This is a genomic window from Mesorhizobium humile, assembly GCF_033977215.1.
Classification (GTDB): domain Bacteria; phylum Pseudomonadota; class Alphaproteobacteria; order Rhizobiales; family Rhizobiaceae; genus Mesorhizobium; species Mesorhizobium humile.
This window is the reverse complement of the sequence record NZ_JAVIIV010000009.1, coordinates 111,388-169,058: the sequence shown is the minus strand read 5'-3', so window position 1 is coordinate 169,058 and position 57,671 is coordinate 111,388. Positions and strand designations below refer to the sequence as shown.

Sequence of the window (57,671 nt, the reverse complement as noted above, 5' to 3'; positions counted from 1 at the left end):
CGGTGACGTTGACGGTCATCGGCTGGGCCTCGGCTTTCCCGGCGATCCGCGCCGGCCTTGGCGCCTTCCAGCCGCTGGAGCTAGGGGCGCTGCGCTTCGCCATCGCGGCCGTTCCGGCCGCCATCTTCCTCGCGGTGAAGCGCCCGGCGCTGCCCAGGATCGACGAGCTGTGGCGCTTCGCCTTCGGCGGCGCCATCTTCGTCGCGCTCTACACCGCCATGCTCAATTTCGGCGAGCTTACCGTCTCGGCGGGCGCGGCCGGCTTCATCATCAATGTCAGCCCGATCTTCACCGCCATCATGGCCATGGCGCTGCTCGGCGAACGCTTCTCGGGAATCGCCTGGCTCGGCACCGTCATCTCCTTTGCCGGCATCGGCATCATCGCGGTGGCCGACGGACACGGCCTGCATTTCAACGCCGGCGCGCTGCTGGTGCTGGGCTCGGCACTTTGTTCGGCCGTCAACACCATCGTCCAGAAGCCGCTCTTTGCCCGCCATCATCCGCTGACGATCTCCGCCTCCAACATGGTGCTCGGCGCGCTCTGCCTGTCGCCGTTCCTGCCGGAAGCGTTTTCGCAGGCAGCGGTCGCCAACACCGCCGGTCTCGGCGCCGTCATCTATCTCGGCATCGTGCCTTCATTGATCGCCTATGCCGCCTGGGCGACCGCGCTTTCCCGCCTGCCTGCCGCGCGCGCCTCGAACTTCCTCTACCTCGTCTCGCCGACCTCCGCCTTGATCGGCTTCTTCTGGCTGGGCGAAGTGCCATCGCTGCTCGGCATTCTCGGCGGCGCGCTGGCTCTGGGCGGCGTGATCGTGGTGAATTTGAAGCGGTAATTCAAAACGCTGCAGTCGTTTGCGGACTTAAAATCTCGAGTACCCCCGCGGTGATGCAGACACGCGCCAGGCGGGCGGCTATGGTGAGCCGCTTTCGGGGAACGCGGCGGTGATCGGGATGGCAGGACGGTTCGTATGCGCAATTTCTTGCGTACTGCTGCTGTGCGGGAACGCCGCCGCGGGCTGGTATCATGTGGAAAATTACGAAGGGTCCATCGGCTCTCAGCCCGTTCATATCTCGCTTCAGACCTATGACGGGTTCGGCAGCGGGATAACGGTCGAGGGCAGTTACTTCTACGACGCCAAGCAGAGCCCAATAGCGGTGTACGGCAAGATCACCGGCACCAGGCTCGCGCTCTGCGAGATCTCGGGCAAGAAGGAATTCGACCGGGTATTGATGGTTGGATCAAAGACCCCTGTCGACACCGCCGGATGCCCGTTTTCCATCGACATGGCCGAAAACGGCGCGACAGGCACCTGGAGCAAGGGTGCCGACACATATCCCGTCACGCTCAAGAAGGTCGCCAGTCTGGACGACAAGGGCGAGGTAAAGATCGACGGGACCGTCGAGATTCCCTTCTGGGCCGAGACAGCTGCCGACAGGTTTGCCGGTATCTATGCGGACACCGACTCAGGCACTTGCATGAAAAAAATGCAGGTCATCAAGAAACGCAGCGGGAAGGTCGTTCAGGAAATTGCCCTCAAGGATGATGACGCCTGCAGCGCCGGCATGCTGATGACGTCCATCTATATGAATGTCGAGAAGTGGGTCGAGGGAGGCAAGGACGTCATTTCCGTGAATTTTAGCGGCGGTGGCGCAGGCCATACTGAGGACTATGCCTTCAGCCCCAAGGCGAACAAATATCGCAAGAGAAAATGAAATGGGGCGTCAGTCTAGTGCGTTTCACCGTTTCACGGAAACGGCGAACCGCACTATCTCTTTGTTTTTACGCAATTCCGGACGGAAAACCGTTCACACTTTTCCTGGAATTGCTCCAGCGCTCACCGCCGTCCGAACAGCCTTTCGATATCGGCGAGCTTGAGCTCGATATAGGTCGGGCGGCCGTGGTTGCAGGTGCCGGACCCCGGCGTCGCCTCCATCTGGCGCAGCAGCGCGTTCATCTCCTCGGCCTTGAGCAACCGGCCGGACCGGACGGAACCATGGCAGGCCATGGTCGCGGCTATTCTGTCCAGCCGCTCCTTCAGCGTCTCGACCGTGTCGTTGTCGGCGATCTCGTCGGCGAGGTCGCGCACCAGCTGCTGCACGTTGGTCTCGCCCAGCATCGACGGCGTCTCGCGCACCGCCACCGCGCCCGGGCCGAAGCGCTCGAGGCCGAGGCCGAATTTGGCCAGCGTGTCCGAATGCATCGCCAGCCGCTCGGCATCCTCTTCCGGCAGGTCGACGATCTCGGGCAGGAGAAGCATCTGCGACGGCACCGCGCGCGAATGCAGCGCATTCTTCAGCGCCTCATAGACCAGTCGTTCATGCGCCGCGTGTTGGTCGACGATGACCAGCGAATCCCGCGTCTGGGCGACGATATAGTTTTCATGCACCTGCGCGCGCGCCGCGCCCAGCACCATGCCGAGCAGCGCTTCGGCCGGCTCGGCCATGCCGGCGCGGATATCGGCGCTGGCGAGCGGGCCGGTGTCGAAGGCGGCTTGCTCGTTTTCGGCAAAACCATTGGCTCGCGATCTCGCCTCGCCATAGCCCATGTCGAGCGGCCGCTGTGGAGAACGTGTCGGATCGAAACCGCTGGAGCCGGAAGCACGGTAGGCCGCGTCATAGCCTCGGTGCCCATTGGCCGGGCCTGGATGCGAGTAGGGCGCAGCACCCGGCCGGAACGCCGCCATCATGCCGGCAGCACCCGTGGTCGCCGCGCGGATGCCGGCGCCGGCCAGCGCCTCGCGGATGGCGCCGACGATCAGCCCGCGCACCAGGCCGGGATCGCGGAAGCGCACATCGGCCTTGGCTGGATGGACATTGACATCGACGGTCGAAGGATCGAGCGACAGGAACAGCACGGTGACCGCGTGCCGGTCGCGCGGCAGGACGTCGGCGAAGGCGCCGCGGATCGCGCCGGCGATCAGCTTGTCGCGCACCGGCCGTCCATTGACATAGGCATATTGCTGAAGCGCATTGGCGCGCGTGTAGGACGGGATCGAGACGTGCCCGGCAAGATGCACGCCATCGCGCATGGCATCGATGGCAATGGCATTGTCGGGAAAATCCTTGCCCATCACCTGCGCGACGCGGGCAAGCCGGCCTTCCGGCGTATCGTCCGTCGCCGGCAGTTCCAGCGTCGAGCGGTCGGGACCGGCAAGCGTGAAGCGCACGGCCGGGAAGGCGATGGCGATGCGCTTCACCACGTCGCTGGTGGCCGAGCTTTCGGCGCGCTCGCCCTTCATGAATTTCAGCCTGGCCGGCGTGGCGAAGAAGAGGTCGCGCACCTCGACCGTCGTGCCGCGATTGGCTGCCGCCGGCTTCACCGGCGAGACGCGGCCGCCGTCGATGCCGATCTCGGCCGCGCTGTCGCCGCTTGCCGTGCGCGAGCGGATCGACAGCCGCGCCACCGAGCCGATCGAGGGCAGCGCCTCGCCGCGAAAACCGAGCGAGCGGATGTCGTGGATATTGTCGGAAAGCTTCGAGGTGCAGTGGCGAGCAATCGCCAGTGCAAGCTCCGGTTCGGCTATGCCCGAGCCGTCATCGGTGACGCGGATGAGGTTCAGCCCGCCGCCCGCCGTGACGACTTCGACGCGCGAGGCCCCTGCGTCGAGCGCATTCTCGACCAGCTCCTTCACCACGCTCGCCGGACGCTCGATAACCTCGCCGGCGGCGATCTGGTTGATCATCGTTTCGGAAAGCTGGCGGATGGGCATCAGAGGATTATAGGCGGATTCGAGGTGTGGGCAAAAGCTGCACGTACCATGGAGGAGGCTGGCGGGACAGCACCCCCCTCTGGCCTGCCGGCCATCTCCCCCTCAAGGGGGGAGATCAAATGTCACCTGGATTTTCGCCAATCGCCAACGTCTCAAGGATGGCGGGACGCATGAACCGCCAATCTCCCCCCTTGCGGGGGAGATGTCCGGCAGGACAGAGGGGGGTGTGAAGGATCGCTACGATCGTAATTGCGTGACGACGCAACTAAGCCTGCGCCACCAGCCAGTCCCTTACCCTGCGCGCATTGTCGCTGAGGTCGCGGTTCTTCGGCCAGATGACGTGGAAGCCGATGCCGGTCCGCATGACATGATCGGTCACCGGCACCAGCAGCCCCGAAGCCACCAGGCGCTCGACCAGATGCCGCCACCCAAGCGAGATGCCTTGTCCCTCCATCACCGCCTGGATCACCAGGGCATAGTCGTTGATGCGCAGGCCGCGCTCGGCATTGCGCAGGCTGGTTCCGGCGGACGCGAACCATTCGTCCCAGTTCGGCGCCTCGCGATAGGGCTCCTCGAGATGGATCAGCCGGTGCGTCGCCAGTTCCTCGACCGTCTTCGGCTTGCCGAACTTGGCGAGATAGCTCGGCCCCGCCACCGGGAAGATCTCTTCGTCGGAGAGCGACAGCGAGTGGTAGTCCGGCCAGTCGCGCGGCACGCCGCCGCGCACGCCGAGCGGAATGCCCTCGGCGATGATGTCGAGGTCGCGGTCGGCGGTCTGGATGCGCAGGTCAATGCCCGGCAACTCGTCCCGGAACTGCTGCAGGCGCGGCATCATCCAGAACGAGCCGAAGGCGGTCGAGGCGGCCAAGGTCACATGCCCGCCGGTCGCCTGCAGGCGCAGGTCCTCCGCCGATTTGCGGATGTGCGACAGGCCGAGCGAGACATCGGCATGGAAGCGCTCGCCGGCTTCCGTCAGAAGCACCTGGCGGTGGCGGCGCTGGAAGAGCTTGGCGCCGAGCTGCTCCTCCAGGCCGCGCACGGCATAGGAAACGGCGGCCTGCGTCATGCCGAGCTCGCGCCCGGCAGCGGTGAAGCTCGACAGCCGTCCGGCGGCTTCGAAGACGATGAGGCTGCCGGCGGAGGGCAGGAGGTGGCGCAGGCTTCGCATAAGCACAACTTATACAGAAGATCAGGATTTTCCAGCGTCACAGCCATATTTTGCCTCGCTAATTTGGGTGGCGGGAAGAAGGAGGCTCCATGAACGCACCGGCCGTTGAATTGACCGAACAGACCCACCGCCGCGGTGGTGGCCGTCTTGGCCGCAAGGCGCTGAGAAGCGCGCCGATCGCGTCCTTCCCGACCCTTGTGCGCAAGATCCCCGCCTACGAGATCGTGCCCGACGAGGCGGTGGAATTGATCCACGAGGAATCGCTCAAGATCCTCGAGGAGGTGGGGTGCGAATTCCGCGACGACGGGGCGATCGAGCTTTGGAAGGCGGCCGGCGCCGATGTCAGGGAAACGCGCGTCCGCATCGACCGCGCGCTCTTGATGGAACTCGTCTCGAAGGTTCCGGCGGAGTTCACCCTCAATGCACGCAACCCCGAGCGCACCGTGCGCGTCGGCGGCAAGAATTCGATCTTCGTGCCGATGTATGGCGCGCCCTATGTCCGCGACCTCGACAACAAGCGGCGCTATGGCACGCTCGCCGACCTCAATAATTTCCACAAGATGGCCTACATGGCGCCGGCGCTGCATTCGTCGAGCTCGGTCATCTGCGAGCCGATGGAAATCGCCGTGCCGAAGCGGCATCTGCACATCATCCATTCGGCGCTGAAACATTCCGACAAGCCGTTCATGGGCATCGTGACCTCGAAGGAGCGCGCCGAGGACACGATGGCGATGGCTGGCATCGTCTTCGGCGAGGAGTTCGTGCGCGACAACCCTGTGCTGGTGGCGATCACCAACTGCAATTCGCCGCTGGTGTGGGACGCCACCATGATCGACGCCATGCGCGTCTATGCGAGCCACAATCAGCCGCTGATCCTGGCGCCTTTCGCGCTCTGCGGCGCCTCGACGTCGGCCTCCGCCGTCGGCGCGGTGGCGCAGGTCAACGCCGAGGCGCTGGCGGGCGTGGCTTTGACCCAGCTCATCCGGCCCGGCTCGCCGCAGATCTACGGCCAGTTCATGGTCACCGTCGACATGAAGACAGGCGCGCCGATGGGCGGTACGCCGGAGGCGGCCCAGATGATGTATCTGATGGGAGCGCTGGCCAGGAAATACAAATTGCCGTGGCGCACCTCAGGCTTCCATGTCGGCTCCAAGCTCAACGATGCCCAGGCCGGCTATGAGGCGAACATGCTGATGCATGCCGCGATCCTCTCCGGCGCCAATTATATCTGGCATTCCGCCGGCTGGCTGGAGGCGGGTCTCACCTGCGGCTACTCGAAATTCGCCACCGACTGCGAGCAGCTGGTCGGCTGGTACAAATATGCCGGTGGCGTGCCTTTCGACGATTTCAAGGAGGCTCTTGCCGCAATCCGCGAGGTCGGTCCGCAAGGGCATTTCCTCGGCACGCAGCACACGCTCGAGCATTTCGAGAGCGCCTTCTTCATGCCCAACATCATGGATTTCAATTCCTTCGAGCAGTGGAGTGCCGAAGGCGCCAAGGACCACGACACGCGCGGCCGCGAAAAGGCGCGCGTCATGCTCGCCGACTACCAGGAGCCGAAGCTCGACGAGGGCATTGCCGAGGGTCTCGCGGATTTGATCGCGCGGCGTGAGGAAAAGCTGCCGGACAGCGTTAGTTGATGGATAGCAGCGTCGGAGCATGATCCCGAAAAGTGGGAACCGGTTTTCGGAAAAGATCATGCTCCAACAAAGAGTTAGACCAGGAAGACGATTCAATCAAACGTAATCCTGGTCTAGTTGAAACCAACCGGGCGGGAGACCCGATCAAATCAATGGGAGAATGAAAATGACACTGTTCAGAAGCAATGGTGACCGGGTCCCGGCCGCTATCGAAGCGATGGCCGAGGAGGCGCGCGCCGGCCGTGTCGACCGGCGTGAATTCCTGGCCCTGGCCAGCGCCTTCGGCGCATCGACGGCTTTCGCCTATGGCATGCTCGGCCTTGCCGCGCCGACCAGGGCGCTCGCCGACGAGCCCAAGAAGGGCGGAACGCTGCATGTCGCGATGTCGGTCAAGGCCCAGAAGGATCCGCGCACCTATGACTGGACGGAGATGGCGAACGTCACCCGCACGTGGCTGGAGCCGCTGGTGCGCTACACCCATCAGTTCACCTTCGAGCCGGTGCTGCTCGAAAGCTGGGACATCAATGACGACGCCACCGAATACACGCTGCATCTGCGCAAGGGTGTCACCTGGAACAATGGCGATGCCTTCAACGCCGATGACGTGGTCGCCAATCTGAACCGCTGGTGCGAGAAGGGCGCGTCCGGCAATTCCATGGCCGCCCGCGTCGGCGCGCTTATCGACACCAAGACCGGCAAGGCCAAGGATGGTGCGATCACCAAGGTCGACGACCATACGGTAAAGTTGAAGCTCAACGAAGCCGATATCGCCATCATCCCGGGCTTCACCGACTATCCGGCGCTGGTCGTGCACCGCGACTTCGACAAGGACGGCGCCGATCCGATCAAGAAGCCGATCGGCACTGGAGCGTTCGAGCTGGTCTCCTACGATGTCGGCCAGAAAGCGGTCGTCAAGCGCCGCGAGAACGGCAAATGGTGGGGTGGCGAGGCGCCGCTCGATGGCGTGGAGTTCATCGACTACGGCACCGACTTCAACGCCACGCTCAATGCCTTCGACTCCGGCGAGGTCGACGTCGATTTCGAGACGCCGGCGGACTACATCGACCCGCTGGACAAGATGGGCTTGGTGAAGTCGGAGGTTGCGACGGCGACCACGCTCGTCGCCCGCACCAATGTCACGCATAAGCCTTATGACGACAAGCGGGTGCGCAACGCGCTGCAGATGGCGGTCGACAACAACCAGGTCATGCAGCTCGGCTACAATGGCCGCGGCACGGTTGGCGAGAACCATCACGTCGCCCCGATCCATCCCGAATACTACCCCCTGCCCAAGAAGGAGCGCGACGCCGCTGGCGCCAAGAAACTGATGGCCGACGCCGGCCAGGCCGACTTCGAGCACGAGCTGATCACGGTCGAGGACGAATGGCAGAAGAACACCGGCGACGCGATCGCCGGCCAGCTGCGCGACGCCGGCATCAAGGTCAAGCGCACCGTGCTGCCCGGCTCGACCTTCTGGAACGATTGGACGAAATATCCTTACTCCATGACCATCTGGTACATGCGTCCGCTCGGCGTGCAGGTGCTGGCGCTCGGTTACCGCACCGGCGAGGCCTGGAACGAGACGGCCTTTTCCAACCCGGATTTCGACGCCAAGCTCAAGGAGGCGCTGTCGCTCATCGACGTTGGCAAGCGCAAGGAGGTGATGAAGGATGTCGAAGCGATCCTGCAGGACTCCGGCGTCATCATCCAGCCCTTCTGGCAGAAGCTCTACTGCCACATGAACAAGAAGGTGAAGAACTACTCGATGCACCAGACCTACGAAATGGACTTCCAGAACGTCTGGCTGGATGCCTGAGCGCGCCTGGACTTCATGAGCCGCAAAAAAGCCGATATGCAGGAAGCGTGGTGGCGATCTTGCCACCACGCCGCCGAACCTCCGGAGATCCTGCATGAAGCCGATAGTGCTCGCCGCTGCCATGTCGATAGCCTTGCCCGGCGCCGCGCTGGCGGGGCCGGCATCCAACGCCGTGAAGTTCTTTTATGTGCCTTCGGTGAAGTTCGAGGCGGACGCCAAATACCGCGACCGCTTCACCGACCCGGTGACAAAGCTGTTCGAAGCCAACGACAAAGCGCAGAAGGAGAAGCCCGACGAGGTGTCCTGCATCGATTTCGATCCCGGCCTCGACGCCCAGGATTTCGATCAGAAGACCTTGTCGAAGACGCTGAAGCTAACCGAGACCGTCAATGGCGACACCGCCGAGGTGACGGCCGACTTCAATCTTTTCCCGGAAGGCGATGACTCCAAACGCGAAATGGTGTGGTCGCTGAAGAAAGTGGACGGCAAGTGGAAGATCGCCGACATCACCTCCAAGACCAGCGACTGGAAGCTCAGCGCGCTGGAATGCGGCGCCTCGACGGAGTGACGCCGTGCTTCGCCGTCTCGTCCTTGCGCTGTCGAGTTTGTCGATGCTGGCCGCGGGGCTGAACGGCGCCGCCTGTGCGCAGGGGCTCTTCGGCGCGCCGCCGCCGAGCGCGTCCTCAGGCGACAATGCGTCCTCGGACAACAAGTCGCCGCCCGCGGTCGATAAGTCGCCGCCTGCGGTCGATAAGTCGCCGCCTGCGGTCGATAAATCGCCGCCTGCCACAACGCCGGAAAGCAAGCCGGCTGAACCAGCGCCCGTCTCTCCTGTCCTGCCCGGATCGCCGACGGCAGTGGTCAAGCCGTTCTACGAGCATCTCGGGCTCGAGCTCGATCCGGCCCAGCGCAAGAACTTCGTCGATCCGGCGAAAACCGTGCTCGACAAGAGCGACGCGCTGCGCGCCTCGGGGCAGGGCGAGTGCCTCGACCCCAACATGGCGCTCGACAATTCAGATTACGACAAGCTCGCCATCGACAAGAGCCTGCGCACCATCGAGGCCGTCAATGGCGACCAGGCCAAGGTGGTGGTCGCCTTCGTCGTCGAGGGCCACCAGCACCGGCTGGAATGGAAGCTGAAGAAGGTCGGCGGCGGCTGGAAGGTCTCCGACCTTTTGTCGGTGACCGGCGAATGGGCGCTCAGCCAGTACCAATGCGAGTGATGGCGATCCGCTCAACCGCGCCCGCGATAGGGCGCAACGCCGGTATCCGGCAGCCATACGTCCTTGGGCGGCGCGCCTGTCTGCCAGAAGACGTCGATCGGGATGCCACCGCGCGGGAACCAGTAGCCGCCGACGCGCAGCCAGAGCGGCTTGGTCGCCTCCACGATGCGGCGGCCGATCATGACGGTGCATTCCTCATGGAAGGCGCCATGGTTGCGGAACGAGGTCATGAACAGCTTCAGCGACTTCGATTCCACCAGCGTCTTGTCGGGCGCGTAGTCGATGACGATGTGGGCGAAGTCGGGCTGGCCGGTGACCGGGCAGAGCGAGGTGAATTCCGGGCAGGTGAAGCGCACGATCGCCGGCGGGCCGTCGCCGCGCTGGAACGGCACGGTCTCCAGGACCGCCTGTTCGGGGCTCTGTGGCGTCTCGACGTGCTTGCCGAGCTGGGAGAGGTTCTTGGTATCGGTCATGGGCGGCTCCTAGCTGCCGCCGATTGTCCGGGCGGCAGGAAAACGAAGTGCGGAAATTACGCCGCGATCTTTCAGACGCAGCGGATTTGGGCCGCTCATTAGCATCGGACCGAAAAGTGCGCAGCGGTTTTCGGAAGAATCCAATGCGTGAAATGGAAGCGGGAGCGACACGACGCTTCCGCACAAATTGAAACGGCAGGAAGACGATGATCAGCAACGACCCGCTTCTCCAACCCTACCAGCTCAAGCACCTGACGCTGAAGAACCGGGTGATGTCGACCAGCCATGAGCCGGCCTATTCCGAGGACGGCATGCCGAAAGAGCGCTACCGGCTCTACCATGCCGAGAAGGCCAAGGGCGGCATGGCGCTGACCATGACGGCGGGCTCGGCGATCGTCTCGCGCGACAGCCCGGCTGCCTTCGGCAATCTGCATGTCTATGACGACCGCATCGTGCCGTGGCTCGCCGAGCTGGCGGATGCCTGCCACGAGCATGACTGCAAGGTGATGATCCAGATCACCCATCTCGGCCGGCGCACCGGGTGGAACAAGGCTGACTGGCTGCCGGTGCTGTCGGCCTCGCCGGTGCGTGAGCCGGCGCACCGCGCCTTCCCCAAGACCATCGAGGAATGGGACATCGAGCGCATCGTCGCTGACTATGCCGCGGCCGCGCAGCGCTGCCAGGCGGCCGGCCTCGACGGCATCGAGTTCGAATCCTACGGCCATCTGATGGACGGCTTCTGGTCGCCCGCCACAAATCACCGCGACGACGATTTCGGCGGCTCGCTCGACAACCGGCTGCGCTTCACCGACATGGTGCTGGACGCCGTGCGTACGGCGGTCGGTGAAAAATTCGTCGTCGGCATCCGCATGGTCGCGGACGAGGATTTCGAGAAGGGCCTGCCCAAGGAGGAAGGCGTCGAGATCGCCAGGCGGCTGGCCAATTCAGGCAAGGTCGATTTCCTCAACATCATCCGCGGCTCGATCGAGACCGATGCGGCGCTGACCAAGGTCATCCCGGTGACCGGCATGCGCTCCTCGCCGCATCTCGATTTCGCCGGCGAGGTGAGGGCGGCGACGAAGTTCCCGACCTTCCATGCGGCGCGCATTTCCGACGTCGCCACCGCGCGCCACGCCATCGCCACCGGCAAGCTCGACATGGTCGGCATGACGCGCGCCCATATCGCCGATCCGCATATCATCCGCAAAGTGATGGAAGGCCGCGAGCACGAGATCCGCCCTTGCGTCGGCGCCACCTATTGCCTGGACCGCATCTATGAGGGCGGCGAGGCGCTTTGCGTCCATAACGCCGCGACCGGCCGCGAGGCGACCATTCCGCACATCATCGCGAAAAGCGAAGGACCGAAGAAGAAAGTCGTGGTGGTGGGCGCCGGCGCCGGCGGCCTGGAAGCGGCGCGCGTCGCGGCCGAACGGGGCCATCAGGTGACGGTGCTCGAAGCCTCTAGCCAGGCAGGCGGCCAGGTGCGGCTCGCGACGCAGAATCCGCGCCGCAAGGAATTGATCGGCATCATCGACTGGCGGTTGGCCGAGCTCGATCGCCTCGGCGTCGAGATCCGCTACGACACCTGGGCCGAGAAGGACGACGTGCTGGCATTGGCGCCGGACGTGGTGATCGTGGCGACCGGCGGTATGCCGCAGAACCCGCCGCTGACGACCGGCGACAATCTGGTCACCTCGAGCTGGGACATCATGGCCGGCAGCGTCAAGCCGGCCGAGAATGTCCTGCTCTACGACGACAATGGCGGCCATCAGGGCATGGGCGCGGCGGAGCTGATCGCCAACAGCGGCTCGAAGCTGGAACTGGTCTCGCCGGAGCGCTTCTTCGCGCCGGAAATGGGCGGCCTGAACCATGTGCCCTATATGCGCGCCTTCCACGAGAAAGGTGTCACCGTCACCATCAACACCCGCCTGCGCTCGGTGCGGCGCGAGGGCAACCAGCTTATCGCCGAGCTGGCGTCGGACTTCGCCGACGGCTGGCGCGGCGAGCGGCGCGTCGACCAGGTGGTGGTCGAGCATGGCACCGCACCCCTCGACGATCTCTATCTGTCGCTGAAACCCTTGTCGAAGAATGGCGGCGCGGTCGACTACGAGCGGCTGGTGAGCGGCGGCGACATTTTTCCGCAGCGCAATCCGGAAGGCGGCTTCGTCATGTTCCGCATCGGCGACGCGGTCGCCTCGCGCAACATCCACGCCGCCATCTATGACGGCATCCGGTTCGGGATCAGGATCTGATCGACAGACCGCCGCGCGCGAAAGAAAGCGCCGAATAGGATTGTATCAGCACCGGGGTTGCACGCTCCCGCGGTCAGCTTTACCGCTACGCCCAAAATCATTTGTATATGCTTGTATGTATAACCAATGATCGGTTAGTCTCGCGGGCGAGGACAGGCCGGCAAGGCCAAGGAGGATCGACAATGCGCAATGCTTCCCTCTTCGACCTGTCGGGCAGGAAGGCGCTCGTCACCGGCGCGAGCCGGGGCATCGGGCGCGGCATCGCTGAGGCGCTGAGCGCCGCCGGCGCCGCTGTCACTGTCACGGCGCGCAGCCTCGCTGCGCTCGGGGAGACGACGGCGGCGATCCGGGCCTCCGGAGGCGTTGCGCACGCCATCGCCCTGGACGTCATCGACGTCGCCCGTTGCCGCGCCGCGACCGCCGAGGCCGCCGAGCTGCTCGGGGGTCTCGATATTCTCGTCAACAATGCCGGCATGGAAGAGGTCAGGCCTTCGCTCGACGTCGACGAAGCGCTCTGGGACAGGATCGTCGACACCAATCTCAAGGGCGCCTTCTTCTGCGCCCAGGCAGCCGCCCGCCTTATGCGCGATGCCGGGCGGCCCGGCGCCATCATCAACATGTGCTCGCTGACCTCCGAAGTCGGCATCCCCACGGCCGTGCCCTACGGTTCGTCAAAATCGGGCCTGCTCGGCATGACGCGAGCTTTGGCGGCGGAATGGGCCGGTCTGGGGATCAGGGTCAACGCCATCGCTCCCGGCTACTTCAGGACGGCGATGACCGAGGTGTTCTACGCCGACGAGGCGTGGCAGCAATCGATGCTCGCCAAGATCCCGCAGCGTCGCTTCGGCGACCTTTCGGATCTGCACGGTATCGCGGTGTTCCTGGCCTCGGATGCCTCGGCCTACATCACCGGGCAGTGTTTCCCGGTGGACGGGGGCTTTCTTGCCTCGATCTGACGCGGCTTGCCGTGGCCAGCCCGATGGCAGGGCGCAGAAAAATGCTGGCGATGCTTATACATACATGTATATACTTTTCCCGAGTTTCTGAGGAGCAGCCATGTCCGACGTCAGCTTCCACGACCTGTCATCCGCCACCCCCGAACAGCGGGCGAACCTGCTGAAGCGCGCCGAAGCCGACCTGTCGGTCTTCGTTGAAAAGGTCCGCCCGATCATCGAGGCGGTCAGGACCGAAGGCGACGCGGCCCTGCTGCGGTTCGCCCGGGACCTGGACAAGGCCGATGTGGCCGCGGGCGGTCTGAAGGTTTCGGAAGCCGAGTTCGATGCGGCCTTCGACAAGGTCGACAAGGATGTCGTCGACAGCATCCGCTTCGGCATCGAGAACATCAGGCATTTCCATGAGGAACAGCGTCCGGAGACGATGTGGCTCAAGGAGGTACGGCCAGGCGCCTATGCCGGCGATCGATACACGCCGATCGCCTCCGTCGCGCTCTACGTCCCTCGCGGCAAGGGCGCTTTCCCGTCGGTGACCATGATGACCTCCGTTCCGGCCGTCATCGCCGGCGTGCCGCGGATCGCGATCGTGACGCCGCCGACCTCGGACGGTTCCGTCGATGCCGCGACCTTGGTCGCCGCCCGCCTTGCCGGGGTCGAAACCGTCTACAAGTGCGGCGGCGCGCATGCGGTCGCGGCTGTCGCCTATGGCACCGAGACGGTGAAGCCCGCGCTCAAGATCGTCGGGCCTGGCAGTCCCTGGGTGGTGGCGGCAAAGAGCCTGCTGTCCTCGATCATCGATACCGGTCTCCCAGCCGGACCTTCGGAAGCGATCATCTTTGCCGACGACAGTGTCGACGGCGGCCTCGCCGCGCTCGACCTTCTGATCGAGGCCGAGCACGGACCGGATTCCTCCGCCTATCTCGTGACGCACAGCCGCAAGGTCGTCGACGCTGCCTTGGCAGCACTTCCCGAGCACTGGTCCCGCATGAGCGAGCAGCGCGTCGAGTTTTCGCGCGCGGTGCTGACCGGCAAGCGCGGCGGCATCGTGCTGACCGCATCGCTGGAGGACAGTTACCGCTTCATCAACGACTATGCGCCCGAGCATCTCGAGATCCTGTCCAAGGAGCCGTTCGCGCATCTTGGGCACATCACCGAGGCGGCCGAGATCCTCATGGGTCCGCACACGCCGGTGACGCTCGCCAATTTCGTTCTCGGGCCGAATGCGGTGCTGCCCACCAGCCGCTGGGCGCGCACCTATGGGCCGCTTTCGGTGACGGATTTCCTCAAGCGCTCGTCGGTCGGCTATGTGACCTCGGCCGCCTATCCGGAGCTTGCCGGGCATGCCCGCAGGCTCGCGCGCTATGAAGGCTTCAGCTCGCACGAGAACGCGGTCTCGGAAATCCGCGACCGCTATCTCGGCGGCTGACGGACCGGCGCGATGAAAGCCGCCAGACTGCATGGCCCCGGCGACCTGCGCGTCGAGGATATCGCCGCGCCAGGGGCTCCCGACGCCGGCTGGGTGAAACTGCGTGTCGATGCCGCCGGCATCTGCGGTTCCGACCTCCACAATTTCCGCACCGGCCAGTGGATAAGCCGCGCGCCGTCGACGGCCGGCCATGAGCTGACCGGCACGGTGGTTTCGGTCGGCGAGGGCGTCGGCACCGTCGCCGTAGGCGATCGGGTCGTCGCCGATTCCCGTTTCTGGTGCGGAGAATGCGTGCAATGCCGCGCGGACAGACGGCATCTATGCGCCTCCCTGGGCTTCGTCGGTGAAGCATGCGACGGCGGCTTTGCCGAAGAGGCGCTCCTGCCTGCGCGCCTGCTGCATGTCATCGACGCCGCGCTCGACGAAAGGGTGGCGGCGATGGCCGAGCCGCTCGCCGTGGCGCTGCATGCCGTGCGGCGCCTGCCGAAGGCGGCGGGTTCTGTGCTAGTCGTCGGCTGCGGCACCATTGGTGGCCTCGCGGCGCTGCTCTTGTCGCGGACGTTCGACGGCAAGGTGCTGGTCGCCGATCGCAATCGGGCGCGCTGCGAGCGTGTCGCCGGCGTGACCGGCGCCACGATCGTCGATCTCGACCGCGAGGCAATTGCCGCAGCGACCGCCGGAGCGCCATTGCTCGCGGCTGTCGAGGCCACCGGCAGCATCGCCGCGCTCAACCAGTTGCTGGGTGCTCTGGACTCCGGCGCCTCCGTGGCGCTGGTCGGCATTTTCCACGGTCGCCTCGAGATCGACCCCAACATGCTGGTCGAGCGCGAGATCGCATTGCTGGGATGCCATGCCTTCGCCGATGAACTGCCCGACGCCATCGGGATGCTGGCGGACCTGTCCGGGCCGCTGATCGGCCTGATCGATCGCGAGATCGGCCTGGACGACGTTCCGGCCGCCTATGAGCGCCTGCTGGCGGGGCAGGGCGACGGCTTGAAAACCATCATCCGGATGCCGCGGCCTGCCGGTGCGTGATTGCCGACAGCTTGCCGGAAAGGACATGTGAAACATGAATACTTTGCCCGATACGGCCAGCCCTCTCTACGAGAAGGTCAAGGACTACATCCTGACCAACATTGGAAGAGGCAAATGGAGCAAGGACCGCAAGCTGCCGTCCGAAAATGAATTTGTGGCAGTGCTCGGCGTGTCGCGGATGACCGTTCACCGCGCCTTGCGGGAATTGACCTCGGCCGGCTTCCTGATCCGGCTGCAGGGCGTGGGGACATTCATCGCGCCGCCCCGGCCGCAGTCGACGCTGATCGAGATCAACAACATCGCGGCCGAGATCGTCGCGCGCGGCAACAGGCATCGCTCCGAGGTTCTCGTCCTCGAAAGGATCACGCCAACCAAGGAGCTTTCGCTGTCCTTCGAATTCGCCAAGCGCGCCGCGATCTATCATTCGGTGGTCGTCAACTTCGAGAACGACCTGCCCGTGCAACTGGAAGAGCGCTTCGTCAATCCGAGCCTGATACCGGACTATGACAAGCAGGATTTCTCAAAGACGGCGACCTACGATTACCTGATGCAAAAGACGCCTGTGACCGAGGTCGAACACATCATTTCCGCTGTTCCGGCCGATGCCGAGACGGCGCGGCAGCTCGCCATCGACATCGGCAGTTGCTGCCTTCTCCTGCATCGCCGGACCTGGACGGGCGCGGTCGTGGCCACCGTCAGCAAGCTGACCTATGTCGGCAGCCGCTACTCGCTCGGCAGCCGCTATTCTCCTTCCCGCAAGACCTGAAACGGTTGGGACTGTTCGTGCCCCTGGCGTCAGTCATGAAGGAGCCGGGACCAGCTGCCCAAAGGCTGCCAAGGTCCCGGAAATCTGCCTCTCCAACTTGTATATGCATGTATGTATTTTAGCCTTGACATCCATTGCCGCCGACGTTGAATATCGTTCCACTTCCGTCGACGTGGCAGGTAAGACGCCGCCGAGGCACAGTTCCGCAAGAAGCAGAAGCCGCATTCTCACCAGACCGGAAGTTGGTTCAAAAAAAGCGGTCTGAATCATCAAGGGGAACAAAGATGATGCGTAACCTCAAAGGACAATTCCGTGCGCTTATGGTGGCTGCCGCCGTCGGTTTCGCTCCGCTGGCCCACGCCGCCGACACCACCATTCCCGCGACGCCCGAGGCCGGCTCGTTCAAGATCGGCATCGAGCCGTGGCTGGGCTACGGCCAGTGGCACGTGGCCGAAGCCAAGGGCCTGTTCAAGGCAAGCGGGCTGTCGGACGTCCAGATCGTTAACTTCGCCGAGGACAAGGACATCAACGCTGCCCTGGCGAGCGGCCAGCTCGACGCGGCCAACATCGCGACCCACACCGCGATGGGCATGGTTGCGGCTGGGCTGCCGGTCAAGATCGTGCTGCTGCTCGACGTCTCGATGACGGCCGACGCCATGATCGCCGGTAAGGACATCACCTCGATCGCCGACCTCAAGGGCAAGCAGGTCGCCTTCGAGGAAGGCACGACAAGCGACATCCTGCTCAAATACGCGCTTGCCAAGAACGGCATGTCGATCGCCGACGTCCAGCCGGTGCCAATGCCGGCGGCGGACGCCGGCAGCGCGCTGATCGCCGGCCGCGTCCCGGTCGCGGTCACCTATGAGCCGTATCTCACCACGGCCAGGGCGCAGAACAAAGACATCAAGCTTCTCTTCACCGCCGGCGAGGATCCAGGCCTGATCAGCGACGTGCTGGTGGTGCGCGACGAGGTGATCAAGTCGCGGCCCGGCCAGGTGCTTGCCATGATCAAGGCCTGGGATGCGGCGCTCAAGGACTACAACGCCGACACGCCCGGCGGCCGCGCCATCATCTCAAAGGCGGTCGGCTCGAGCGTCGAGGATTTGAACACCGCCTTCGACGGCGTGCGCTACTATTCGCTGGCCGAGAACAAGGGCGCCCTGACTGGCGATTTCTCCACCAAGACATTCGCCGACGTCGAGGCCGCCGCCAAGAATGCCGGCCTGCTGCAAGCCGACGTGACGCCGGAGCAGATGATCGATCCGGCCTTCGTCAAGGCCGCGCAGTAGGCCGGGCCGTGGCGGTCGCCGAGATGCCCGACGAGCCTGCAGTCAAAGCGAACCCGTCCGGCCCGGTAACGGGGCTTGCTGCCAGGCAGGCGACGCGACGCCGATCCTTCGGGATCGGCGCGCCCATCGCGCGCTCCCGTTTCCTGATGATCGCCGTGGCCGTCTTTGCCGGCCTCGGCCTGGCATGGTGGGCGGCGACGGGCCTCGAATTGGTCAAGCCGATCTTCCTGCCGTCGCCGGCCAGCGTGGTGACACAGCTCGGCAAGCTCTGGGCCGACGGCACGCTGCTCATCGATCTCAAGGCCTCGATCTACCGTATTTCGGTCGGCTTTCTCATCGCCTCGGCGCTGTCCATTCCGATTGGCGTGCTGATCGGCAGCTTCCGGACCTGGGAAGCGGCGATCGAGCCGTTGGTGGATTTCATCCGCTACATGCCGGTGGTCGCCTTCGTGCCGCTCTCCATCCTGTGGGCGGGCACCAGCGACGCCCAGAAATTCCTGATCATCTTCATCGGCACTTTCTTCCAGCAGGTGCTGATGATCATGGACAACGTCAAGCGCGTGCCGGCCGACTTCGTCGGTCTCGGCAGGACGCTCGGCCTGCCGGATCGCAAGATCCTGACGCGTATCGTGGTGCCGAGCGCCTTGCCGGGCATCTGGGATACGCTGCGCATAAGCCTGGGCTGGGCCTGGACCTGGCTCGTGCTGGCGGAACTCGTCGCGGCGACGTCCGGGCTCGGCTATCGCATCACCGTCTCGCAGCGCTATTTCCAGACCAACACCATCATCGGCTATATCCTGTTGCTGGGCATGCTCGGCCTCATCACCGACCAGGTCATGAAGGCACTGGGCAAGGCGCTGTTCCGCCAGGACAGCCGTTCATGACGAGGCAAGGCCGATGAATTCCCCCAAACTGCGGATCAAAGGCCTCCACAAGAGCTTCGGCACCGGAGCGCGGCGCACCGAAGTGCTGCGCGACATCAATCTCGACCTCGCCGACAACGAGTTCGTGTCGCTGGTCGGCACGTCAGGCTGCGGCAAGAGCACGCTGTTGTCGATCGTCGCCGGACTACAGGATTTCGACTCGGGCGATCTCGATATTGACGGGTCGCCGATCCTGAAGCCCGGCCTCGACCGCGGCGTCGTCTTCCAGTCCTATACGCTGCTGCCTTGGCTGACGGCGCAGCAGAACATCGAGTTCGCTCTCAAGGCCGCCGGCCACGACCGCGCCGCCTGCCGCAGGATCGCGCTCGAGCACCTCGACCTGGTCAAGCTCCCGCGCTCGGCCAATCTCTATCCATCCGAACTTTCGGGCGGCATGAAGCAGCGGGTCGCGATTGCGCGCGCGCTTTCCTACCGCCCCAAGATGCTCTTGATGGACGAGCCCTTCGGCGCGCTCGACGCCCTGACCAGGCATCAGATGCAGGAACTCCTGACCCAGATCTGGGAGGAGCACAGGCTCACCGTGCTCTTCGTCACCCACGACGTCGAAGAGGCTGTCTATCTGTCGGACCGCATTGCCGTGATGGGCATCGGTCCGGGGCGCATCATGCGGACGTTTGACGTCGACATCGAGCGCCCGCGCCGCGAAGAGGTCATGGAGAGTGCCGCTTTCATGGACCTGCAGCGCAATGTCCACAAGGCCATTCGTGAAGCCTCCAGGCGCCCCGAAATGGCTTAGGCGGCTCCTTTCGTCGTCCGGTCCGCCGGCTTGTGACGCGCAACGGACCATTGCAAGGAGAGCCACCTGCCGCTTTGGTCCGTTGCGCGCCGCGCCCGGCCGGTTCCGCCGGCCGTGCGATGTCAAAACAGCTTGGCGGTCGCCATGCAAAACACGGTGATGACCAGCAGCCCGCCGGCGATGCGTTCGCCTCTGGTCATTTTTGCCCGCAAATGGGTCTGCGTCGCTTGATCGGCGCCTGCCAGCTGCCTGCTGGCCGAGGCCACAAGCGCCCCCTGCACGCCGGCGGCGATCAGCGCCGTCAAGATGCCGAGTGCCAGCACCTTCTCCATCGAGCCGAACGCGCCCTCATGGAAGAAATACCAGAGCAGCAAGCCGGTCAGGAACACCACGCCGGAGGCGCCGAGTTGCGGCCGGATGAAGCGCTCCGCCTTGATCTCCGGATCGCGGGCAACCGCGATGGTCGTGCCGGCCCAGAAGACGCCGGCCATCACATGCAGGCCGATGGTGACGATATAGACATATTGCATGACCGCATTCCTCTCTGCCGCCCGCCGCGCCGCACCCTGTCGCGGCGCCATCAATAAGACAAAGTTAGATATCTAACGATTAGATGTCAATGCATGGAGCCGAGTTCCACCTTGCCGTTGCATGCTCTACTGTCATGTCATGACACCGTTTGACCGCCCGCCCGTCGGCATGAATCTCGCCCGCACCTCGAAGGTGGTGGCGCAGGCCTTCGACGCCGCGCTGGTCGAGGCGGGTGGCACGCTGCCGGTCTGGCTGACCTTGCTGTCGGTCAAGTCGAAGGAATTGGCCAACCAGCGCGAGCTTGCCGGCATGATCGGCATCCAGGGCGCGACGCTGACGCATCACCTCAACGCCATGGAAGCGCAAGGGTTGCTGACGCGCCGCCGCGACCCGGAAAACCGCAGGGTCCACCAGGTGGCGCTGACCGAGACCGGCGAGGCGCTGTTCGAAAAGCTCCGCCTCGCGGCCGTCGCTTTCGACAAGCGGCTGCGGGCTGGTATTCCCGATGAGAGGCTGGCCGAATTCGCCGAGATGCTTGCGTTGCTGCGGGCGAATGCGGGAGGCACCTAGCCGGTTGTATTGAATCGATTGGCAGTCAATGCTATATGACCACAATAGTCATATGATGGAGCTTGGCGATGCGGGAAATTCAACTGAAGGATGCCAAGGCAACGCTTTCGGCAGTAGTCGATAACGCTGTTGCGGGAGAGCCTGCCGTCATCACGCGTCATGGCCGCAAGCAAGCTGTGATCCTATCGTTCAAGGAATACGAAAGGCTGTCGCGCGTGCCAAGCTTTGGACAATTGCTGGCGGCGTTTCCGGGGGGCGAAGACGACATTGCCCCTCGTATCCGCAAACCTGTTCGAAAGGTTGACCTGTAAGGGCGGCCCTTCAGCCGATGTTTTTACTGGACACCAACATCATTTCGGCAATGGCGCCGTCCAAAAGGAATGAGCGGACGGAGTTGGCGGATTGGCTCGATCAGGCCAGCGACCATTTGTTCTTGTCCGTGGTCACGGCATCGGAGATCACCTCTGGAATCGCGAAAGCCGAACGCGAGGGCGCAACGACGAAAACAGCGCTACTCCGTCAATGGTGGCAGGCAATTGAATATCTTTATGGCGAAAGGATATTGCCTCTCGATCTGCGCGCGGCGCATGCCGCGGGATTGATGCTCGATCGTGCCCGGGCGCATCAGCCGGGATTTGAGGACATCGCGATCGCAGCGACAGCCGAAGTGCATGGCTTGACGATCCTAACGGGCAATGAGCGCCATTTTGCACCTCTCGGCGTGCCGATGCTCAATCCGCTGAAGGTGCTACCGGCGCTGCCCGGAGAGCGGCCAGTTCAGTCGTAGCCCGCAATCGCGCCGAAGGCGTAGTGGCGCAGCTTGACCGCCGCGATCAGCGCCGTCAGCTTCGCCTTGCCGTCGAAGGCGTCCTGGAACATCTCGTCATGCATGAGCAGGATCAGCTTGTTCGGCCTGGCGAAATGGCCATAGCCGAACAGATGATCGATCTCGCTGACCAGGTGGTCGACGCTCTGCACCGGCTTGCCGCTGTCCTCATGCACCCATTCGTGGTCCCAGCCATAGAGCCAGAAGCCCGAGGCCGCGACGAATTCGTAATCCGGATCCTCGCGGCCTGCCTCCGCCAGCCCAAGCGAATTGTCGTCCTTCGAATAATTGGGCAGCCGGAACACGTCGCGTCCCGGCAGCCGCGCGTGCACGGCCGGCTTCAAGCCCAGCACGGCGTTCGCCCTGAGCATGTCTGCGACCACGCCTTCGGTGTCGCCGTAGAAATGCTGATAGTGATTGTAGGCGTGGCTGTAGCTGTGGTTGCCGATCGTCACCAGCGGCATCGATTTCGCCCGCTGCAGCAGCGCCCGGTTGGTGGCGTTGGCCTCGGCATGCATGCCGACCATGAACAGCGTCGCCGGCACCTGCTCGGCCTGCAGCACGTCGAGGATATTGCTGGTGCCGTTCAGCGGACCGTCGTCGAAAGTGAGATAGACGGTGCGATCGGCGGCGAAGGCGGGCGACGCGGCGAACAGCAGTATCAGGATAAGAAGTCGAAGCCGCATCCCTGAAATCCGGTGGTAATCCTCGCAAGCCGCCACACCGAAACCGGTCTGTATGCTTGGCACTGCCGAGATGCATCGAGATTCAGGTCAGGTCGAGTCGAGAATGGTGGCTTTCGAGAACCGGCCTACGCCGGCCGTAGCCTTCATAGAGCGGGAACACTTATGAGGGCTTCGGCCGGCGAAGGCCGGAGCGTACTTAACATACGAGAGCACCGGCCTACGCCGGCCGTAGCCTTAATTTAGGTGCCGCTCTATGCATGATTGCTTCGGCCGGCGAAGGCCGGAAGCGCAGAAAGCCGTCATTCGCAGGCCGGCCTCACCTGAATATCGGTGTACCTCAAGCGAGGCTGCCCTGCAGCACTTTAAGCTTCGCCTTCTTCGGGCTGCGCGCCAGCAACCATTCGCGCGCCTTGTCCTGCGGCATCGGGAATGCGATCGAATAGCCCTGCACCTGGTCGCAGCCGATCGCCATCAGCGAGTCGAGCTCCGCCTCGGTTTCGGCGCCCTCGGCGACGATCGAGATGCCGAGCCCGCGGGCAAGCTCGGTGATGGCGCGCACGATCTTGGAGTTGTCGCCGTTCTCGTTGATGTTCTGGACGAAGCGGCGGTCGATCTTCAGCCGGTCGATCTCGTTCGGGTTGACGTGGCTGAGCGAGGCATAGCCGGTACCGAAATCGTCAAGCTCCAGATGCACGCCGGCGGCGCGGATGTGGCGGAGCTTCGAGGCGATGCCTGTCTTCTCGTCGTCGAGGATGACGGATTCGACGATCTCCAGCGCCAGCTTCTGTGGGGGCAGCCCGGCGCGCTCCAGCGTGCCGAACAGGAAGCTGTCGAAATCGGGCTCGCGCAGTTCCGTGCCCGAGACGTTGACGGCGATGCGCCCGAAATCGATGCCGGCGCGGTCCCATTCGGCGGCCTCGTTGATCGCCTTGCCTATGACGATGCGGCCGATCTCCGGCATGAAGCCGCATTTCTCGGCCACGGGGATGAACTCGCCGGGCGAGATCATGCCGCGCGTCTCGTGCTTCCAGCGCACCAGCGCCTCGATGCCGCTGATCTTGCCGCTGGTCAGCGACACTTGCGGCTGGAAATAGACCTCGAAGCTCTTGTTGGCGATGGCCGTGCGGATATCTTGTTCGAGCTGCTTGCGATAGTCGAGCTCGCGGCGCAGCTCCTCCGAGAAGAAGGAGAAGTTGCCGCCGCCGAGCTTCTTGGCGGAGTAGAGCGCCAGGTCGGCATGGACGAGCAGGTCCTGCGCATTGTCGGCGTCGACCGGATAGACCGCGATGCCGGCGCTGGCGCCGGGCATGATGGTCGTGCCCTGGAACGTGATCGGCTCGTTGATCTCGCCAAGGATGCGCTTGGCCAGCGCATGGATGTCCTCGGTGGTGCCTGCGCCGTTGAGGATCATGACGAACTCGTCGCCGCCCAGCCTGGCGCAGAGATCCGACGCGCGGCAGGAATCGCGCATGCGCTGCGCCGTCACCACCAGCACATAGTCGCCTGCCGCATGCCCTAGAGTGTCGTTGATCTGCTTGAAGCGGTCGAGATCGAACTGGATCACCGCCAGGCGCTCGCGGCGGCGCTGCGCTCCCTTGATCAGCGTGTCGAAATGGTCGGTGAGGAAGGTTCGGTTGTGCAGTCCTGTCAGGCCGTCATGCACGGCGATGAAGGCCATCGAGTTGCGGGCATCGACCAGCTCGCGCGTCTTGCGCAGGATGGCGTTGGACATCGGCCGGAAGATGAACAGTGCCACCAGCACGATGACGCCGAGGGTGGCGAAGAACAGCGTGCGGTGCAGGTCGAGGATGTTGCTGGATTTCTCGTCGGCGAAGGCACTGATGCGCTGGCCGAGCGCGGCATAGCCGGACATCGTCGCATTGGCGACGGAGGCGTCGAGGCCGACGCGCTCGCCGCCGCCCTTGTAGCCGTCGCTCTGCATGCCGAGCTGCGACGCGAAGGACGAGACCAGCCTGTCGCCATTGGCGACGAGGCCGACCGAGAAGTAATCAAGGTGGAAGGGCTTGCTGAACAGGACGTATTCGATCGACTTCGGGTCGTTGCGCGCCGGCGAGAGCGGGTCGGCGCCGGTTTCCTTGAGCAGCCGGTCGTAATTGGTCTCGAACTCGCCCGTCGCCTGCTTGAGCGCCGTGACCAGCGCCGGCTGCTTGTCGCGCGAGGCGCCGCCGGTGGCGCTGGCCAGGAAGACGATGCGCTGCGACAGCGCCTTCTGCGTCGAGACGATGTCGAGCACCGCATTGTTGTGCTGTTGCTGCGCCATCAATTGCTGGAGAAGAATGAAGGACGCCACCACCATGGCGGCGATGATCGTCAGCGCCAGCCAGTAGCCGGTCTTGATGAGCAGGATCAGCTTGCGCGAAACGCTATGCACTGGCTGCTGCGACATAACTTAAGAGACCCCACCGGTCGACGGATTCCTGCCCTGGATACGGCGGGAAGACGCTTGCCTGGAAAGGGTTAACAGGTCGGCAAGGGAGGCCGGCGGCCGTCATGGCGGTTCGACAAAGCTCGCAAGATGGTTATCACGTCCTTTCCCGCTTACCCCATTTTTGCTCCTATTGCCGCCGCGCCATGGCGAAGGATTGCGATCGGGCTTTCGCGACGCCACCGAAGCGGTCGCTTTTGCGATGGATTTTTTGCAGCTGTAGCGCGACAGTCCGGCCTCGAACCGAACAGGGCCGGACCATGAGCAAAGCATTCCTTTCCCATATCGACAGTGAGCTCCAGGGCCTGAAATCGGCCGGGCTCTACAAATCCGAGCGGGTGATTTCCTCCATGCAGTCCGCCGAGATCGAGGTGGGCGGGCAAAAGGTGCTGAACTTCTGCGCCAACAACTATCTCGGCCTCGCCGACAGCGAGGATTTGCGCGACGCGGCAAAGCACGCGCTTGACCGCTACGGCTACGGCATGGCCTCGGTGCGTTTCATCTGCGGCACGCAGGAAGAACACAAGGAGCTCGAGGCGACGATCTCGTCCTTCCTCGGCATGGACGACACCATCCTCTATTCCTCCTGCTTCGACGCCAATGGCGGTTTGTTCGAGACGCTGCTTGGCGAGGAGGACGCCATCATCTCGGATGCGCTGAACCACGCCTCGATCATCGACGGCGTGCGCCTCTCCAAGGCCAGGCGCTTCCGCTACGCCAACAACGACATGGCCGATCTCGAAGCCCGCCTGAAGGAGGCGAAGGACTGCCGCTTCCGGCTGATCGCCACCGACGGCGTGTTCTCGATGGACGGCATCATCGCCAATCTCAAGGGCGTCTGCGACCTTGCCGAGAAATACGATGCGATGGTCATGGTCGACGACAGCCACGCGGTCGGTTTCGTCGGCAAGAATGGTCGCGGCTCGGCCGAGCATTGCGGCGTCGAGGGCAGGGTGGACATCATCACCGGGACGCTCGGCAAGGCGCTGGGCGGCGCCTCCGGCGGCTACACGTCGGGCAAGCGAGAGGTGGTGGACTGGCTGCGCCAGCGCTCGCGGCCCTATCTCTTCTCTAACACGCTGATGCCGGCGATCGCCGGCGCATCGATCAAGGTGTTCGACCTGATCCGCAATGGCGACGCGTTGCGCGAGCGCCTATATGCCAATGCGGATCGGTTCCGGTCTCAAATGGGTAAGCTCGGCTTTACATTGGCCGGCGCCGATCACCCGATCATCCCGGTGATGCTGGGCGATGCTGCGCTGGCACAGGAGATGGCGCAGCGCATGCTGAAGCGCGGCATCTATGTCATCGGTTTTTCCTTCCCGGTGGTGCCGAAGGGCCAGGCGCGCATCCGCACGCAGATGTCGGCGGCGCACTCCAGCGCCGACATCGACCGCGGGGTCGAGGCGTTCGGCGCGATCGGCAAGGAACTGGGCGTGATTTCCTGAACGGCCGAAAGCTGCTCCGGATCAAGAGATTCAAGGAACAAAAGAATGTCCAACATGATGAAGGCGCTGGTGAAGGCCAAGGCCGAGCCGGGCATCTGGATGGAAGAGGTGCCGGTGCCGGAGATCGGCCCCAACGACGTGCTGATCAAGGTCAAGAAGACCGCGATCTGCGGCACCGACGTCCACATCTACAACTGGGATCAGTGGGCGCAGAAGACCGTGCCGGTGCCGATGGTGACCGGCCACGAATTCGTCGGCACCGTCGCCGATTTCGGCGCGGCGGTCACCGAATACAAGGTCGGCCAGCGCGTCTCGGGCGAGGGCCATATCGTGTGCGGCCATTGCCGCAATTGCCGCGCGGGCAGGGGCCATCTTTGCCGCAACACGCTTGGCGTCGGCGTCAACCGTCCAGGCGCCTTCGGCGAGTACATGGTGATCCCGCAGCACAATGTCGTGCCGATCCCCGATGACGTGCCGGACGAGATCGCCGCCATCTTCGATCCGCTGGGCAATGCCGTTCACACCGCATTGTCCTTTGACCTGGTCGGCGAGGACGTGCTGGTTACCGGCGCCGGCCCGATCGGCATCATGGGCGCGCTGGTCGCGCAATGCGTCGGCGCGCGAAAAGTCGTGATCACCGACATCAATCCGGTACGGCTCGATCTGGCGCGCAAGCTTGGCGTGCAGCATGTCGTCGACGCCTCAAAGGAAAAGCTGCGTGACGTGATGCCGTCGATCGGCATGAGCGAAGGTTTCGACGTCGGGCTCGAGATGTCGGGCGCGGCGCCTGCTTTCCGCGACATGATCGACACCATGAACAATGGCGGCAAGATCGCCATCCTCGGCATCGCGCCGACCGGCTTCGAGATCGACTGGAACAAGGTCATCTTCAAGATGCTGCATCTCAAAGGCATCTACGGCCGCGAGATGTTCGAGACCTGGTACAAGATGATCGCCCTGGTGCAGGGGCCTCTGGATGTGTCGGGGCTGATCACGCATCGGATCGGCATCGACGATTTCCAGGTGGGATTCGATGCAATGAGGAGTGGGAGTTCGGGCAAGGTGGTGATGGATTGGTAGGCCCTGAAGGGAGACGTCGAGTTCCTTCGCCCCCCTCTCTGTCCTGCCGGACATCTCCCCCTCAAGGGGGGAGATCAGCTGTCATGCCGGCCTTCGCCAATCGCAGACGCTGCAAGACGAGCGCCGTTGCCGAAGCTGCCAATCTCCCCCCAAGAGGGGGAGATGTCCGGCAGGACAGAGAGGGGGGGCCTCGCGCCAGCCTATCAGTTCTTTTCTTCCAAAGCTTTCTCCAGCGCCGCGACCCCTTCCACAACCGCCATTCGCTCCTCCACGCCCAATCTCCCCAGCAGCTCCCTCTCAAACGCCTTCGCAAGCGGCACCATCTCGCGATAGGCGGCGAGCCCCGCCTTGGTCAGCGCCAGATGCTCGACGCGGCGGTCGTTCTCGTCCGGCGTGCGCGTCAGCCAGCGCCGCCGCTCCAGCTCCGCCACAGCGCGCGACACCTTGGTCTTGTGCATGGCCGACTGCTCGCCGAGTTCGGTCGCCGTCATTGTGCCGCGCTCGCCAAGCCCGGAGAGCGTGCGCCATTCCGGTCGCGTAAGGCCATGCCGATCTTTGTAGATTTTCGAGAATTCGCGGCTCACGGTGTCGGCCAGCCGATAAAGTCGGTAGGGCAGGAAGCTTTCCAGCTCGAGGATATCCGGTTCCATGAAATGCTCCCCGAGGCAGCGCAGCCGTTGATAGTTACATTTTCAATGGTTACAAATGAAACAAGTTTGGTCAATATCGCCGGCAGGACGCGTCTCGGGACGCTTGCAAGCCGGGATCAGGGAGGATCGGATGGCCTTTTCCTACATGCCGGGCTTCGGCAATGATTTCGAGACCGAGACGCTGCCCGGCTCGCTGCCGCAGGGCCGCAACTCGCCGCAGCGGCCGGCCTACGGGCTCTATGCCGAGCAGCTTTCGGGTTCGCCCTTCACCGCGCCGCGCGGCACCAACGAGCGCTCCTGGCTCTACCGCATCCGTCCAAGCGTAAAACACACCGGCCGCTTCAAGGCCGCGAGCTACCCCTTGTGGAAGACCGGGCCGAATATCGGCGACCATGAACTGGCGCTCGGCCAATACCGCTGGAACCCGACGCCAATGCCCAGCGAGCCGACCGATTTCATCTCCGGCATGCGCACCTTCACCACGGCCGGCGACGCGGTCGGCCAGTCCGGCATGGCCGCGCATATCTATGTCGCCAACCGCTCGATGGTGGACGACCATTTCTTCAACGCCGACGGCGAATTGCTGGTCGTGCCGCAGGTCGGCGCGCTGCGCTTCGTGACCGAAATGGGCGTCATCGAGCTTAAGCCCGGCGAGATCGCCGTGCTGCCGCGCGGCCTCGTCTTCAAGGTCGAGCTCGCCGACAAGGAGGCGCGCGGCTATGTCTGCGAGAATTATGGCGCCAAGTTCACCATGCCGGACCGCGGCCCGATCGGGGCCAATTGCCTGGCCAATCCGCGCGACTTCAAGACGCCCTGCGCCTGGTTCGAGGAGAAGGAGACGCCCTGCCGGCTGATCGTCAAATGGTGCGGCACTTTCCACGTCACCGAGCTCGGCCATTCGCCGCTGGACGTCGTCGCCTGGCACGGCAATTACGCGCCCTACAAATATGATCTGGCGACGTTTTCGCCGGTCGGCGCCATCCTGTTCGACCACCCCGATCCGTCGATCTTCACCGTGCTGACGGCACCCAGCGGCGAGGAGGGCACCGCCAATGTCGACTTCGTCATCTTCCCGCCGCGCTGGCTGGTGGCGGAGAACACCTTCCGTCCACCCTGGTATCACCGCAACATCATGAGCGAGTTCATGGGCCTGATCCACGGCCAGTACGATGCCAAGGAGGAAGGCTTTGTTCCCGGCGGCATCAGCCTGCACAACCAGATGCTGGCGCACGGGCCGGACGCGTCGGGTTTTGAGAAAGCCACCCGCTCGGAGCTGAAGCCGGTCAAGCTCGACAACACCATGGCCTTCATGTTCGAGACGCGCTTCCCCCAGATGCTGACGCGCTATGCCGCCGAGCTCGGCAGCTTGCAGGAGAACTACATCGACTGCTGGGCCGACCTGAAGAAGCGTTTTAACGGCACGCCTGAAGGCGATTGGTCCTGATCGGCGGATCATTGTCAGGAAAACGTGTCGAGGCGACTTGACGATCGCTCGCGCGCGCTTTGTTGTGTGACAAAGCGGTGAAAAGGCCGCCAGGAGAGGAAACCGCATGAAGCTTGCTACTTTGAAGAACGGGACGCGCGATGGGAAACTGGTCGTGGTCTCGCGCGATCTGACGCGGTTCACCGATGCTTCCTTCCTGGTGCCGACGCTGCAGGCCGCGCTCGACGATTGGCGCCGTATTGCGCCGCATCTGGCGGCGATGGCTGAATCGCTGGAGACCAACGCAGTGCCTTCGGCACGGTTTCATGAGCATGACGCGCATTCGCCGCTGCCGCGCGCCTATCAATGGGCGGACGGCTCGGCCTATGTGAACCATGTCGAGCTGGTGCGAAAGGCGCGCGGCGTCGAGATGCCGGCAAGCTTCTGGACCGATCCGCTGATCTACCAGGGCGGCTCCGACTCATTCATTCCGCCGCGCGATCCGATCCGCATGGCCGACGAGGCTTTCGGCATCGACATGGAGGCTGAGGTCGCCGTCATCGTCGACGATGTGCCGATGGGCGCCGGACTGGCGGAGGCGAAAGAGGCCATCCGTCTCGTTATGCTGGTCAACGACGTGACGCTGCGCGCCATCACCGGGCCTGAATTGGCCAAAGGCTTCGGCTTCTTCCAGTCGAAACCGTCTTCCGCTTTCTCGCCGGTCGCGGTCACGCCGGACGAACTTGGCGACGCCTGGGACGGCGGCAAGGTCAATCTTGCGCTGCTCGCCGATCTCAACGGCAAGCCGTTCGGCCGCGCCAATGCCGGCGTCGACATGACCTTCGACTTCCCGGCGCTGATCGCGCATGGGGCAAAGACACGGCCGCTCGCCGCCGGCACCATCATCGGCTCCGGCACCGTCTCCAACAAGCTCGATGGCGGGCCGGGCAAGCCGGTTTCGGCGGGCGGCGCCGGCTATTCCTGCATTGCCGAGCTGCGCATGATCGAAACCATCGAGAGCGGCGAGCCGAAGACGCCTTTCCTGCGTTTCGGCGACATTGTGCGCATCGAGATGAAGGATAAGGCCGGCCATTCGATCTTCGGCGCCATCGAGCAAAAGGTCGAGAAACACGAGGGCTGAGCGGAGAAAGGAACCTGAAAAGGTGACCCTGCTCGAGCACCTGCGCCGCATGGCGCGCAACAATTTATGGTCGAACGACCAGCTCTATCGTGCCGTGCTCGCTCTCAAGCCCGGCGAGTTCGAAGCCGGGCGCACCAGCTTCTTTCCGTCAATCAGGGAGACGCTCAACCACACCCTCGCGGTCGACCTCCTCTATTTCGACTTCCTGACCGATGGCGGTCTCGGCGCCTCCGCTTACGACAACTTCGTACCGTTCGACGATGCGGCAAGCCTGGCGACGGCGCAGGCCGATTTCGACCGCAGACTTGTCGCTTTCTGCGATGGTCTATCCGAAGCCGATCTCGATCGCCACGTCATCACCGATCGGCGCGAGGACGGCATGATCCCCGAACGGATCGGCGACATCCTCGCCCATGTCTTCCTGCACGACATCCATCACCGCGGCCAGGTGCACGCGATGCTTTCCGGCACCTCGGTGGCGCCGCCGCAGCTGGATGAGTTCCTGCTCGACTACGACATCAAGCTGAGGAAGGACGAGGTCGAGCGGTTGGGGCTGTGAGCGAGACGGCTGCGTTGAAAAATTATTGTAGTTACGAAAATCGTTGACTTAATTATTGTAGGTACATAAATTCTGATGAAGATCGTTTGGGACGAACCGAAACGGTGGGCCAACATTGACAAACACGGCTTGGATTTCGCTGCGTTGGACAAGGAGTTTTTCCTTGCGTCGACAATCCGGGCGGCCAAAGCCGGCCGTTTCATGGCGATTGGTCGGATGGTCGGCGGTGTTGTTGCAGTGGTCTTTGCCCGGCTTGGCTCCGAGGGCATCTCGATAATTTCGATGCGACCAGCCAACCAGGCGGAAAGGAGATTGTTCGATGGCAAAGTCTAAGCTGAACATCACAAAGTCCGACAAGGAGTTCAAGTCAGGCAAAGGTTTCACCAAGGAAGATTGGGACGCAGTTTCCGACAACCCCGAATGGACCGAGGAGGACTTCCGAAACGCGCGTCCCTTCACCGAAGCGTTCCCCGATCTTGCCGAAAGCATTCGCCGTTCGCGCGGCCGGCCGGCGCTCGACAATCCGAAGAGACAGGTGACGCTGCGCCTCGATAGCGATGTGGTTGCCCGCTTCCGCGCCGGCGGACCCGGCTGGCAGAGTCGGATAAACGACATCCTGCGGAAGGCCGCCGGCCTTTAAAAGTAGTTCGATCGTATGGCACTCAGCCCAGCGCGACCTCGTATTGGGCAAAATGCGAATCTGACGTCAGGATCGCCAGGTTCTCTATCCGCGCCTGTGCAATCAGCAGCCTATCGAACGGATCGCCATGGTGAGGCGGCAGATCGCCGACTGCGTGCGCGTGCTGCAAGGTAACCGCGAGGGGCTGAAACCGCATCCTCGGAAGCAACGTCGGCAGGTCATTTGGCGCCTGAAGCTTTCCAATTGACCGTTTGATCGCGATTTCCCAAACGCTCGCCGCGCTCGCGAACACCACCGCGTCCGAGTCAAGGATGGCGCGATGCTGTTCGCTGAGACGTCGATCATCCGAAATCGACCAGAGGATAATGTGCGTATCGGCGAGAAACGGCCCAGTCGTCATTTGACGTATTCGTCCCATTCGGGACCGAGTTCGTCGAAGTCGTCCGCAATCCAGATCTTGCCTTTCAAGGCGCCGATACGCGGCAACGGTTCCACCACTGCCGGAGGTACGATACGCGCGGCCACCTTGCCATGGCGCGTAAGCACAATCTCCTCGCCGGCTTCTGCGCGGCTCACGAGTTCCGACAATTTGGCCTTGGCTTCTGCGATGGAAACATTCATGGAGCGATCCTTTATGACCATAATTTAGGTCATAATTGATCGTGCCGCAAGATATCGCCGGGCCGCTACGCCGCCTTGCCGTCCAGCTTGATCACGCCGCGCTTGATCTGATCCTGTTCGATCGACTCGAACAGCGCGCGGAAGTTGCCTTCGCCAAAACCTTCGTCGCCCTTGCGCTGGATGAATTCGAAGAAGATCGGCCCGATCACGGTCTTTGAGAAGATCTGCAGCAGGATCTTGGTCATGCCGCCGTCAACCACGCCTTCGCCGTCGATAAGGATGCCGTGCTTCTTCATGCGCTCGATCGGCTCATCGTGGCCATGCACGCGCTCGTGCGACATCTCGTAATAGATGTCGGGCGGGCCGGGCATGAACTTCAAGCCGTTGGCGGCAAGCTTGTCGGTCGCCTCGTAGATCGCGTCGGTGCCAACCGCAATGTGCTGGATGCCCTCGCCATTGTACTTCTTCAGATACTCGGCGATCTGGCTGGTCTCGTCCTTGGACTCATTCAGCGGAATGCGGATCTTGCCGCAGGGCGAGGTGATGGCGCGGCTGACCAGGCCGGTGATCTTGCCGTCGATATCGAAGAAATGGATCTGCTTGAAGCCGAACAGGTCGCGGTAGAAATCCCACCACTTGTCCATATTGCCGCGATAGACATTGTGGGTCAGGTGATCGAGGAAATAGAAGCCGACGCCTTCCGGCTTCGGGTCGCGCTCGCCCAGCCATTCGAACTCGGCGTCATAGGCCGAACCCTTTTCGCCATAAGCCTCGATGAAATAGAGCAGCGAGCCGCCGATGCCGACGATTGCCGGTACGTCGAGCGCCTTGTCGGCGCCTTCATAAGGCGTGGCGCCCTTCGATACGGCATGGTCGAAAGCGTGCTTGGCATCGACGACGCGCCAAGCCATCGAGGCCGCGCAGGGCCCGTGCTTTTCGACGAACTTCATGGCATGCGAGCCGGGCTCGGCATTGACGACATAGTTGATGTCGCCCTGGCGCCAGACGGTGATGTCCTTGCTGCGATGCTTCGCCACGGCGACATAGCCCATGCGGGTGAACAGCTCGGCAAGCTTTGCCGGCTCGGCATGCGCGAACTCGACGAACTCGAAGCCGTCGGTGCCGGCCGGGTTCTGCTTGCTGATCCTGGCGGGTGGGGCGTCGTGCGGGAAGGGGCCCATGGCAGTCCTCCAAAAGTTGTTGCGGCCGGGCTTGGCCATCTTTCTCCATGATAGCGCGGGACAGCCGCACGGTGCTTGCATTCAACCCCTAGAAATGCGCATGATGTGCGCAATTTGTGCACGATTGGAGGATAATCCATGGATGATGCGCGCCTTGACCAATTTGACCGCAAGATAATGGCGCTTTTGCAGGACGACGCGCGCTATACCAACAACGACCTGGCGGAGCGCGTGAACCTGTCGCCCTCGCAATGCTCTCGCCGGCGTCTGCGCTTGGAGGAGGACGGCTATATAAAGGGCTACCGCGCCGTGCTCGACCGCGACCGTCTCGGCTTTTCGCTGGTCAACGTCATTTCGGTGACCCTGGCCACCCATAACCGTGACAATGCCCGCCGCTTCGGCGAGCTGGTGGCCCGCCTGCCCGAGGTGCAGGAGGCGCACGCGCTGACCGGCGAGATGGACTACATCTTGAAGGTGGTGACGCCCGACCTCAAGTCGCTGTCGGAGTTCGTCAACGGCGTGCTCCTGCCGCACGAATCCGTGCAGCATGTGAAGACGGCGATCGTGCTGGAGACGTTGAAGGAAACCGGTGCGCTGCCGATTTAAGCTATGCTGATTCAGGTGAGTCCGGCCTGCAAATGACGGCTTCCTGCGCTTCCGGCCTTCGCTGGCCGAAGCCCTCGTAAGGTCTCCGCTCTATGAAGGCTACGGCCGGCGTAGGCCGGTTCTCGTAAGCCGCCATTTTCGGCTCGGACTGACCTGAATCTCAGCACACCTTCGCTGGGATATTCACCCCCGCTGCTGCTGGATCAGCCCATAAAGGTTGGTGCAGCGCGCGCCTGAACGGCAATAGGCGAACACCGGCCCCTCGAGCTCGTCGAGCGCGGCGGCCTGGTCCTCGACATTGTCCATTGTGATCTGACCGCTGATGACCGGAATGTACCGGAACGCAAGCCCGGCTGCCTCGGCCGCGGCCTGGACGCTCTCGGCCGAAGGCTGACCCGGCTGCTCGTCGTCCGGCCGGTTGCATATCACGCTCTTGAAGCCGGCGTCCTTGATGACGGCTATATCCTCGGGCTGGATCTGGCCGGAGACTGAATAGTCGTCGCTGATCTGGCGGTATTCCATGGTGTCCTCGCAAGTTTGGTGCCTCGTGGCTTGGCTGGTGTTCTGCCACTCCCCGAGCGATCCGGCAACTGCTGCTAGGCCGAGGCCGGCTGGGCGAGCCGAGTTCGGGCGAAGCGGGCCACGACGATGCCGGCGATGACCGCCGCGACAAAGACCGGCGTCGACGAGTAGCCAAGGCCGAGCGCCGGAATTGAGGCCCCGGGACAAAAGCCGGCAATGCCCCAGCCGATGCCGAAGACAGCAGCGCCGCCGACCATTTGCCGGTCGATGGTGCTTTTAGACGGCGAGGCAAAGGCGCTCTCGAACACCGGCACCTCGCGCCGGCCGAACACCAATCGGTAGCCGGCGAAGGCGACCGCCAGGCCGCCGCCCATCACGAAGATCAGGCTCGGATCCCAGGTGCCGGCAATGTCGAAGAAGTTCAGCACCTTCGCCGGATTGATCATGCCGGAAACAGCGATGCCCAGGCCGAAAAGCCCACCGATCAGAAAGGCCGAGACGAGTTTGCGCATAGGTCAGCCTCCCATCACGTGGCGGATGATGAAGACGGTGACGAAAGCGGTCGCCATGAAGGTGGCGACCGCGACGAACGAACGAGGCGACAACCGCGCGATGCCGCAAATACCGTGCCCGCTGGGGCAACCGCCGCCGAAATGCACGCCGATGCCGACCAGGAAGCCGCCCACGACGAGCGCCGTCGTCGGGACCGGCACGCTGAACGGGATCTGCTTGCCGGCAAGCGCCAAGAGCAGGGGGGCGGCGATGGCGCCTGCGAGAAACATTGCGCGCCACTGCCACTCGGCCGACAGCGGCGGGATGACGCCGGTCAAGATGCCGGTCATGCCGGCGACGCGGCCGTGCAAAGCCATCAGCAGCACGGCCGACAGGCCGATGAGGGCGCCGCCGAGCAGGGACTGGAGAGGCGTGAAGTCGGTCATGGAAAGGGCCAATCCGAATTGCATCAACCGCTGTAGCAGATAGACATTTCCATGCGCGAATCCAGCCGGAACTTGGTCCGGGTGGAAGGAGTGGCTGTTTCTGCGCCTGGGTTGTTCCTCAACTCCCCAGGATCGCGCCTTTGATCTGCGTGATGTTGTTGTGCATCATGTCGATATAGGTCGACGCGGGGCCATCGGACGCCGACAGCGCGTCCGAATAGAGCGTGCCGCCGACCTTGATGCCGGTCTCGCCAGCGATCTGCTCGATCAGCCGCGGATTGCTGATGTTTTCCAGGAAGATCGCCGCCGCCTTGTCCTGCTTCACCTGTTTCACAAGCTTGGCGACGTCGGCGGCCGACGGTTCGGAATCGGTCGAGATGCCCTGCGGCGCCAGGAAGGTCAGGCCGTATTCGTGCTCGAAATAGCCGAAGGCGTCATGCGAAGTGATGACGACGCGCTTCGCCTCTGGGATCGACTGGATCGCTGCCTTAACTTCCGTCTCCACCGCGTCGAGCTTGGTGGTGTAGGCGGCGGCATTGGCCTTGTAGCTGTCGCAGCCTTCCGCGTCGGCCGCGCAGAACGCCTCGGCGATGTTCTTCACATAGATCTTGGCATTGGCGATCGATTGAAAGGCGTGCGGATCGGTGACGGTCTTGCCGCCGCTGGTGTCGGCGCCTTCAGCCGCGTCCGCATCGGCGAATTCCGGCTTGAAGTCGATCGGCGTCACGCCCTTGGTCAGCGTCACGATCGCGGCCTTGGTGGCGCTGGCGTCGACCAGGCGCTGCAGGAAACCCTCGAAATGCAGGCCGTTGACCAACACCACGTCGGCTTTGGCCATCGCCACCGCGTCGGCCGGGCTCGCCTCATAGACATGCGTGTCGCCGTCCGGCCCGACGATGGTGGTGATGTTGACGCGGTCGCCGCCGACGTTTTTCGCAAAGTCGGCAATCACCGTGAAGCTCGCCACGACCTTGAGCGGCGCCGCGAAGGCAGTCGACGTAGCGAGAGCGCTTAATGTTATAACGCTCAACGTCAGCGCGGCGCGGAAGGATTTCAGCATTGGAGTCTCCTTGCTTGGGGATTAGGGTTAGAGCGAGATGAGGTTAGATTGGAACATTCTGCCGGCGCTGGTTTAGACCAAGGCCGATGGATTTGGTCCAAACCAGCCCGGCCCTCCGGGTTTCCGGGCGGCGGGCACCCGCGGCGTCGAGCCGCTTGGGCGATGGAACCCCATCGCCCGGCGCGCCTCTCCTACCGGATTGCATCGCCGCCCGAGAAATAGAATGATCCAATCTAACCTCATGTCGCTCTAAGCAGTCCGGTGTCGGTGATGCACGATGCGGGCGCGCAGCACGCCGCGCGTGCCGAACAGGATCGAGCAGAAATAGACGACGCCCGCCGAAAGGATGATCGCCGGGCCGGAGGGCAGCGAGGCGTGGTAGGACAACAACAGTCCGGCGATGCAGGAGGCGAAGCCGATCAGCACCGCCAAGACGCACATCGGCTCCACGCGCGCCGTCCAGAAGCGGGCAGCGGCGGCCGGCAGCATCATCAGTCCGACCGAGAGCAGTGTGCCAAGCGCCTGGAAGCCGCCGACGAGGTTGAGCACGACGAGGCCGAGGAAGATGAAATGCACCGGGCTGCCCATGCGGCTGACCGAGCGCAGGAACAGCGGGTCGAGGCACTCGGCGACCAGCGCGCGCCAGAAGATGGCGAGGCAGGCGAGCGTCACCACCACGATGCCGCCGATCAGGATCAGCGCCTCATTGTTGAGCGCCAGCACCGTGCCGAACAGCACATGCATCAGGTCGACGCTGGAGCCGCGGATCGACACCATCAGCACGCCGACGGCAAGCGAGATGAGATAGAAGGCCGCCATCGAGGCGTCCTCGCGCTGGATAGTGAAGCGCGAGACCGCGCCCGCGCCGAGCGCCACGATGATGCCGGCAATCAGCCCGCCGACCGTCATCGGCAGGATTTCGAGGCCATAGAGCAGGAAGCCGGCGGCCGCGCCCGGCAGGATGGCATGCGCCATCGCGTCGCCCGACAGGCTCATGCGCCTCAGCATCAGGAAGACGCCGACCGGGCAGGCGCCGAGCGACAGCATCAGCGAGCCGAACAGCGCCCGCTGCATGAAGGCGAAATCGGCGAAGGGCGCGATGAAAAGGCCGTAGAGGAACTCCATCACGCCGCCCTCGGTCCTGAGCCGTGCTGATGGTCATGGTGGTGATCATGCGCATGATCGTGAGGGTCGTGATCATGGTCATCGGGCTCGCACCACGGCGCATTCTCTTCCCACGCCTCGTGGAAGCGCCTTGCCTTGAGCAGGTTTTCCGGCCGCAGCGTTTCCTTTGTGTCGCCCCAGGCGACGGGCTGGCGCGCGAGCAGCAGCGTCTCCGGGAAATTCTGCCGCACGAGATCGAGGTCGTGCACCACGACCATGATCGTGCGTTCTTCGCCATGCCAGCGCTTTATCAGCTGGATGAGATCGCCGACCGTCTTGGCATCGACCGCGTTGAACGGCTCGTCGAGCAGGATGAGGTCGGCATCCTGCAAAAGCACCCGGGCAAACAGCGTGCGCTGCAACTGGCCGCCGGAGAGCGTGTCGATCGGCCGCTTCTCGAAGCCGCCAAGGCCAACCGCCATCAGCGCCTTGCTGACCGACTCGCGGTCTTCCCTGGTGTAACGGCCGAGCATGCCGCGCTTCGGCCACAGTCCGAGCGAGACGAGATCGACGACGCGCGCCGGAAAGGACCGGTCGAGCTCCGACTGCTGCGGCAGATAGGCCGTGCGCACGCCAGGCATGCGGACCACGGCGCCTTCCATCGGCTTCAGCACGCCCACGATGCCCTTCATCAGCGTCGACTTGCCCGAACCATTGGCGCCGACCACGGCGGTCAGCGAGCCTTTGCGGACGGTGCCGTTCAAATGATGGATGGCCGGGTGGCTGTTATAGCCCAGCGTCAGGTCGCGGAAGGTCAGGCAGGCAGTGGTCATCAGGCGGCGGTCCGCGAAATCGAGTGCGTTGTCGATATGTGATGTTATTACATTAGTCAACACGCCGGCCCGGCGGAATTGTGTCACGACCGGTCAACTCGCCCTGTAGGCGTGCCGTTCGGGACCGGACATTGGCTCAATTGGTTTCGCGCCCGCCGGCCTTGCCCCGCGCCGGCCCGGACTCTAAACAGCAGCGACTCCCACAACGAAGGAACCTCCAATGAGCATTCGTCGCATCGATGTCGGCCCGCGCATGAGCCAGATCGTCATTCATGGCAACACCGTCTATCTGGCCGGCCAAGTCGGTCAGCCCGGCGGCAACGTCGCATCGCAGACGCGCGACATCCTGAAGACCATCGACGAATTGCTGGCCAAGGCCGGCACCGACAAGACCAAGATCGTGCAGGCGATCATCTGGCTGGACGACATGAAGACCTTTGCCGAAATGAATTCGGAATGGGACAAGTGGGTGCCGCAGGGCCACACCCCGGCGCGCGCCACCGGCGAAGCCAAGCTCGCCACCCCGGAATATTTGGTCGAGATCATTGTGACGGCTGCGCTGTAGCGCCAGCCTTGCCTTCTCCCCCTGTGGGGTGAGAAGTGGTCCGCATAGCGGACGAAAAGCCAATTACTTGGCTTTTCGAATTTCGAACGCCTTGAGCTTGCGAAAGGCCGGGTGGTGGCCGCGAAGCGGCCGGATGAGGGGTGCTGGAAGGATCGGGGCGCTGAAGATCTTGGCGCTCCAAGCGCTTGGATTTCCTGGCGCTGAGTTCCTTCCAGCACCCCTCAACCGTCTCGGCGCTGCGCGCCGATCCACCTTCTCCCACAAGGGGAGAAGGCGAGGGGCTAGCCCTGCGATGGCGTGAACCTAGCCACCAGCGTGTGGCTCTCGGCCGGATAGATGAACCGCACATGCGTCACCGGGTGCTCGGCGCTCCAGGTGCGGCGCTCGACAACCAGGCAGGGCGCGCCGGGATCGATGTCGAGCGCGTCGGCGATTGTCTCGTCCGCCGCCATGGCGCGGATGCGGTGCTCGGCCTCGCTCCACGGCACGCGACCGATCAGCCAGGGGCCGGGCGCGATATCGAGAAACTCCTCCTCGCCGGCCTCGGTTACAGCCGAAAGATTGATCAGCCGCTGCTCGAGCGCGAAGGGCCGTTCGCCGGCAAAATGCAGGCTCTCCAGCGCCAGCACCGGACCCGGTGCGGAAAGCCCGAGCAACGCGCGGTCCTCGGCGCTGCTGCGCCGTTTCAGGCGCTCCAGCCGCTCATAGCGATAGGGCAGGCCGAGCGCCTCGACCTCGATCCGGATGTCGTGCAGTTCCAGCACCGCCGCCTGTGATTGCGGCTGGCGCACGAAGCTGCCGGAGCGGCGCCTACGCTCGATCAACCCGGCTTTGGCGAGTTGCGACAGCGCCTTGTTCACCGTCATGCGCGAGCAATTGTATTGAGCCGTCAGCTCGTGCTCGAAGGGGATGCGATGTCCAGGCGCCCAGGCGCCCGACAGGATTTTTTCGCGGATGTCCGACAGGATGCGCTGGTGCAGCGAGAGAATCTCGCCGCTTTCGACATCGTCTGTCTCGACCAAGCTCATCGGACGGTCCTGTTCAGCCTTGCGACAATGCGGTCATGACTTGGCGGAACCGCGCGGCGACAGCCTCGCGCTTCGCGTGCCTGCCGCCGCTGACCTGCTTCTTGCCATGCACCCAGACACAATCGACCTTGCTGCCATTGGCAAAGATCCAGGCGTCGAGGATCGCATCGCCCGTCTTGCCGGTCAGCGATGGGTGGCCGGCGTCAAGCGAGACGAGATCGGCAGGGCCGCCCGCGGCAATCCGGGAAGGCCCGGCGCCGAGCGCCTGGCTGCCGCCGTCGAGCGAAGCGTCGAACAGCGCGCGCCCCATGGATCCGCCCGCGCGGGCCAGCACGTTGCGGGCGCGATGGGCGAGGCGCTGCGAATATTCGAGCTGCCGAAGCTCGTCCGGCAGGCCGATCAGCACATTGGAATCGGACCCGACGCCGAAGCGACCGCCATGCTCGACGAACAGCGGCGCCGCAAACGTGCCATCGCCGAGATTGGCCTCGGTGATCGGGCAGAGCCCGGCGATGGCGCCGCTTTTGGCCATGGCGATCGTTTCGGCCTCGGTCATATGCGTGGCGTGGATCAGGCACCAGCGCTTGTCCACCGTGGCGTTGGCGAGCAGGAATTCGACCGGACGCTTGCCCGACCAGGCAACGCAATCCTCGACCTCCTTTACCTGTTCGGCGACATGGATGTGGATCGGTCCGTCCGGCGCCATCGCCGCGACCGCATTGAGCTCGCCCGGCGTTGCGGCGCGCAGGCTGTGCGGCGCGACACCGACGACGGCCTGCTCCAACGAGCGAACGCCCTCGCGGGCTTTCCCAAGCAGACGTCCGAAGCGCTCGACATCATTGATGAATCGCCGCTGGCCCTCGTTCGGGGCGGCGCCGCCGAAGGCGGAATGGGCATAGAAGACAGGCAGCAGCGTCAGCCCGATGCCGGTGTCGGCGGCCGCGGCGGCGATCCGCTCCGCCATCTCGGCGATGTTGGCGTAAGGCTTTCCGTCGCGGTCGTGATGCAGGTAATGAAATTCGCCGACGCGCGAGAAGCCGGCCTCCAGCATTTCGACATAGAGCTGTGACGCGACCGCCTCGACCTGGTCCGGCGTCATCGACAGGGCGAAGCGGTACATCACCTCGCGCCAGCTCCAGAAACTGTCGGCCGAAGGGCCGCGCAACTCGGCAAGACCTGCCATGCCGCGCTGGAAGGCGTGGCTGTGCAGATTGGGCATGCCCGGCACGACGATGGCATGGCGCTCGTCGCCGGCCTGCGCGGAAGCGCCGGCCTCGACCGTGGAGAAGCGGCCGCCGTCGAAGGCGATCCTTACATTGCCCTGCCAACCACCGGGCAGCAGCGCCTGTTCCGCAAAGATCGCCGTCACTTTTCTCTCCGAATCTGAACGCGCCAGCGACGATACCACTTGCGCCGCGTTTTAATATGTATATACATAATCGCCATCCAATCAAATGGAAAAGATGATGGGTGGAGCAAACAGAAAGAGCGGCCATCGGGTCTGGCGCAATGCGCGCCTGGCGACCATGGCCGATGGTGCGGCCGGTCTCGGCATCGTCGAGAAAGGCTCGGTCGCCGCGCGCGATGGGCTTATTGTCTATGCCGGCCCTGAGGCCGATATGCCGGCCGCTGCCGGGCAGGGCGCCGAGGCCGTCGATTGCGCTGGCCGCTGGATCACGCCCGGCCTGATCGATTGCCATACGCATCTGGTCTATGCGGGCAATCGCGCCAACGAATTCGAGATGCGGCTGGCCGGCGCCACTTATGAGGAAGTGGCGCGCGCCGGCGGCGGCATCGTCTCCTCGGTCAAGTCGCTGCGCAGCGCCGGCGAAGACGAGCTGGTCGCCCAGACGCTGCCGCGCCTCGACGCGCTGATGGCCGAAGGCGTCACCACCGTCGAGGTGAAATCGGGCTACGGCCTCGATGCCGACAATGAGAAGAAGTCGCTGCGCGCCGCCCGCCGGCTGGCCGATGAGCGTCCGGTCACGGTCCGCACCACTTGCCTTGCCGCGCATGCGCTGCCGCCCGAAGCCAGGGGCGACAAGGACGCGTTCATCGATCTCGTCGCCAACACCATCCTGCCGCAGGTCGCCGCCGAAAAACTCGCCGACGCCGTCGATGGTTTTTGCGAGGGCATTGCATTCTCGCCGGAACAGATGGCGCGCGTCTTCGACAAGGCCAAGGCGCTCGGCCTGCCGGTGAAGCTGCATGCGGATCAGCTCTCCAACCTGCATGGCGCGGCCCTTGCCGCCCGCTATGGCGCGCTGTCGGCCGACCACCTCGAATATACGGACGAGGAGGGCGCTGCGGCGATGGCCAAGGCCGGCACCGTTGCGGGCATCCTACCCGGCGCCTACTACTTCATCCGCGAGACCAAGAAGCCGCCGGTCGATCTCTTCCGCCGCCACGGCGTGAAGATGGCTGTCGCCACCGATTCCAATCCCGGCACCTCGCCGCTCACTTCGCTGCTGCTCACCATGAACATGGCCGCGACGCTGTTCGGCATGACTGTCGACGAATGCCTTGCCGGCGTCACCCGCGAAGCCGCGCGCGCCCTTGGCCTGCTGGGCAACACCGGCACGCTTGAAGCCGGCAAATCGGCCGATCTCGCCATCTGGGACATCGAGCGCCCGGCCGAACTCGTCTACCGCATGGGCTTCAACCCGCTCCATGCCCGTATCTGGAGAGGACAATGACCGAACTTACCCTGACGCCCGGCAACGCGACGCTTGCCGACTGGCGCGCCATCTATCGCGGCGCCGTGCCGAAGCTCGACGCCGCCTGCCGGCCGAAGATCAAGGCGAGCGCCGAAGCGGTGGCCCGCATCGTCGCCAAGGGTGAGCCGGTCTATGGCATCAACACCGGCTTCGGCAAATTGGCCAGCGTCCGCATTCCGGCCAACGATCTCGAAACGCTCCAGCGCAACATCGTGCTCTCGCATGCCGCCGGCGTCGGCGAGCCGATGCCCGTCGCCGTGGTGCGGCTGATGATGGCACTGAAGCTCGCCAGCCTCGCCCAGGGCGCCTCCGGCGTGCGGCCCCAGACCATCGAATTGCTGGAAGCCATGCTCGCCAACGACGTCATCCCCGTCGTACCGGCGCAAGGCTCGGTCGGCGCGTCCGGCGACCTCGCACCGCTTTCCCATATGACGGCCGTGATGATCGGCGTCGGCGAATGCTTCACCCCGCATGGCCGCTTCCCGGCCAAGGTGGCCTTCGTCTCGCACGGGCTGGAGCCGGTGACACTCGGCGCCAAGGAAGGCCTGGCCCTGCTCAACGGCACCCAGTTCTCGACGGCTTTCGCTCTCGCCGGCCTGTTCGAGGCGGAGACGCTCTATCAGTCGGCACTGGTCGCCGGCGCGCTGTCGACCGACGCCGCAAAGGGCTCCGACGCCCCCTTCGACCCGCGCATCCATCTGTTGCGCAAGCATCGCGGCCAGATCGAGACGGCCGATGCCCTGCGCAACCTGATGGCCGGCAGCGCGATCCGTGAATCGCACCGCGTCGGCGACGAGCGCGTGCAGGATCCGTACTGCCTGCGCTGCCAGCCGCAGGTGATGGGCGCCGCCCTCGACGTGCTGCGCAAGGCCGCCGACACGCTTCGGACCGAGGCCAATGGCGTCACCGACAATCCGCTGATCTTTGCCGAGGACGACACCGCGCTTTCGGGCGGCAATTTCCACGCCGAGCCGGTGGCCTTCGCCGCCGACATGATCGCGCTTGCGGTCTGCGAGATCGGCTCGTTGTCGGAGCGGCGTATCGCCATGCTGGTCGACCCGGCGCTTTCGGGCATGCCGGCCTTCCTGACGCCGAAGCCGGGTTTGAACTCAGGCTTCATGATCCCGCAGGTGACGGCGGCGGCCCTCGTTTCGGAAAACAAGCAGAAGGCCTACCCGGCGAGCGTCGATTCCATCCCGACCTCGGCCAACCAGGAAGACCATGTCTCGATGGCGGCGCACGGCGCGCGCCGGTTGCTCGGCATGATCGAGAACGCGACCGCCGTGATCGGCATCGAGTTGCTGGCCGCAGCCCAAGGCTGCGACTTCCATCAGCCGCTTGCATCCAGCGAGGCGCTGGAAGCGGTGCGCAAGCTGGTCCGGGCCGAAGTCCCGCATCTCGACAATGACCGTCATTTCCATCCCGACATGGAGAAGGCGATCGCCATGGTGCGCAACGGTGCCACGGTGAAGGCGGCGAGCGCGGTGGCGTTGCCGGGAATTGCGTCGTGAGAATACCGAAGATTGAAGGCCGCGATCCTTCGCGCCCCCCTCTGGCCTGCCGGCCATCTCCCCCTCCAGGGGGGAGATCAGCAGCCTCTTTGGCGCTGCTCTTTCTTCAACGTAGGCGATTGGCGAAGGCCGGCGTGACAGCCAATCTCCCCCCAAGAGGGGGAGATGCCCGGCAGGGCAGAGGGGGGCGCCGTAGAGCTCCAACTTACGGAGGTCTCTCATGACCTCGCCCAACTGGCTCACTGTCACCCAGGGCACCGCGCCGCTGCTGGTCTCGATCCCGCACACGGGCATCGACCTTGCTGGCCTTGACGGCCGGCTGGTCTCGACCTGGCTTGGCCGTCGCGACTGCGACTGGTGGATCGACAATCTCTACGATTTCGCCAAGGATCTCGGCGCGACCGTCGTGCACACCGCCATTTCGCGCACGGTCATCGACGTCAACCGCGATCCGTCCGGCGTCTCGCTCTATCCCGGGCAGGCGACGACTACCCTTTGCCCGACGGAGACTTTTGACGGTGACCCGCTCTACCGTATGGGCAACGAGCCGACGCCGGCCGAGATCGACCGGCGCCGCGAGACCTATTTCGCACCCTACCACGCTGCCCTGCAGGCCGAGATCGACCGGCTGCGCGGCATGCATGAAAAGATCGTGCTCTACGACTGCCACTCGATCCGCTCGGTCCTGCCGAGGCTGTTCGAAGGCACGCTGCCGGTCTTCAATCTCGGCACCAATGACGGCAAGAGCACCGATCAGGCGCTGCAGGAAAAGGTGGCCGCCATCCTGGCCGCGACCGGCGAGACCTGGGTGGTCAACGGCCGCTTCAAGGGCGGCTGGATCACCAGAAGCTTCGGCCAGCCCCGGAATGGTGTCCACGCGCTGCAGATGGAGCTCTCCAACCGCGGCTACATGCGCGAGCCGGCCGAGAAGGGCTCACCCGAGAACTGGCCGGTGCCCTACGACGCGACCTATGCCGCGCCGATCCGCGCCACGCTGAAGAACATCCTCGAAACCGCCATTGACTGGGCCGGGCGCTGAGGCGCCGCCTTACTCGAAAGGGACAATGATGAACGATCCACGCCACAACATCCGCGAAGTGCGCAGCCCCCGCGGCGACAAGCTCAACGCCCGCTACTGGACGACCGAGGCGCCGCTGCGCATGCTGATGAACAATCTCGATCCGGAGGTCGCCGAGAACCCGAACGAGCTCGTCGTCTATGGCGGCATCGGCCGGGCGGCGCGCACCTGGAACGATTTCGACCGCATCGTCGCGTCGCTGAAGACGCTGGGCGAGGACGAGACGCTGCTGGTCCAGTCCGGCAAGCCGGTCGGCGTCTTCAAGACCCATTCCAACGCCCCGCGCGTGCTCATCGCCAATTCCAACATCGTGCCGCACTGGGCAACCTGGGAGAAGTTCAACGAACTCGATAGGAAGGGCCTGATGATGTACGGCCAGATGACGGCCGGCTCGTGGATCTATATCGGCACGCAAGGCATCGTGCAGGGCACCTATGAAACCTTCGTCGAGGCCGGCCGCCAGCACTACAACGGCAACCTCAAGGGCAAGTGGATCCTGACCGGCGGTCTCGGCGGCATGGGCGGCGCCCAGCCTCTGGCCGCCGTCATGGCGGGCGCCTCCTGCCTTGCCATCGAGTGCAACCCGGATTCGATCGATTTCCGCCTGCGCACCCGCTATCTCGACGAGAAGGCCGAGACGCTCGACGAGGCGATGGAGATGATCGATCGCTGGACCAAGGCCGGCGAGGCAAAGTCGGTCGGCCTGCTCGGCAACTCCGCCGAGATCGTGCCGGAGATGTTCAAGCGTGGCATCCGCCCCGACATGGTCACTGACCAGACCTCGGCGCATGACCCGATCAACGGCTATCTGCCCAAGGGCTGGACGATGGCCGAGTGGCGCGAGAAGCGCGTCAGCGATCCGAAGGCAGTCGAGAAGGCGGCGCGCGCCTCGATGCGCGAGCATGTCGAGGCGATGGTGGCGTTCTGGAACGCCGGCGTGCCGACGCTCGACTACGGCAACAACATCCGCCAGGTCGCCAAGGACGAAGGGTTCGAGAACGCCTTCGCCTTCCCGGGCTTCGTGCCGGCCTACATCCGGCCACTGTTTTGCCGCGGCATCGGCCCGTTCCGCTGGGCCGCGCTCTCCGGCGATCCGGAGGATATCTACAAGACCGACGCCAAGGTGCGCGAGCTCACCCCCGGCAACACGCATCTCCACAATTGGCTCGACATGGCGCGCGAGCGCATCTCGTTCCAGGGCCTGCCGGCGCGCATCTGCTGGGTCGGCCTCGGCGACCGCCACCGGCTCGGCCTCGCTTTCAATGAGATGGTGGCCAAGGGCGAGCTCAAGGCGCCGGTCGTCATCGGCCGCGACCACCTCGATTCCGGCTCGGTCGCCTCGCCGAACCGCGAGACCGAAGCGATGAAGGACGGCTCCGACGCCGTTTCCGACTGGCCGCTGCTCAACGCGCTGCTCAACACCGCGTCCGGCGCGACCTGGGTGTCGCTGCATCATGGCGGCGGCGTCGGCATGGGCTTCTCCCAGCATGCCGGCATGGTGATCGTCGCAGATGGCACGGCGGACGCTGCCAAGCGCCTGGAGCGTGTGCTGTGGAACGACCCGGCGACCGGCGTGATGCGTCATGCCGATGCCGGCTACGACATCGCCGTCGAGTGTGCCAAGGAGCACCAGCTCAACCTGCCGGGCATCCTGGGCTAAAGCGATGCGCATCCTTCGTGCCGCCGACTACAAAGTCATGCCGTGGAAGAATGGCGGCGGCACGACGACCGAGATCGCCGTCTCGCCTGATGGCGCCGGGCTCGACGATTTCGACTGGCGCATCTCGATGGCTAAAGTCGAAACCAGCGGGCCGTTCTCGAGTTTCGCCGGCATCGACCGCACGCTGTCGGTGCTGGAAGGCGAGGGGATCGTCCTCGACATCGCCGGCCAGCCGCCGGCGCCGCTGACCACGGCCTCGCCGCCGCTCGCGTTTCCAGGCGACGTGCCGACCGGGGCGGCGCTGATCGGCGGCCCCATCACTGATCTCAACGTCATGACCCGCCGTGGCCGCGTGGCCCATAAGGTCGAGCGCCGGGCGCTCTCCGGTGAGATTCGCATTGTGCCGCGCGCCGACACGACGCTGATCCTGGCCGTCGATGCAGGCTTCACGCTCATCACGGACGATGCGCCGGACCTCGCCCCTCTCGACACGCTGATCCTCGACCGTGACAGCCCGGAATTGCGGCTTCAGCCCAAGGGGCAGGGCCTGTTATTCGTGATCGAGCTCCACCGCCTCGCCGCCAACCATTAACGGCTGTTGCCAAACATGATCGCGGCTCGGGCGAATTATCGCCCGGCCCCTTGCATGTATCACGAAAAAGCCCGAATCCTTGCCCTGATCCAACCGGGGGCGAAGAGCGAGGGGCGTTCGCCCACGAGCTGTCGAAAGGGCACGCCCCTGTTGTGGTGCGCAAAACAAACTTTCGGCCGATCAGTCATGCAACCAATTGCAATTGAACCGGTTTTAGGGCCATTGCCGTGGCGGTGACGCCGCATTGCGCCCCCGCTTACGGAATTTTCAATGAACATTCAGACGAATCCGAACAAGATCGAACAGACAAGCGCCGGCTTCCCGACGGTGACGGAAGCGCCGATACGCTCGAATTTCCTGCCCGAGGACCGGCTGCGCGCCTTGGGCGTCGCGCTCGCCAAGGGCGAGGTCAAGGAACTGTTCGGCCTCGCCCCGTTCGAGTTCCAGGCCCGCATCCGCGACAGCGCCAAGAAGATCCTCGAAGTCTACCGCTCGACCAATGCCGCCCAGGCCAAGGGCGAGACCATAACGCCGGCCGCGCAATGGCTGCTCGACAACAACTACCTGGTCGAGGAGACCATCTTCCAGGTCAAGCGCGACCTGCCGCGCCGCTTCTATCGCCAGCTGCCGACGCTCACGCTCGGCGACGGCACCGTGCTGCCGCGCGCCTTCGTCGTCGCCTGGAGCTATGTCGAGCACTCCGACAGCTCCGTCTCGGCCAGCATGTTCAAGGCGATCGTCGAGGGCTTCCAGTCGGTCGAGCCGATGAAGATCGGCGAGCTCTGGGCGCTGCCGTCGCTGCTGCGCTTCGTGCTGATCGAGAACCTGCGCCGCATCGCGGTGCGCGTCGATCGCACCAGGCAGATGCGCCACATCGCCAACGAGGTCGCCGACCGCGTGCTGGCGACCGACGACAATGCCGACCGCACCAGGATCCTGTCCAACTACAGTGCGCATGCGCAGGACACCACCTTCGCCACCCAGCTGCTCTACCGCCTGCGCGACGGCTCGCAGAACGCCGGCCGCGCGCTGGAATGGCTGGAAGGCGAGCTCGAAAAGACCGGATCGGATGCCGAGGAGATCATCATCTCCGAGCATCAGACGCTGTCGAGCGGCAACGTCACCACCGGCAACATCATCCGCGGCCTGCGCCTCATCAACGACGTCGACTGGACGGTCTGGTTCGAAGGCGTCAGCCGCATCGACACGCTGCTGCGCGAGAAGACCGATTTCGCCGACCTCGATTTCTTCTCGCGTGACCAGTACCGCACCGCGATCGAGCAGCTGGCGCGGCGCTCGGAGCTGTCCGAATACCGGGTGGCCGAAAAGGCGATCGAGCTTGCCGGCCACACGCCCGGCGTCACCGATGCGTCCGGCGTGCCCGAAACCGCCGATCCCGACGTGCACACCGATGTAGGCTTCTTCCTGGTCGGCCCGCGCCGGCAGGAACTGGAAAAGGCGATCGGCTACCGGCCGCCTTTCTATGTGACCTTCAAGCGCGGCTTTGCCAGCGCCGGCTGGATGGGCATCGTCGGGCCGGTCTTCCTGCTGACGGCGCTGCTGCTCGTGCTGTCGGGCAGGGCGCTCGCCAATCTCGGCCTGTCGGTGGAATCGATCACGCTGATGCTGGCGCTGTTCGCGGTGCCGGCCAGCGAAGGCGCGCTGGCCTTCTTCAACACCGTGGTGGCGCTGTTCCTGAAACCGACCAGGCTTGTCGGCTACGACTACAACAAGCACGGCATCCCAGCCGCGTCGCGCACGTTGGTCGTGGTGCCCTCGCTGATCGGCTCGCGCGACGACGTCGAGGAAAACATCCGCAACATCGAGGTGCATCACCTCGCCAACACGGCGGAAGAAATCCATTTCGCTCTATTGTCCGACTGGCCGGATTCCAAGACTGAGATCGACGCCGCCGATATCGAGATCCTGCAATATGCCCGCGACGAGATCGCCAGGCTCAACGCCCGTTATCCGTCGGAAGGCTCGCCGCGCTTCTACCTCCTGCATCGCCGCCGGCTCTACAACCAGGCGCAGGGCTGCTGGATGGGCTGGGAGCGCAAGCGCGGCAAGCTGCATGAGCTGAACCTTCTGCTGCGTGGCGACAGCGACACCACCTTCCTGCCGCTCGACGTGCCGCTGCCGGAAAAGGTCGTCTATGTGATGACCCTCGACGCCGACACGCGCACCACGCGCGATGCGGTTTCGAGCCTGGTCGGCAAGCTCGCCCATCCGCTGAACCGCCCGCATTTCGATCCGGTCAAGCGCGTCGTCAGCGCCGGCTACACCATCCTGCAGCCGCGCATCACCGCTTCGCTGACCAGCGGCGACGACGCCTCCTTCTTCCAGCGCGTCTTTTCGGCCAATCGCGGCCTCGACCCTTATGTCTTCGCCGTCTCCGACATCTACCAGGACGTCTTCGGCGACGGTTCTTTCACCGGCAAGGGCCTCTACCATGTCGACGCCTTCGAGGCGGCGCTGAAGGACCGCATCGACGAGAACACCATTCTCAGCCACGATCTGCTCGAAGGCGCCCTGTCGCGCGCGGCGCTGGTCACCGACGTCGAGCTGGTCGAGGATTATCCGACCCGCTACTCGGTCGACGCCTCGCGCCACCATCGCTGGGCGCGCGGCGACTGGCAGCTGCTCGGCTACATCTTCGATCCGCGCTCCGGCGTGCCGGCGCTGTCGCGTTGGAAGATGGTCGACAATCTGCGCCGCTCGGTCACTCCGATCTTCTGGGTCATGGCCTGCGTCGCCGGCTGGACGCTGCTGCCCTTCACCCAGGCCGCGCAGTGGCAGGCCCTGATGATCCTCAGCCTGTTCATGGCGCCGACCTTCGACATCGTGAACGGCATCCTGCCCAAGAGCGGCGACCAGACGCCGCGCGGCCATTTCTCTGCTTTGGCGCGCGACACGGTGTTTGGCACGGCGCTTGTGGCGCTCAAAGTGCTGTTGATGGCGCATCTCGCCTGGATGATGGGAGATGCCATCGTCCGCACCATCTACCGGCTCTTCGTCAGCCGGCAGAACCTGCTCGAATGGCGCACCGCCTCGCAGGCAGCCAAGGGCGGCAACGATCTCGGCGCCTATTACGGCATGATGTATGGCGCGGTCATCATCGGCGTCGTCGGCCTGGCGATTCCGGTGCTCGCCGATTCCACCGGCGCCTTCGTCGCCTTCTTCTTCGCCATTTTCTGGATCGCGTCGCCCGCCGTCGCCTGCTGGATCAGCCGTTCGGCCGAGACCGAGGACAGGTTGCGCATCTCGGCCGCCGACATTCACGCGCTGCGCACCTTCGCGCGCCGCACCTGGCATTATTTCGAGACCTTCGTGACCGCCGAGCAGCATCACCTGCCGCCGGACAACTTCCAGGAAAGCCCGGCGCCGGTGGTGGCGCCGCGCACCTCGCCGACCAATATCGGCGTCTATCTGCTTTCGGTGGTGTCGGCGCGCGACTTCGGCTGGATCAGCCTGTCGGACGCCATCACCCGCATCGACGCCACGATGACGACCATCGAGAACATGCCGCGCGATCGCGGCCATCTCTACAACTGGTACGACACGACGACGCTGAAGCCGCTTTATCCGCTCTACATCTCGGCGGTCGACAGCGGCAATCTCGCCGGCCACCTTGTCGCCGTGGCGGCCTCCTGCGCCGAATGGGCCGAAGCGCCGTCCGTGCATCTGCAGGGCGATTTCGAAGGCATCATCGACACCGTCACCATTCTCGACGAAAGCCTGGACGAATTGCCGGACGACCGCCGGCAGTTGCGACCGCTGCGCCAGCGCCTGGCCGACCGTCTCGACGGCATGCGTCGCGCCGTCGCGACCATCAAGGCGCAGCCTGAGATGGCGTCGATCCGCACCATCAACCTTGCCGTGCTGGCCGGCGAGATCCGCAAGCTCGCCACCGCCATCCACACCGAGGCGGCTTCGCCGAAGAGCGATGTCATTGCCGACTGGGCGGAGCGGCTGGAAGCGACCTGCGAAGCCCATGTGCATGACTCGCACAATGACGAGAGCGCGGTTTCGGCGCTGCGTGCCAAGCTGCTTGCGCTGCGCGAGCGCTGCCGTCGCTACGCCTTCGAGATGGATTTCTCCTTCCTGATGCGGCAGGAGCGCAAGCTTCTGTCGATCGGTTACCGCGTCGAGGACCGCCAGCTCGACGAGAGCTGCTACGACCTGCTCGCCTCCGAAGCCCGTCTCACCAGCCTGTTCGCCATCGCCAAGGGCGACCTGCCGACCGAGCATTGGTTCCGTCTCGGACGGCCGATCGTCGAGATCGGCTTCCAGGGCGCGCTGATGTCCTGGTCGGGCTCGATGTTCGAGTACCTGATGCCGCCGCTGGTGATGAAGGAGCCGCAGGGCTCGATCCTCAACCAGACCAGCAAGCTGATCATCAAGCGCCAGATCCAGTATGCGCGCTCCAAGAACGTGCCCTGGGGCATTTCGGAAGCGGCCTACAACGCCCGCGACCGTGAGCTGACCTACCAGTACACCAATTTCGGCGTGCCTGGCCTCGGCCTGAAGCGCGGCCTTGGCCAGAACACCGTGATCGCGCCCTACGCGACGATCCTGGCGGCTCAGTTCAGCCCGCGCGAAGCGGTGCAGAACCTGCAGCGGCTGCGCTCTATCGGCGCGCTCGGCCGTCACGGCTTCTACGACGCGGTCGATTTCACGCCGCAGCGCGTGCCCGAGGGCACCGACCACGCCGTGGTGCAGAACTACATGGCGCACCATTCCGGCATGTCGATCGCGGCGGTAGCCGACGCCATTTTCGAGGGCCGGCTGCGCGAGCGCTTCCACAGCGACCCGGTGATCGAATCGGCCGAACTCCTGTTGCAGGAGAAGGCGCCCCGCGACATTCCGACCGCGACCGTCCGGACGGAGGCCGACGAGCGCTCCAAGGACGAGACCGAGGCCGAGAGCCCCGACAGCCGCGTCGTCCTCGACCCGATCAAGGCGCTGCGCGCGACCAACGTCATGTCCAACGGCCGCTATTCGGTCATGGTCACCGCGACAGGCTCCGGCTACAGCCGCTTCGGCGAGCTTGCCGTCACCCGCTGGCAGCCGGACCCGAGCGAGGATCGCCTCGGCTCCTACATCTTCCTGCGCGACACCGCGACGGGCGACTGGTGGTCGGCCACGGCGGAACCGAAGCGCGCCGAAGGCGAGCGCGTCCAGACGCTGTTCGGCGACGACAAGGCGAGCTTCACCAAGACGGTGGGCTCGCTGCGTTCCGAAGTCGAGTGCATCGTCATTTCCGAAGGCAACGGCGAGGGCCGCCGCATCACGCTCTACAATGACGGCGCCACCGACCGGTATATCGAGGTGACTTCCTTCGCCGAGCTGGTGCTCGGCAACGAAGCCTCGGACAACGCGCATCCGGCGTTCTCCAAGATGTTCGTCGAGACCGAGATCGCGCCGAACAACGGCGCCATCTTCGCCACGCGGCGCAAGCGCGACAAGAACGATCCCGACCTCACCATGGTGCATTTCGTCACCGACCCGTCGGGTCCGTCGCGCGACGCCGAGGCCGAGACCGACCGGCGCGCCTTCATCGGCCGTGGCCGCACCATCGCCGATGCCGTCGCGTTCGACCCCGGCGTCAGGCTTTCCGGCAGCCAGGGCTTCACGCTCGACCCGGTGGCGGCGTTGCGCCGTCAGGTGCGCGTGCCGGCCAACAAGAAGGTATCGCTGACCTTCTGGACGGCCGTCGGCGTCAATCGCGACGAGCTCGACGAGGCGATCGCCCGGCTCGACCACCAGGAGAGTTTTGCCCGCCAGGCCATGCTTGCCTGGACGCGCAGCCAGGTGCAGACGCGCCATCTCGGCCTCAGCCTCACCGACGCCGCCAATGTGCAGAAGCTGGCGCGCTATTTGATCTATCCCGATCCGTTCCTGCGCCTGCCGGCGGAATCCATCGCGTCCGGCCTCGGCCGCCAGTCGAGCCTGTGGCCGACCAGCATCTCCGGCGATTTCCCGATCTTCCTCGTGCGCATCGGCGACGTCGCCGATCTCGAGATCGTCGCCCAGGCGCTCCGCTTCCAGGAGTATATGCGGGCCCGTGGCATGATGATCGACTTCGTCGTCGTCAACGAGCAGGCCTCGTCCTATGTGCAGGACCTGCAGCGCGCGGTGGAGACGCTGTGCGAGAACAGTCGCCTGCGCGGCCGCGAGCTCGGGCCACGCCAGCACATCTTCGCGGTACGCCGCGACCTGATGGACGAGCCGACCTACAAGACCTTGCTGTCGGTGGCGCGCGTCGTGCTGCATACCCGCAACGGCACGATCTTCGACCAGCTCGAACGCGCCGAGACAGCGGCGCTCCAGGCCCGCGATGCCTTGCTGCAGGCCGAGGGCGGCTCGCCGCGCGAGCCCGTTCCGCCGCTGCCCTTGCCGGTCCCGGCAAGCCGGGGCGGGGCCGACATCGCCGCCGACGGCGGTGGTCTCAGACTTTGGAACGGCTTCGGCGGCTTTGACGGCGACGGCCGCCACTATGTCACGCGGCTGACCGGGCGGCGCTCGACACCGCAGCCCTGGATCAACGTGATCTCCAACGCTTCCTTCGGCTTCCACGTCTCGGCGGAAGGCGCCGGTTTCACCTGGAGCCGCAACAGCCGCGACTATCAGCTGACGCCATGGTCGAACGACCCGGTGTCGAACCGGCCGGGCGAGGGCTTCTATGTCTTCGACCACGCCAGCGGCAAGGCGTTCTCGCCGATGGCAGCGACGGTTCGCGATCCGTCGATGACCTATGAGACCTGGCACGGCCAGGGCTTCTCGACGTTCCGCTCGAAGCGCGGGCCGCTGTCGATGGATTTGACGCAGGTCGTCGATCCTGTCGATCCGGTGAAGATCAGCCGGTTGCGCATCCAGAATTCGGGTTCCGTGCCGGCGCGCCTGCGCGTCTATGCCTACGCCGAATGGGTGCTGGGCGGTCATCGCTCGCGCACCGCGGCGACCATCGTGCCTTCCCGGGACGCGGTGACCGGCGCCATGCTGGCGCAGAACCCCTATGGGCTCGATTTCGGCGAGCGCGTCGCCTTCCTGGCGGCAAGCCATCCCGTCCATTCGGTGACCGCGGACCGTTCCGAGTTCGTCGGCAGGCACGGTACGACCGAATATCCGCAGGCCGTGCTTGGCGGGCTTGCGCTCTCCGGCCGCATCGAGGCGGGCGACGATCCCTGCGCGGTTCTCGCCAGCGACATCGACATCCCTGCCGGCGGCGACGTCACGCTGGTCTGGCTGCTTGGCGACGCGGCAACGCCCGCCGAGGCGAGCGCGCTGGCGCAGACCCATCGCGGCAAGGATTTCGACCAGCGCCTGGCCGACAACGAAAAGGCCTGGCGCGGCTTCCTCGACACCATCCAGGTCGAGACGCCGGACGAGGCGATGAACGCCATGGTCAACCACTGGCTGCCTTACCAGAGCCTGGCCTGCCGCATCCGCGCGCGCTCGGCCTTCTACCAGGCGAGCGGCGCTTTCGGCTTCCGCGACCAGTTGCAGGACACGCTTGCCCTTCTGGCGCACGACCCGAAGCTGGCGCGCGACCAGATCCTCAATGCCGCGCGCCGGCAGTTCCCCGAAGGCGACGTGCAGCACTGGTGGCTGCCGCGTACCGACGCCGGGGTGCGCACCATGATCTCGGACGACGTCGTCTGGCTGGCGCATGCGACGGCCCGCTACGTCGAGGTGACGGGCGACGCTGGGATACTCAAGGAGCAGTTGCCCTTCGTCGACGGGCAGCAGCTCGGCGAGGGCGAGCATGACGCCTTCTTCACGCCGGAGATCACCAAGACCACCGCGCCGCTCTATGACCATTGCGCGCGGGCGCTCGATCTCGCGATCAAGCGCAGCAGCCCTGCCGGCCTGCCGCTCATCCTCGGCGGCGACTGGAACGACGGCATGAACCGTGTCGGCGAGGGTGGCAAGGGCGAGAGCGTGTGGCTGGGCTGGTTCCTGTTGAAGACGCTCACCGACTTTGCCCCTGTCGCCAAGGGGCAGGGCGACGCCAAACGGGCGCAGGCCTGGGTCAAGCACGCTGACGTGCTCAAGCGTGCCCTGGAAAGCACCGCCTGGGACGGCCAGTGGTACCGGCGCGGCAGCTTCGACGACGGCACGCCGCTCGGCTCGCACAATTCGGACGAGTGCAAGATCGACTCCATCGCCCAGTCCTGGAGCGTGCTGTCGGGCGAGGGCGATCCCGCGCGCTCGACGACGGCCATGGAGCAGGCGACCGAGATGTTGGTCGACGACGAGCTCAAGATCGTCAAGCTGTTCACGCCGCCCTTCTCCAAGAGCCAGAAGGACCCCGGCTACATCAAGAGCTATCCGCCGGGCGTGCGCGAGAATGGCGGGCAGTACACCCATGCCGCCACCTGGTTCGTCATCGCGCTGGCGGAAATGGGCCGCACCGACGAGGCCTATCGCTGCTTCTCGATGCTGAACCCGGTCAATCACGCTTCGGACGAAGCGGCGGCCGAGCATTATCGCGTCGAGCCTTATGTCGTGGCCGCCGACATCTATTCCGGCGAAGGCAAGGGCGGCCGTGGCGGCTGGACCTGGTACACGGGCTCGGCCGGCTGGCTTTACCGCGCCGCCGTGGAAGGCATTCTCGGCATAGAACGGCGCGGCAAGGAGATCACGTTTAGGCCGAAGCTGCCCGGGCACTGGGACGGCTACGCCGCGACGCTCAAGATGTTCGACGGCGAAATCAAGCTTCGTGTCATCCGCGACAAAAAGACCAAGTCGATCTCGCTAGAAGTCGACGGCTCGAAGAAAAAAGCGACGTCTTTTGAGCCGAAGGCCGGCGGCAAGACCGAGGTCGTCGTCAGGATACCTGCGTAAAATCAAAGGCTTGGCTTGTCGGCCGCGCGTCCCCCGGGATGCGCGGCTGACCGCCGTTTTTTACTTGGCGAGGCTCCCGCGCCCGGTCACATGCCTTCCTTTAGGGCAGGGTAAGCAAGCAGCATGTGATTAAAAATGTGGCAGTGCGGGGTAAGTGCCATTATTTTGCCGCAAGGCTGACATTTCACCTTTTATCTCAAACCGTTAGGTGATCACGTCAGATTTCGTACCGTCGTCATCTTTTGTTCGCTAAATGGGAACGGAAGGGATAGACGACGCATTGTTTCGCGACACATTAACCGATACGTGTCAGAAAATGGTGCGGTGCACAAAACCGGCATTGAGCACTTACAAGAGTTTGGCGGAGTAGCTGAAGTGTCACTTCTGCAGATCTACTTAAGAGCGCTGGGTTATCTGGCGGCCGACAAGAAGCGCGTCGCGCTGATTTGCGGAGCCAACGTGGCGCTCGCGGCAATCGCAATCCTCGAGCCGATCCTGCTCGGCCGGGTGATCGGCGCCATCTCGGAAAAAGGCCCGGTGTTCTCGACGCTCGCCGTCTGGGCCGCTCTCGGCATCTTCAACGTCGTCGCCTTCGTGCTGGTGGCGCGCGGCGCCGATCGCTTCGCCCATGCCCGCCGTTCCGAAGTGCTGTGCCAGTCCTTCGAACGCGTGATCACCATGCCGCTCGCCTGGCATCACCAGCGCGGCACGTCCAATTCGCTGCATACGCTGCTGCGCGCCGTCGAGACCCTGTTCAGCCTGTGGCTCGAATTCATGCGCGTGCATCTGTCGACGGCAATCGCGCTGGTGCTGCTGGTGCCGACCGCGCTTGCCATGGATATCCGCATGTCCGTTGTGCTGCTCGGCCTCGGCGTGCTTTACGTCGGCATCGGCCGTATCGTCATGCGCCACACCAAGTCGGGGCAGACAGCAGTCGAGCGCCACTACCACACCGTCTTTGCCCATGTCTCCGATAGCGTCAGCAATGTCGCCGTGCTGCAGAGCTACAACCGCATCGGCCATGAGACCGCGACGTTGAAGCGTTACGTCAAGGACCTGCTCGACGCCCAGAACCCGGTGCTCGACTGGTGGGCGATCGCCAATGCACTGAACCGCCTGTCGTCGACCATCTCGATGATGATCGTGCTGTCGATCGGCGCCTATCTCGTCACCCGTGGCCAGCTCCGCGTCGGCGATGTCGTCGCGTTCACCGGCTTTGCTGGAATGCTGATCGCCCGTCTCGACCAGATGTCGGCCTTCACCACCCAGATTTCCGAGGCGCGCGCCAAGCTCGAGGACTTCTACCGTCTCGAGGACTCCGCCGCCGAGACCATCGAGCCCGATGGCCTGCGCGAGCTCACCAACGTCACCGGC

Annotated in this window: 51 protein-coding genes (2 of these 51 only partly in view); 33 read left to right on the top strand and 18 right to left on the bottom strand. The window is 64.4% G+C overall.

Annotated features, from left to right (window positions below; translation table 11 throughout):
• Positions 1-833: the 3' portion of a DMT family transporter gene (locus RFM52_RS15905; protein ID WP_320297399.1), read on the top strand. Its footprint begins 61 nt before the window's first position; only the last 833 of its 894 coding nucleotides appear in the window; its start codon lies off the left edge, out of view; its stop codon occupies positions 831-833.
• A gap of 118 nt (positions 834-951) precedes the next feature.
• Positions 952-1,713, top strand: a complete 762-nt coding sequence (locus tag RFM52_RS15900; RefSeq protein WP_320297398.1) for a hypothetical protein — start codon at positions 952-954, stop codon at positions 1,711-1,713.
• 122 nt (positions 1,714-1,835) lie between these two features.
• Here RFM52_RS15900 and mutL read toward each other — a convergent pair whose 3' ends face one another.
• Entirely contained in the window at positions 1,836-3,710 is a 1,875-nt protein-coding gene (gene mutL, locus RFM52_RS15895) for a DNA mismatch repair endonuclease MutL (protein WP_320297397.1), read from the bottom strand.
• Positions 3,711-3,975: 265 nt separating this feature from the next.
• Positions 3,976-4,878, bottom strand: coding sequence for a LysR substrate-binding domain-containing protein (locus tag RFM52_RS15890; RefSeq protein ID WP_320253072.1), 903 nt, complete (start codon positions 4,876-4,878; stop codon positions 3,976-3,978).
• Positions 4,879-4,967: 89 nt separating this feature from the next.
• Here RFM52_RS15890 and RFM52_RS15885 point away from each other — a divergent pair, with 89 nt between their 5' ends.
• The 4 genes from RFM52_RS15885 (at position 4,968) to RFM52_RS15870 (ending at position 9,557) form a co-directional block, all read left to right on the top strand.
• The gene (locus RFM52_RS15885) at positions 4,968-6,518 is read left to right on the top strand and encodes a trimethylamine methyltransferase family protein (RefSeq protein ID WP_320297396.1); all 1,551 of its coding nucleotides are present in this window, start codon (positions 4,968-4,970) and stop codon (positions 6,516-6,518) included.
• Positions 6,519-6,684: 166 nt separating this feature from the next.
• On the top strand, positions 6,685-8,334 hold the full coding sequence (locus tag RFM52_RS15880; RefSeq protein ID WP_320297395.1) for an ABC transporter substrate-binding protein: 1,650 nt from the start codon (positions 6,685-6,687) through the stop codon (positions 8,332-8,334).
• A gap of 94 nt (positions 8,335-8,428) precedes the next feature.
• A complete protein-coding gene (locus RFM52_RS15875; protein WP_320297394.1) occupies positions 8,429-8,902 on the top strand; it encodes a DUF3828 domain-containing protein in 474 nt (157 codons plus the stop codon).
• Positions 8,903-8,906: 4 nt separating this feature from the next.
• Positions 8,907-9,557: a YqhG/Tai3 family protein gene (locus tag RFM52_RS15870; protein WP_320297393.1), complete on the top strand. Its 651-nt coding sequence runs from the start codon at positions 8,907-8,909 to the stop codon at positions 9,555-9,557.
• An 11-nt stretch (positions 9,558-9,568) separates the two neighbouring features.
• Here the strand turns inward: RFM52_RS15870 and queF are convergent, their stop codons facing one another.
• The gene (gene queF, locus RFM52_RS15865) at positions 9,569-10,030 is read right to left on the bottom strand and encodes a preQ(1) synthase (RefSeq protein WP_320297392.1); all 462 of its coding nucleotides are present in this window, start codon (positions 10,028-10,030) and stop codon (positions 9,569-9,571) included.
• A 206-nt stretch (positions 10,031-10,236) separates the two neighbouring features.
• Between queF and RFM52_RS15860 the strand changes: the two genes are divergently transcribed.
• The 8 genes from RFM52_RS15860 (at position 10,237) to RFM52_RS15825 (ending at position 19,431) form a co-directional block, all read left to right on the top strand.
• On the top strand, positions 10,237-12,282 hold the full coding sequence (locus RFM52_RS15860; RefSeq protein WP_320297391.1) for an NADH:flavin oxidoreductase: 2,046 nt from the start codon (positions 10,237-10,239) through the stop codon (positions 12,280-12,282).
• A gap of 182 nt (positions 12,283-12,464) precedes the next feature.
• A complete protein-coding gene (locus tag RFM52_RS15855; RefSeq protein WP_320297390.1) occupies positions 12,465-13,238 on the top strand; it encodes an SDR family NAD(P)-dependent oxidoreductase in 774 nt (257 codons plus the stop codon).
• 100 nt (positions 13,239-13,338) lie between these two features.
• Positions 13,339-14,661: a histidinol dehydrogenase gene (gene hisD, locus RFM52_RS15850; protein WP_320297389.1), complete on the top strand. Its 1,323-nt coding sequence runs from the start codon at positions 13,339-13,341 to the stop codon at positions 14,659-14,661.
• Between the two features lie 12 nt (positions 14,662-14,673).
• Entirely contained in the window at positions 14,674-15,696 is a 1,023-nt protein-coding gene (locus tag RFM52_RS15845; RefSeq protein WP_320297388.1) for a zinc-dependent alcohol dehydrogenase, read from the top strand.
• A 34-nt stretch (positions 15,697-15,730) separates the two neighbouring features.
• A complete protein-coding gene (gene hutC / locus RFM52_RS15840; protein ID WP_320297387.1) occupies positions 15,731-16,462 on the top strand; it encodes a histidine utilization transcriptional repressor HutC in 732 nt (243 codons plus the stop codon).
• 287 nt (positions 16,463-16,749) lie between these two features.
• Positions 16,750-17,751, top strand: coding sequence for an ABC transporter substrate-binding protein (locus tag RFM52_RS15835; RefSeq protein ID WP_320297463.1), 1,002 nt, complete (start codon positions 16,750-16,752; stop codon positions 17,749-17,751).
• Between the two features lie 146 nt (positions 17,752-17,897).
• Complete coding sequence (locus tag RFM52_RS15830; RefSeq protein WP_320297462.1) at positions 17,898-18,635, top strand: ABC transporter permease; 738 nt, start codon at positions 17,898-17,900, stop codon at positions 18,633-18,635.
• A 13-nt stretch (positions 18,636-18,648) separates the two neighbouring features.
• Positions 18,649-19,431: an ABC transporter ATP-binding protein gene (locus tag RFM52_RS15825; protein ID WP_320297386.1), complete on the top strand. Its 783-nt coding sequence runs from the start codon at positions 18,649-18,651 to the stop codon at positions 19,429-19,431.
• Positions 19,432-19,553: 122 nt separating this feature from the next.
• On the opposite strand, the gene RFM52_RS15820 is transcribed toward RFM52_RS15825, so the two are convergent.
• On the bottom strand, positions 19,554-19,961 hold the full coding sequence (locus RFM52_RS15820; protein WP_320297385.1) for a hypothetical protein: 408 nt from the start codon (positions 19,959-19,961) through the stop codon (positions 19,554-19,556).
• A gap of 139 nt (positions 19,962-20,100) precedes the next feature.
• On the opposite strand from RFM52_RS15820, the gene RFM52_RS15815 reads away from it, so the two are divergent.
• From RFM52_RS15815 to RFM52_RS15805, 3 genes are all read left to right on the top strand, one after another.
• Positions 20,101-20,532, top strand: coding sequence for a MarR family winged helix-turn-helix transcriptional regulator (locus RFM52_RS15815; RefSeq protein WP_320297384.1), 432 nt, complete (start codon positions 20,101-20,103; stop codon positions 20,530-20,532).
• A 68-nt stretch (positions 20,533-20,600) separates the two neighbouring features.
• A complete protein-coding gene (locus RFM52_RS15810) occupies positions 20,601-20,843 on the top strand; it encodes a type II toxin-antitoxin system Phd/YefM family antitoxin (protein ID WP_320297383.1) in 243 nt (80 codons plus the stop codon).
• Positions 20,844-20,860: 17 nt separating this feature from the next.
• The gene (locus RFM52_RS15805; protein WP_320297382.1) at positions 20,861-21,319 is read left to right on the top strand and encodes a type II toxin-antitoxin system VapC family toxin; all 459 of its coding nucleotides are present in this window, start codon (positions 20,861-20,863) and stop codon (positions 21,317-21,319) included.
• Here RFM52_RS15805 and RFM52_RS15800 read toward each other — a convergent pair.
• Together RFM52_RS15800 and RFM52_RS15795 are read right to left on the bottom strand one after the other, a co-directional pair.
• Positions 21,310-22,044, bottom strand: a complete 735-nt coding sequence (locus RFM52_RS15800) for a polysaccharide deacetylase family protein (protein WP_320297381.1) — start codon at positions 22,042-22,044, stop codon at positions 21,310-21,312. The two genes, RFM52_RS15805 and RFM52_RS15800, sit on opposite strands and share 10 nt — an antisense overlap.
• A gap of 337 nt (positions 22,045-22,381) precedes the next feature.
• Positions 22,382-24,451, bottom strand: coding sequence for a putative bifunctional diguanylate cyclase/phosphodiesterase (locus RFM52_RS15795; protein ID WP_320297380.1), 2,070 nt, complete (start codon positions 24,449-24,451; stop codon positions 22,382-22,384).
• A gap of 299 nt (positions 24,452-24,750) precedes the next feature.
• Here RFM52_RS15795 and RFM52_RS15790 point away from each other — a divergent pair, with 299 nt between their 5' ends.
• The gene (locus RFM52_RS15790; RefSeq protein WP_320297379.1) at positions 24,751-25,938 is read left to right on the top strand and encodes a glycine C-acetyltransferase; all 1,188 of its coding nucleotides are present in this window, start codon (positions 24,751-24,753) and stop codon (positions 25,936-25,938) included.
• 45 nt (positions 25,939-25,983) lie between these two features.
• A complete protein-coding gene (gene tdh / locus RFM52_RS15785) occupies positions 25,984-27,018 on the top strand; it encodes an L-threonine 3-dehydrogenase (RefSeq protein ID WP_126083104.1) in 1,035 nt (344 codons plus the stop codon).
• A 203-nt stretch (positions 27,019-27,221) separates the two neighbouring features.
• Here the strand turns inward: tdh and RFM52_RS15780 are convergent, their stop codons facing one another.
• On the bottom strand, positions 27,222-27,668 hold the full coding sequence (locus RFM52_RS15780; RefSeq protein ID WP_320297378.1) for a MarR family winged helix-turn-helix transcriptional regulator: 447 nt from the start codon (positions 27,666-27,668) through the stop codon (positions 27,222-27,224).
• A gap of 130 nt (positions 27,669-27,798) precedes the next feature.
• Between RFM52_RS15780 and hmgA the strand changes: the two genes are divergently transcribed.
• The 5 genes from hmgA (at position 27,799) to RFM52_RS15755 (ending at position 31,431) form a co-directional block, all read left to right on the top strand.
• Positions 27,799-29,112: a homogentisate 1,2-dioxygenase gene (hmgA, locus tag RFM52_RS15775; protein WP_320297377.1), complete on the top strand. Its 1,314-nt coding sequence runs from the start codon at positions 27,799-27,801 to the stop codon at positions 29,110-29,112.
• A gap of 106 nt (positions 29,113-29,218) precedes the next feature.
• Positions 29,219-30,232, top strand: a complete 1,014-nt coding sequence (locus RFM52_RS15770; RefSeq protein ID WP_320297376.1) for a fumarylacetoacetate hydrolase family protein — start codon at positions 29,219-29,221, stop codon at positions 30,230-30,232.
• A gap of 22 nt (positions 30,233-30,254) precedes the next feature.
• The gene (locus tag RFM52_RS15765) at positions 30,255-30,791 is read left to right on the top strand and encodes a DinB family protein (RefSeq protein ID WP_320297375.1); all 537 of its coding nucleotides are present in this window, start codon (positions 30,255-30,257) and stop codon (positions 30,789-30,791) included.
• Between the two features lie 75 nt (positions 30,792-30,866).
• Positions 30,867-31,124: a BrnT family toxin gene (locus tag RFM52_RS15760; protein WP_320297374.1), complete on the top strand. Its 258-nt coding sequence runs from the start codon at positions 30,867-30,869 to the stop codon at positions 31,122-31,124.
• Positions 31,111-31,431: a BrnA antitoxin family protein gene (locus tag RFM52_RS15755; RefSeq protein ID WP_320297373.1), complete on the top strand. Its 321-nt coding sequence runs from the start codon at positions 31,111-31,113 to the stop codon at positions 31,429-31,431. The genes RFM52_RS15760 and RFM52_RS15755 overlap by 14 nt, the downstream gene beginning before the upstream one ends.
• Before the next feature lie 22 nt (positions 31,432-31,453).
• Here RFM52_RS15755 and RFM52_RS15750 read toward each other — a convergent pair whose 3' ends face one another.
• The 3 genes from RFM52_RS15750 to hppD all read right to left on the bottom strand — a co-directional run bounded on the left by RFM52_RS15750 (position 31,454) and on the right by hppD (position 33,233).
• Entirely contained in the window at positions 31,454-31,831 is a 378-nt protein-coding gene (locus RFM52_RS15750) for a type II toxin-antitoxin system VapC family toxin (protein ID WP_320297372.1), read from the bottom strand.
• Positions 31,828-32,052 (bottom strand): type II toxin-antitoxin system Phd/YefM family antitoxin, encoded by a 225-nt coding sequence (locus RFM52_RS15745; protein ID WP_140634067.1) that lies wholly within the window; start codon positions 32,050-32,052, stop codon positions 31,828-31,830. Before RFM52_RS15745 ends, RFM52_RS15750 begins: the two co-directional genes overlap by 4 nt.
• A gap of 65 nt (positions 32,053-32,117) precedes the next feature.
• On the bottom strand, positions 32,118-33,233 hold the full coding sequence (hppD, locus tag RFM52_RS15740; protein ID WP_320297371.1) for a 4-hydroxyphenylpyruvate dioxygenase: 1,116 nt from the start codon (positions 33,231-33,233) through the stop codon (positions 32,118-32,120).
• Between the two features lie 138 nt (positions 33,234-33,371).
• Here hppD and RFM52_RS15735 point away from each other — a divergent pair, with 138 nt between their 5' ends.
• On the top strand, positions 33,372-33,839 hold the full coding sequence (locus tag RFM52_RS15735) for an Lrp/AsnC family transcriptional regulator (protein WP_320253049.1): 468 nt from the start codon (positions 33,372-33,374) through the stop codon (positions 33,837-33,839).
• A gap of 183 nt (positions 33,840-34,022) precedes the next feature.
• Here RFM52_RS15735 and RFM52_RS15730 read toward each other — a convergent pair whose 3' ends face one another.
• The 6 genes from RFM52_RS15730 to aztA all read right to left on the bottom strand — a co-directional run bounded on the left by RFM52_RS15730 (position 34,023) and on the right by aztA (position 38,296).
• Positions 34,023-34,361 carry a protein tyrosine phosphatase family protein gene (locus RFM52_RS15730; RefSeq protein ID WP_320297370.1) on the bottom strand — a complete coding sequence of 113 codons (339 nt, stop codon included), beginning with the start codon at positions 34,359-34,361 and terminating at the stop codon, positions 34,023-34,025.
• A 74-nt stretch (positions 34,362-34,435) separates the two neighbouring features.
• On the bottom strand, positions 34,436-34,873 hold the full coding sequence (locus RFM52_RS15725; protein WP_320297369.1) for a DUF6691 family protein: 438 nt from the start codon (positions 34,871-34,873) through the stop codon (positions 34,436-34,438).
• A 3-nt stretch (positions 34,874-34,876) separates the two neighbouring features.
• Positions 34,877-35,299, bottom strand: coding sequence for a YeeE/YedE family protein (locus tag RFM52_RS15720; protein WP_320297368.1), 423 nt, complete (start codon positions 35,297-35,299; stop codon positions 34,877-34,879).
• Between the two features lie 118 nt (positions 35,300-35,417).
• Positions 35,418-36,359 (bottom strand): zinc ABC transporter substrate-binding protein AztC, encoded by a 942-nt coding sequence (aztC, locus tag RFM52_RS15715; protein ID WP_320297367.1) that lies wholly within the window; start codon positions 36,357-36,359, stop codon positions 35,418-35,420.
• Positions 36,360-36,608: 249 nt separating this feature from the next.
• Positions 36,609-37,484 (bottom strand): zinc ABC transporter permease AztB, encoded by an 876-nt coding sequence (gene aztB, locus RFM52_RS15710; protein ID WP_320297461.1) that lies wholly within the window; start codon positions 37,482-37,484, stop codon positions 36,609-36,611.
• Positions 37,484-38,296 (bottom strand): zinc ABC transporter ATP-binding protein AztA, encoded by an 813-nt coding sequence (gene aztA, locus RFM52_RS15705; protein ID WP_320297366.1) that lies wholly within the window; start codon positions 38,294-38,296, stop codon positions 37,484-37,486. The genes aztB and aztA overlap by 1 nt, the downstream gene beginning before the upstream one ends.
• Positions 38,297-38,516: 220 nt before the next feature.
• Between aztA and RFM52_RS15700 the strand changes: the two genes are divergently transcribed.
• Entirely contained in the window at positions 38,517-38,861 is a 345-nt protein-coding gene (locus tag RFM52_RS15700; RefSeq protein WP_320297365.1) for a RidA family protein, read from the top strand.
• Positions 38,862-39,142: 281 nt separating this feature from the next.
• On the opposite strand, the gene hutC (RFM52_RS15695) is transcribed toward RFM52_RS15700, so the two are convergent.
• Positions 39,143-39,889, bottom strand: a complete 747-nt coding sequence (gene hutC / locus RFM52_RS15695; protein ID WP_320297364.1) for a histidine utilization transcriptional repressor HutC — start codon at positions 39,887-39,889, stop codon at positions 39,143-39,145.
• A 13-nt stretch (positions 39,890-39,902) separates the two neighbouring features.
• A complete protein-coding gene (locus RFM52_RS15690; RefSeq protein WP_320297363.1) occupies positions 39,903-41,258 on the bottom strand; it encodes a formimidoylglutamate deiminase in 1,356 nt (451 codons plus the stop codon).
• A 97-nt stretch (positions 41,259-41,355) separates the two neighbouring features.
• Between RFM52_RS15690 and hutI the strand changes: the two genes are divergently transcribed.
• The 7 genes from hutI to RFM52_RS15655 form a co-directional block, all read left to right on the top strand.
• Positions 41,356-42,585 carry an imidazolonepropionase gene (hutI, locus tag RFM52_RS15685; protein ID WP_320297362.1) on the top strand — a complete coding sequence of 410 codons (1,230 nt, stop codon included), beginning with the start codon at positions 41,356-41,358 and terminating at the stop codon, positions 42,583-42,585.
• Entirely contained in the window at positions 42,582-44,117 is a 1,536-nt protein-coding gene (gene hutH / locus RFM52_RS15680) for a histidine ammonia-lyase (protein WP_320297361.1), read from the top strand. The genes hutI and hutH overlap by 4 nt, the downstream gene beginning before the upstream one ends.
• Before the next feature lie 220 nt (positions 44,118-44,337).
• A complete protein-coding gene (hutG, locus tag RFM52_RS15675) occupies positions 44,338-45,156 on the top strand; it encodes an N-formylglutamate deformylase (RefSeq protein WP_320297360.1) in 819 nt (272 codons plus the stop codon).
• Positions 45,157-45,181: 25 nt separating this feature from the next.
• Entirely contained in the window at positions 45,182-46,855 is a 1,674-nt protein-coding gene (gene hutU / locus RFM52_RS15670) for a urocanate hydratase (protein ID WP_320297359.1), read from the top strand.
• A 4-nt stretch (positions 46,856-46,859) separates the two neighbouring features.
• Positions 46,860-47,447, top strand: coding sequence for a HutD/Ves family protein (locus RFM52_RS15665; protein WP_320297358.1), 588 nt, complete (start codon positions 46,860-46,862; stop codon positions 47,445-47,447).
• Between the two features lie 270 nt (positions 47,448-47,717).
• A complete protein-coding gene (locus RFM52_RS15660) occupies positions 47,718-56,297 on the top strand; it encodes a glycoside hydrolase family 94 protein (protein ID WP_320297357.1) in 8,580 nt (2,859 codons plus the stop codon).
• Positions 56,298-56,672: 375 nt separating this feature from the next.
• On the top strand, positions 56,673-57,671 hold the 5' portion of the coding sequence (locus RFM52_RS15655; protein WP_320297356.1) for a glucan ABC transporter ATP-binding protein/ permease. 771 nt of this gene lie beyond the right edge of the window; the window shows 999 of its 1,770 coding nt (coding positions 1-999); the start codon lies at positions 56,673-56,675; its stop codon lies beyond the right edge, outside the window.

Coding starts and splice junctions, on each gene's coding strand:
- RFM52_RS15700 (WP_320297365.1), top strand. CDS start 38,517: ATGAGCATTCGTCGCATCGATGTCGGCCCGCGCATGAGCCAGATCGTC.
- hutG (WP_320297360.1), top strand. CDS start 44,338: ATGACCTCGCCCAACTGGCTCACTGTCACCCAGGGCACCGCGCCGCTG.
- RFM52_RS15880 (WP_320297395.1), top strand. CDS start 6,685: ATGACACTGTTCAGAAGCAATGGTGACCGGGTCCCGGCCGCTATCGAA.
- hutU (WP_320297359.1), top strand. CDS start 45,182: ATGATGAACGATCCACGCCACAACATCCGCGAAGTGCGCAGCCCCCGC.
- hutC (WP_320297364.1), bottom strand. CDS start 39,889: ATGAGCTTGGTCGAGACAGACGATGTCGAAAGCGGCGAGATTCTCTCG.
- hppD (WP_320297371.1), bottom strand. CDS start 33,233: ATGGGCCCCTTCCCGCACGACGCCCCACCCGCCAGGATCAGCAAGCAG.
- RFM52_RS15725 (WP_320297369.1), bottom strand. CDS start 34,873: ATGCGCAAACTCGTCTCGGCCTTTCTGATCGGTGGGCTTTTCGGCCTG.
- RFM52_RS15735 (WP_320253049.1), top strand. CDS start 33,372: ATGGATGATGCGCGCCTTGACCAATTTGACCGCAAGATAATGGCGCTT.
- mutL (WP_320297397.1), bottom strand. CDS start 3,710: ATGCCCATCCGCCAGCTTTCCGAAACGATGATCAACCAGATCGCCGCC.
- RFM52_RS15665 (WP_320297358.1), top strand. CDS start 46,860: ATGCGCATCCTTCGTGCCGCCGACTACAAAGTCATGCCGTGGAAGAAT.
- RFM52_RS15885 (WP_320297396.1), top strand. CDS start 4,968: ATGAACGCACCGGCCGTTGAATTGACCGAACAGACCCACCGCCGCGGT.
- hmgA (WP_320297377.1), top strand. CDS start 27,799: ATGGCCTTTTCCTACATGCCGGGCTTCGGCAATGATTTCGAGACCGAG.
- RFM52_RS15770 (WP_320297376.1), top strand. CDS start 29,219: ATGAAGCTTGCTACTTTGAAGAACGGGACGCGCGATGGGAAACTGGTC.
- queF (WP_320297392.1), bottom strand. CDS start 10,030: ATGACCGATACCAAGAACCTCTCCCAGCTCGGCAAGCACGTCGAGACG.
- RFM52_RS15875 (WP_320297394.1), top strand. CDS start 8,429: ATGAAGCCGATAGTGCTCGCCGCTGCCATGTCGATAGCCTTGCCCGGC.
- tdh (WP_126083104.1), top strand. CDS start 25,984: ATGTCCAACATGATGAAGGCGCTGGTGAAGGCCAAGGCCGAGCCGGGC.
- RFM52_RS15810 (WP_320297383.1), top strand. CDS start 20,601: ATGCGGGAAATTCAACTGAAGGATGCCAAGGCAACGCTTTCGGCAGTA.
- RFM52_RS15900 (WP_320297398.1), top strand. CDS start 952: ATGGCAGGACGGTTCGTATGCGCAATTTCTTGCGTACTGCTGCTGTGC.
- RFM52_RS15890 (WP_320253072.1), bottom strand. CDS start 4,878: ATGCGAAGCCTGCGCCACCTCCTGCCCTCCGCCGGCAGCCTCATCGTC.
- hisD (WP_320297389.1), top strand. CDS start 13,339: ATGTCCGACGTCAGCTTCCACGACCTGTCATCCGCCACCCCCGAACAG.
- RFM52_RS15745 (WP_140634067.1), bottom strand. CDS start 32,052: ATGAATGTTTCCATCGCAGAAGCCAAGGCCAAATTGTCGGAACTCGTG.
- RFM52_RS15755 (WP_320297373.1), top strand. CDS start 31,111: ATGGCAAAGTCTAAGCTGAACATCACAAAGTCCGACAAGGAGTTCAAG.
- aztC (WP_320297367.1), bottom strand. CDS start 36,359: ATGCTGAAATCCTTCCGCGCCGCGCTGACGTTGAGCGTTATAACATTA.
- RFM52_RS15845 (WP_320297388.1), top strand. CDS start 14,674: ATGAAAGCCGCCAGACTGCATGGCCCCGGCGACCTGCGCGTCGAGGAT.
- RFM52_RS15750 (WP_320297372.1), bottom strand. CDS start 31,831: ATGACGACTGGGCCGTTTCTCGCCGATACGCACATTATCCTCTGGTCG.
- RFM52_RS15805 (WP_320297382.1), top strand. CDS start 20,861: ATGTTTTTACTGGACACCAACATCATTTCGGCAATGGCGCCGTCCAAA.
- aztA (WP_320297366.1), bottom strand. CDS start 38,296: ATGACCACTGCCTGCCTGACCTTCCGCGACCTGACGCTGGGCTATAAC.
- RFM52_RS15820 (WP_320297385.1), bottom strand. CDS start 19,961: ATGCAATATGTCTATATCGTCACCATCGGCCTGCATGTGATGGCCGGC.
- hutI (WP_320297362.1), top strand. CDS start 41,356: ATGGGTGGAGCAAACAGAAAGAGCGGCCATCGGGTCTGGCGCAATGCG.
- RFM52_RS15835 (WP_320297463.1), top strand. CDS start 16,750: ATGCGTAACCTCAAAGGACAATTCCGTGCGCTTATGGTGGCTGCCGCC.
- RFM52_RS15795 (WP_320297380.1), bottom strand. CDS start 24,451: ATGTCGCAGCAGCCAGTGCATAGCGTTTCGCGCAAGCTGATCCTGCTC.
- RFM52_RS15815 (WP_320297384.1), top strand. CDS start 20,101: ATGACACCGTTTGACCGCCCGCCCGTCGGCATGAATCTCGCCCGCACC.
- RFM52_RS15780 (WP_320297378.1), bottom strand. CDS start 27,668: ATGGAACCGGATATCCTCGAGCTGGAAAGCTTCCTGCCCTACCGACTT.
- RFM52_RS15860 (WP_320297391.1), top strand. CDS start 10,237: ATGATCAGCAACGACCCGCTTCTCCAACCCTACCAGCTCAAGCACCTG.
- RFM52_RS15825 (WP_320297386.1), top strand. CDS start 18,649: ATGAATTCCCCCAAACTGCGGATCAAAGGCCTCCACAAGAGCTTCGGC.
- RFM52_RS15830 (WP_320297462.1), top strand. CDS start 17,898: ATGATCGCCGTGGCCGTCTTTGCCGGCCTCGGCCTGGCATGGTGGGCG.
- RFM52_RS15660 (WP_320297357.1), top strand. CDS start 47,718: ATGAACATTCAGACGAATCCGAACAAGATCGAACAGACAAGCGCCGGC.
- RFM52_RS15760 (WP_320297374.1), top strand. CDS start 30,867: ATGAAGATCGTTTGGGACGAACCGAAACGGTGGGCCAACATTGACAAA.
- hutC (WP_320297387.1), top strand. CDS start 15,731: ATGAATACTTTGCCCGATACGGCCAGCCCTCTCTACGAGAAGGTCAAG.
- RFM52_RS15855 (WP_320297390.1), top strand. CDS start 12,465: ATGCGCAATGCTTCCCTCTTCGACCTGTCGGGCAGGAAGGCGCTCGTC.
- RFM52_RS15730 (WP_320297370.1), bottom strand. CDS start 34,361: ATGGAATACCGCCAGATCAGCGACGACTATTCAGTCTCCGGCCAGATC.
- RFM52_RS15790 (WP_320297379.1), top strand. CDS start 24,751: ATGAGCAAAGCATTCCTTTCCCATATCGACAGTGAGCTCCAGGGCCTG.
- RFM52_RS15720 (WP_320297368.1), bottom strand. CDS start 35,299: ATGACCGACTTCACGCCTCTCCAGTCCCTGCTCGGCGGCGCCCTCATC.
- RFM52_RS15800 (WP_320297381.1), bottom strand. CDS start 22,044: ATGCGGCTTCGACTTCTTATCCTGATACTGCTGTTCGCCGCGTCGCCC.
- aztB (WP_320297461.1), bottom strand. CDS start 37,484: ATGGAGTTCCTCTACGGCCTTTTCATCGCGCCCTTCGCCGATTTCGCC.
- hutH (WP_320297361.1), top strand. CDS start 42,582: ATGACCGAACTTACCCTGACGCCCGGCAACGCGACGCTTGCCGACTGG.